Genomic DNA, 57,671 nt, shown 5'->3' on the forward strand with positions numbered 1-57,671 from the left:
CCACCTCATGCGACGAAAACGCATGCCGATCCACCACCAACGGCAACACACCAGAAACAACCACATCCGCATCATGACTTGTCATCGCACCAGTAGCCATATCAACCGGATCGATCGCCTCTAACAACCGATGCACACCACGCTTCACAGCATCCCCAGTCGCCGATGCTGCTTTCAATCCAACAGCACCAACCTTCTTCCCCACCGCAGCAGCCTTACCAGCCAACTGACTCCCCTTACCGGCAAGCTTCGACGCCGTCGATCCCAGCTTGCCCAACTTCGCTAACTTCGCAATCCCCCCGATCGGACCAGCAGTCGCCAAATCAAACGCAAACTGCCCCCAACTACCATTCCCCGTCGCAGCTAACAACCCCTGCAACCCCAAACCCAACCCTAAGGCCAACGCCCCGAACGCCTGCAACCCCGGAATAAACAGCAAAATAGTCCCGATAAACTGCAACGCATCAGAAATAATGCTTAACCAACCAGCATTCTTATCCATGAAGTCATCAAGCTTCTGCCACAACTCCTGCAGGAAATTCGGATTCTCCTCAAACCGCTTCCGCGCCTGCGCCGCAATCTTTTGCACCTGCACATCCACCCCAGCACCCAACACCTCCTTAATCGCCCGAGCCGACGCCAAATCCTGCTCCCACTTCACCCACGCCGCCTCATGCGCCAACCGCGCCTGCTCCATCGCCGCATACGCAGCAGGCGCCCCCGGCGTCCCCGCCGCCGCAGCAGCCGCAGCCTCCGCAGCATTCAACTGCATCGCCGTCGAATTCACCACCCCATGATCCACCCGCGCATTCCCCCGCAACACCCGCATCTGCGCCTTCTGCCCCTCAAGCAACCGCGCATACTGAGCAATCGCATCCCCCACCCCCACATGAGACCGACCCGCCACATCCAAATGCGACGGAAACTCCCCATTGACCAACTCCCGAAACCGATCCCCCTCCGAACCCACAAAACCCCCATCCGACACACCCCGCAACAACGACGCCGTCTCCAACGCCTGCTCCCCAAACCGACGCCACTTCGCCCCCGCCAACACCAACGCCGACACACTACCGCCCAGGCGAAAATCCGAAACCACAAACCCCTCAAACGGCGGCAACATCACAGCAGGCACAACAACCCCCACAAACATCAATCAACAAAATACATTGATGTAATTTAATACCAAACCCCCACCACAACCACCCAAATAGCCCAAAAATATACCAAAGAACCAAAACCCCGAAAAACCCTTGACAAAACCAGCTACATACAATAAAGAATTGTTGAACTTGAATGTGGAATTCCGGCAAGCACTGGCTAAATTGGCGACATTATCTACGGGCTTTGATGGCGCACTAGCCGCAACCGTTTAACACAATGTGAGTACCAACGATTGCGGCTTTGCCTTTGATTTTAGGTGTCCTGTGCGATGACTATGCCGATGCTGCATTCCAGGCAGACTTGAACATAGAGATCCATTGTTCCGCAGCCTGGAGATATGTCGCTCGCCGGGATCTGCGCAAGGTTGCGCATAAGTTGCGCACAATCAGGGCATTGGACGTAATCGCTTTCCTGCCACCAGATCGGGTGCCCGCCGATCATGGCATGATACGGCGGTGGGCCGTAGTTCAGCCACGGGTTAGCCACACCGAATTGGATGAGGTAATCATCAATGTGGAGGACGGGCAGTTCTTTTTCGCCCTGGCTGGGCGTGTATTTTTGTGCATTAGCGATCGTGTATGTGCCATCGGGGCTAAACCGCACCCACATCCATTTCTCATCGTCGGGGTCAGTAAAATGCAACCACGGCACACAGAATGTACAGACTGGTATATGAATGATGCCCGAGATTCCAAAGCGGGCGAACGCCGGGTCCGCACCATTAAAATGGATTGCGGTGACCAGTTGGTTCCCGCAGGTTGGGCAAGCAAATGGCTCGCCGCCGCCAGCATAGGTGGTGGCATCGGCGGTGGTTTCCGCCCGTCGTAATGGCACTGAGTCCGGGAAATATAATGGCCGGAACTGCCCGTCTTTCAGGTGCCAATCCGCAGCTATGGTTTCCGATTCGGCGTCGCCGGGCGCCATCGCGATGCAGCCCTCATCGTCCCATCGTGCGAATGTGTCAACTACCGCAGGATCACCGTCGGCTCCTATAAATGCCAGGTTCTTGACATGCGAACCCGGCCACTTGTTATTAGGATCGGTCTCGCTGCCGTCCACGTATCCAATGAGGCGATCCCGCAGTTCAGCGGGGGCATCTTTATAAAAGAACTCCGGGATATACCCATCTGTTTTGTTCAGCGCTGCCGCTGTTGAAATTCCGGTGCTGGCAGCGATTGTCAATGCAAAGGATGATTCCGATTCGCTGGCTGCTGGGTTGGTGACTGTGTCGTCGAAAAGCTGCTGCGCCTCCTGCATCGCTAACGCGCCTATACGTTCAAACCTCTCATGAGAATTCATTATGACACCTTCCCGAGAAACCGTTACTAACTGTTTTTATTACCTCATCGCACGGCGATTGCTGCGGGCAGGAAAATAATTATACGAAAATTTGTTCTAATGATGTTCAGTGGTGTCAGGGTGGTTTTTTATGGTTGGTTTGTTGTTATTTTTCTTCACTAAAGGATGTCACCATGACTGTTGTAACTTTGCCCTTGTTCGGTGCCGTGGTCGCCGGAAACGAATACGACACCAGCGTGGATTTCGGTGGCCGCCCCGTCGAAGCATCGCTCATGCTCAGCGAGGTGGCGGAGGTGGAGGCCGGATCTGAGCTGGATGTTTTCTGCACCCAGTTTTTCGGCAACTGGCGTGAAGTTATCGAAACCGCGCAGCAGGCGGTGGCCGAGTCCCCAACCACCGCCGAATACCTCAAGCATCATGTAGACGAGCTGGATACGGATGCGTTAACAGCCATTCTTGGCCCGGACACCCCAGTAACCGAGGCTGCGCTCGCCGAAAAACTTCACCCGGTAACGATCTGGAGCTGCCCGATCGACGACGAAGACGAAGAGGTTTATGGCTCAGTGGACTTCACCATCGACGCGGAATACTCGCAGATCAAACTGGCCGTGAACTTTGACAAAACCGCCAATGTTATCGGGGTGGAAATGGAAAGCTAGCTGGTTTTCGCCCGACGTTGCCGTGCAAATTCGCTGAGCACCACACCGGCGGCGACTGAAGCGTTTAAGGATTCCACCCAGTCGGTGGTCGGAATCGACATGATGGTGTCGCAGTTTTCTTTCACCAATCGGGAGATCCCCTTGCCTTCCGAACCCACGACGATGACCACCGGCCCGGTGCCATCGTAGGTGTCGATGATGGCATCGCCACCGGCATCCAAGCCAACCACCTGGTAGCCGTTTTGCTGGAATTCCTTGATCGCGCGGGTGATATTGGTTGCCTTGGCTACCGGCAACCGCGCTGCGGTACCAGCGGAGGTTCGCCACGCGACGGCGGTCACCGAAGCGCTGCGACGCTCCGGAATCACGACGCCGTGCCCACCGAAGGCCGCGACCGATCGAATAACAGCACCTAAGTTGCGGGGGTCGGTGATGTTGTCCAGCACGACCACCATGCCGTCCTCACCAGAATCTTTGACGTTGGAAATCAGGTCGAAGATATCGGTGTAGGTAAACGGCGGAATTTGCAGGCCAATGCCCTGGTGCAAACCGTTGCCGGTCATGCGATCCATCTCGTGGCGCGGAATCTCGATCAATGGGATCGATCGGGAATGCGCAATCTGCACTGCCTCGGATAACCGGTTGTCGTTGCGGGTACCCTCCACGATGTACATCGCGGTGGCTGGTACCCGCGCCTGCAGGCACTCCACCACGGGGTTGCGCCCAACCACTAGTTCATTAGCGTCCGCCTTGTCGTGGCGCCCCTGTTCGCGGCGTTGCCGCTCCATCTTGCGCTTATGGGCGGCGTGATATACCCGATCTTCTGCTTTCGGGGTAGGGCCTTTTCCTTTGAGTCCCCGTCGCCGCACACCACCGGAGCCTTTGGTTGCGCCTTTTTTATTGGTCTTGCGTAGCCCGGGGCGATTCGTACTGTTTCCAGCCATTTTGTATTTAATCCTTTAGAGTTTTAGTTTTGAAGCGACCACTCGGGGCCGTCTGGGGTATCGGTCACGGCAATTCCGGCGGCGTTCAACCGATCCCGGACTTCGTCGGCAAGCGCCCAATCCTTGGCCGCGCGAGCATCAGTGCGGCGCTGCAATTCTGCCTGCACTAACACGTCCAATGCGGCATGGGCTGCATCGGTATCAGCGGTTGCGGTTTCCGCCCAGGTGTCGGATTGCGGATCAATGCCAAGCACCCCTGCCATGGCACGTACCGAACCGGCGATGCGCTGGGCTTCCGCCTCGTCTTGTGCTGCGAGAGCCGAATTGCCTGCGCGGACTGCAGTGTGGATCTCCGCCAGGGCGCGCGGCACCGCAAAATCGTCGTCCATTGCCTCGGCAAAACCAGGCGTCCACTCCCCGATTTCCACCGGCCCGACCCGATCAAGAAACGCCTCAATGCGGCGGTACCCTTGGGCAGCTTCTTGCAAAGCCTCCGGCGAATACTCCAACATGCTGCGGTAATGCGCCGATCCTAAGTAGTAGCGCAGTTCCACTGGCCGAACCAGTTTCAAAATCTCCGGCACGGATAGCACGTTGCCTAGCGACTTGCTCATCTTTTCGCCCGCCATGGTCACCCAGTGGTTATGCATCCAATAGGTGGCAAAACCGTCACCTGCGGCGTGCGATTGGGCGATTTCGTTCTCGTGGTGCGGGAATTGCAGGTCAAGACCGCCGCCGTGAATATCAAACTCACCGCCTAGGTACCAGGTAGCCATGGCGGAGCATTCCAAGTGCCAACCGGGGCGTCCGGCACCCCACGGGGTTGGCCAGCTAGGTTCACCAGGTTTCGCGGCTTTCCACAGGGCGAAGTCGAGGGCGTTACGTTTACCGGTGTTGTCGGTTTCGCCTTGTTCCATTTCCTCTATCCGATTGCCGGAAAGGGAACCGTAGTCGGAACCTGCTGCGGCCACCCAGGCGGCCACGTCGAAATAGACGGAGCCGTCGGCCGGGTAGGCGAAACCGGCGTCGATAAGCCGCTGCATGTAGTCAATCATCTGGGTGACGTGCCCGGTTGCGCGCGGTTCCACCGACGGTGGCAGCACGCCCAGCTGGTCGTAGGCTTTGCTGAAAGCCCGCTCGTAGGTGCTCACCCATTCCCACCAGGGGCGATTGTGTTCAGCGGCTTTGGTTAAGATTTTGTCGTCGATGTCGGTGACATTGCGCACGAACGCCACATCGTAGCCGTTGGCTAAAAACCAGCGCCGCACGATGTCGAAGGCCACCCCGGAGCGAACATGCCCGATATGGGGATGTGTTTGGGGTGTGGCACCGCACAGATACATCGACACATGCCCCTCACGAAGTGGGGTGAAGTCTCGCAATGTTCGGGTAGCTGTGTCAAAAATCCGTAACGACATGCAGAACAGTCTAGTTCATCGCTAGCAGTTTCACCGCCTTCACCCAAGCGCTATGGAGCAACGACGATGCCGCCGACTAAGGCAGAAGGCGCAATCTTAGAATTTAAGAGTTGTGTCAAAGCCTTAACCGGCGGCATACATGCCTGACGGCTGATACAGGTTATGTGATTAGTGCATGGTCACCTGTGCCACCGCTTCACCCTCGGTCGCAGTGGCGGCTGATACCGCAACGCCTGCTACCTTTTTCTTATTGGTGCACACCACAGGTGTCACCAATCGCTTTCCGGCGGAGCGCACGGCAAAAGCATCGACCTGGACGAGAAGTTGCCCAGCTTCGACGGTTTCACCGGCGGAGACGAATTTCTTGAAGCCGATTCCGCCCAATTCCACCGTATCCAACCCGATGTGGACCAGAACTTCCAAGCCTTCTGGTGTGGCAATGGCACAGGCGTGCATGGTGGGGAAAATGGTCACCACCTTCCCGGCCACTGGGGAATGCACATCAAGGGTGGGAATGGACTCGTGTGGGATCACCGCGAAACCGTCGCCAAGCATCCCGGCGGCGAAAACCTCATCCGGGACTTCCGTAATCGGAATCACCGCTCCGGAAAACGGCGCTTTGAGGGATACCTCCGCCGGTGTTTTCTTGGTTTTCTTCGCGAAGCCGAACATTACAGGGCCTTCTCTCCTTCGAGTGCCACTGCGCTGCCAGCTAATTGGCGGGCGACCTCGTCGTAGACGAACTGCACCTTAGGGCCGATAACCACCTGCACTGCGGTCTGCGACGGGCGGATCACCCCGGCCACGCCTGCTTTCTTGATGGCTTTTTCCGACACCGTTGAGTGATCCTTAATGGTTACCCGCAACCGGGTGGCGCAGTAGTCGAGGTTGGCGATATTCTCCGCGCCGCCTAACCCGGCAATGATCTGGGTTGCGGCCTCGGCGACGTCCGAGTCGGATTCCATGAGGTTATCCGATACTTCTTCCTCTTCCGGTTCCCGGCCTGGAGTGCGCAGGTTCAACACGCCGATCAGCGCGTAAAACACCCCGAAGTACAAGGCGAAGAACACCACGCCCATGACCAGCAGCATCCACCACTGGTTGGCCAGCGGATTTCCCGAGGACAAGGAGAGGTCAATCGCACCGCCGGAGAAACCGAAACCGGCAGTCCACCCCATGTGTGCGGCAATCGCTACCGAGATGCCCATAAAAACGGCGTGGATCAAATACAGCAGCGGAGCGACGAACATGAAGGAAAACTCCAGCGGTTCGGTAACGCCGGTGGCGAATGCGGCCAAGGCGCCGGCCATCATCAACGAGCCGACCACTTTCTTGCGTTCTGGGGTAGCGCGCAGGTACATGGCCAAGGCAGCACCCGGCAGACCAAACATCATGACTGGGAAGAAACCTGCCTGGTAGCGGCCAACCACACCCACGACTTCGCAGGCGGAACCGGTCCAGGTTCCAGGGCACGATGCGGCATCGGTTGCGGCTGCGGCGGCTGCGATCGTCTCGCCACCCTTGAGGAATTTACCGATGTCATTAATACCAATCACATCGAACCAGAAAATCGAGTTCAAGGCGTGGTGCAACCCGGTTGGAATGAGCAGGCGGTTGAAGAAACCATACAGGCCAGCACCAAGCGCACCCATTCCTTGGATAGTTTCACCGAAGTTGAACAGGGCAGAGTAGACGAACGGCCACACGATGTAGAGCACGCCAGCAAGAATGATAGAGAAGAACGACACCAGGATCGGAACCAGGCGACGGCCCGCGAAAAACGCCAGGAAATCGGGCAGTTTTGTGGTGTGGAACCGGTTGTATGTCCACGCTGCGAGAATACCCACCAAGATGCCGAAGAGCACGTTACCGTTGCCGACAACCTTCCAGCCCTCCGAGGCCCATTGAATCGCGTCAGCTCCCTCAAGTGCTTCCAAGTCGATGCCCCGGTAGCCGGCTACCGTCTCAGCTTTCAGCAGATTGGTGACCGTGAGGAAACCAATGAGGCCGGACAATGCGGCGGCACCGTTTTTATCCCGCGAAAGCCCATAGGCCAGGGCGATGGCGAAGATCAGCCCCAGGTTATCCAGCACCGCCGAGCCGGATTTAATCAATACAGCTGCGGGGATGGAATTAGCTCCCCACCCGTCTGGGTCAATGCGATACCCGATGCCCAGCAGCAAAGCAGCCACTGGCATCACTGCGACAGCGCCCATGAGGGCTTTGGCAAACTGTTGCAAGTTTCCAAAGACCTTGTCTTTCATGGCCTAATCCTTTCGTTTGTCCGGGGTGCGCCCCATGCCGTCATGCACGCAGCCGTGGAGGAAAACCGCAAGATAGGCGGCTTCACCGGTGGCTTCAGGTGGCATGGTCTCGCACCCTAAAATGCGGCAGATGATCTGCCCAGAAATCTGAAATTCGTTATGAAGTTGTCCAGCTATCGCGGCCGCGGCTGCCATCGGCCGGAACCTGCCCGCCATCAGCCGGGATGTTAACCGTGCGATCGTGGATTCCAGGCCGTCGTTGTGCACCACATTTTCGCTTGTCGACGCCCCCACCGCCGCGCCAGTTCCACCAATCCCCAAACTGCTGCGCGCAAACCCCACCAATTCCGCCAGCTTGTTCGCCTGCGCCAGTGGCGCTTTCACGCTCACCCCAGTGCGCGCCGCGTTCAGGTGCAGCGCCACGAAACCGGCTTCTGCCTTAGGAAATTGCACATCTGAAATCGAATTATTGATGTACTGGATAACCACTTCCGCCGCGTGAAACTCCTCCGGAAAAACCGCCCGGATTTCCCCAGCAATCGCATTCGTGATGTGTTCACCGCGTCGCAGCCGCCCCACTGCAAACGACAAGTGCTCCACCAGCATGATGTACACGCTCGGATGCAGCGTACCTAAAATGTCAGCAGCCAAATCCACCGCATCGGAGCACTTCTCCACCAACTCCGGATCAAGGCTGCGCAGCGTCTCCAAAAATTGGGCTTGTTCCTTGCCTAGCTGCACGTATTTTTGATGATCGCGCGCTTCCTCCACTGGCTGGCCGACTTTTGCCCCAAAACCAATACCCCGCCCCACCAAAACCTGCTGAGTAGTGTCATCCAAACCGGCACTGCCCGTAACAACCACAGCATTATTACTCAACACTCGAACTATCCGAGGTTGGGGAACCTGGTTGCTACTCACTTCTATAACTACCTTCATGGTTAGACACACTGACAAAGCGAACCCAACAATACTGAAAAAGATGTGATCCGCTCCGCCGGTCATGCCCGAATGTAGTTTCAGTAACACCCAGCAGGAAGTATGACCTTATTATAAAGCTGTGAACTATTCCCACAACGAAACCATGAAAACTCACCCCCAATAAGCCACCCCCACCCCCTGCGCCAGGCGAAAAACCAGAACTCAACCACGCTATTGCGCCCGCATATTCACACACCTCCACAAATCTGAGCATTCCTTAAGACACAAATCGCAGTTCGCCACCCCGCACCCGTGTGCTGCGAAACCGCGCTGCGGGGCGTCGAAAAGCAACCCACACATGAGGATTCGCAGCACACACCGAAACCACAATCACGCCACCCAAAAATGAGTGCTGCGAACTTTAAATTACCCCACCCCACAACCACCCCGATTACACAGAAACGCAGCACACCGCCGCCCAGGCATTACCGCCACAAAACCGAGTGCTGCGAAACCTCAAAACACCCGCAAAAATAAACCCCAAATCACCCGGAAACGCAGCACACAGCTGCGGCGGGGAATGCGCTGGTTGGATTGGGTTTTAGTCGGATGGAGTGGCTGCCCAGACGACGGCGGTCGCCACTGCGGCGCGACCCTCGCCGCGCCCGGTAAAGCCGAGGTGGTCGGTTGTGGTGGCCGATAGCGAAACCGGGGCACCGAGGATTGCGCTCATTTTTTGTTCCGCTTCCACTCGGCGCGGGCCGAGCTTCGGGGTCTGCCCCACCATTTGGACCGCGCCGTTTCCGATGACAAAACCATTGCTTTCCAAAAGGGCGCGACATTCGGTCAGCAGCCGTTCACCGGAAACGTTGTCGTATTCTTTGCGGCCCACGCCGACGAAAGAGCCGAGGTCGCCGAGGCCGGCGGCGGATAGGAGGGCGTCGACAAGCGCGTGGGCGACCACATCGCCGTCGGAATGTCCTTCGCAGCCGGGGGTGTCGTCGAAAAGCAAGCAGGCGATCCAGCAGGGCTTGCCTTCCTCAATTTGGTGGGCGTCGGTGGCGATCCCGACCCGGGGAATAATGGGGTTATTCATGGGGCACCTCAAAAATGGTTGGTTCGGCGGCGTCTGTTATTGCTTTGGCCAGCGCGTAATCAATGGGGGTGGTGATTTTAAAGGCCATGGGGTCGCCCGCGACGCAGCGGACGGTGTGCCCGCACCATTCCATGAGACTTGCGTCGTCGGTGGCTTCAAAGCTTGGTGGATCCTGGGCAAAATAACGCTGATTGGCTTCCCGCAGCACCTTAAGGTCGAAGCCCTGGGGGGTTTGCACCGTCCGCAATTCGCTGCGGGCAGGGGTGGTGACCACGTGATCGTCGGCCACCTGTTTGATAGTGTCAGCTACCGGGAGCACCGGGATCACCGCAGGTTCGCCGGATAACACCGTGCGCGCCACCCGGGCAATCATTCCCGGCGGGGTGAGGGCGCGGGCCGCGTCGTGGATAAGTACCACTGCCGCAGTGTCCGTGATAGCTTGCAGCCCACACCACACGGAGTCGGCGCGTTCGCCACCGCCGAAGACCAACCGGATGGGGATGGTGGGGTCGAATTGCTGAGAGACACCTACGATGCGTTGGGCATAATCGTGCATTTCCGGGCTTATCAGAACGATGATTTCGTCGACGATTTCGCTGGTCATCATCGCTTGGATACTGCGTTCCAGCAGGGTTTTCCCCCGCAATGCAACATACGCCTTGGGAAGTTGCGCCCCCAGTCGGCTACCTTGCCCGGCGGCAGCGATGAGCGCAATAACGCGCCGTTTCCCAGAAGCAGGAAACTGGCGCGTTTCGGAAGCGGAACCCATGGTTTATTCGTCGTCGTCGTCGAAGTTGAGGTCGTCTAAATCGAGATCGTCGTCGATCAGTGGCTTCTTTTCCTCGGCATCGTCGATGCCCAGGGCGCGATGCCGCTCAATGGTTGCATCTACCTGGGCGAGCAGATCATCCGCCTTGGCTTCGTCTTTGATGGTTGCAAGCGCAAGCTCACCCACGAGGATCTGGCGGGCTTTTGCAAGCATCCGCTTTTCCCCGGGAGACAACCCCTTGCTTTCGTCGCGGCGCCACAGGTCACGCACTACTTCCGCAACCTTGTTTACGTCACCGGAAGCTAGGCGTTCCTGGTTGGCTTTGTAGCGGCGTGACCAGTTTCCGGCCTCTTCCACGCCGGTTTCCCGCAGGAAGCCAAAAACGTTTTGGAGCCCTTCGTCATCGACAACGTCGCGCACACCAACCAATTCGACGTTTTTGGCTGGTAGCCGCACAACGAGGTCTGATTGGTGGATTTGGAGAACCAGAAAATCCAAGGTCTCGCCCCCCATTTCGCGCTGTTCAATCGCCTGCACGACAGCGGCACCGTGGTGTGGGTAAACGACGGTATCCCCGACCTTGAATTCCATGTACATTCCTTTTGAATAAGAGTATAGAAAGTCAACGTGACATTTTAGCACTTACCGACACATTTCTTTAATGAATGGTGAATCCTGCCCAGTTTCATAGGAAGCTCATGAGGTTTGGCGCGCGCTTTGGGCGAAGTTCTGCCGCCGTTCCGGCACTGGGCGCTTCGTGCACCAATCACAGTTATCCGCACCGGTTGAGTGCCAGTGGCAGCAGGAATTACGGTAATAAAAGAGCTTTCCGCCTATGGTCTCAAACCACCCCAATCGTGACATGCCAGGCCAGTTGCGGAATAGTTCTTCCGCATCGTATTTCACGGCGTTCGGGTCGCGATCGGGGTAGTGGCGTACGATATTGCGCGCCACGGCGCCTATGGTGGCGGCACAGTTGCCGGTGAGATTTGCCGACCCCACCCCGGTTGCCTGACTAACCGCCGCCATCATCGGCGTGATGAGCGCGCAGGCCCCATTGACCACATCTTTCGCATCGGCCCGCACCAGGGTCGGTGGGTTTTCCGGGTCGACGAGAACCGCGGTTACTGCACCGTTTTTAACGATCAGCTGGGTGTGTTCCGGCGAAAACTGCAGGTAGGTTCCGTCAAGCAACCAGCAGCCAACGCTGATTCCGAGGAGCCGGTGCGCGGCGCGTTGAAATGCCAGGGAGCCTGCTTTATACAGGTGGCTGGGTTGGTATTGTTCGTGAAACTTTGCGGCAAGATCGGCGGCGGTTTCGGAATCATTGAGGCTTTCCAGCGCTACTACCTGCGTCGCATCGGGCGCTGCGGTGAGTATTGCGTATTGAAATGAGGTACGACGAATCCGCGCCGCAGCTTCATGCCATGGGTTTTTAGGTGCGGGGGTTGTCATCTCGTCGCTTCACTTTCAGGTTGTGCTTTTCGACGTCTCATACTACGGCGCGCGTCACAACACGCTCTTATCCCCCTTTTGTTTCCCCCCATTTGGCAGGGTAAAACTGTGTGGAAGAATGGCAAAAAGACTAGAGTGATAAAGGATAAATTACCCCTTGATGTTGCCGGGGTCGGCAAGTATCAGCGGGGGAGGAAAACGACGACTCACCCCCAATGGAGGACGAACACGTGAAGCCCCTGAAGATTTCCGCCCGCCGCGGCGCTTTGATCTGCGTTGCTGCTGCTTCTGGCTTATTCCTGGCATCTTGCTCCGCAGGCCAAATCACCCAGACTTCCGATCAGGTTGCCGCAGTGGATGGCGCTTCCGCCGATTCCGAAGATGGCACGGTTGTTGTGCGCGACGTGACCGTCCACGTGACCAAGGACGGCGAGGCTGGTGTCAAGTTCACCGCCATCAACCAGGATGTCACCAACACTACCCACGAACTGAAATCCATTTCCGTGGACGGCACCGAGGTTACCATCGACGGCGAAACCTCGATCAAGCCCCAGTGTTCCCTCGTTGCCGATATTGAATCGGAAATGGACATGCTGACCGAGCCAAAGAACGTGTGCGTGAGCCACGTGATTACGTCCCTGGAGAACCCAGGTTTCGCTCCGGCTGGCAACAAGGAAGTTACCTTCACCTTCGACAACGCCGAGATCACCACGATGGCTACCGTTTCGGAGCCAGTGTTGGTCTCCGGCAGCCAGGACCGGGAAACCGGCGCCGAGAAGCACAGCCACTAAAAACTTTAAAAGTTGGGGTTCCTACCGCCTATGGTGGGAGCCCCAACTTTTTATTGCGCTTTTCGACGCCCCTTCCGGCCAATCACACCATTTGCCGTAGCGACCCGCAGGGCTAGCACAATTCCGAGCACGATGATGGAAAGGGAAATGCTATGAACCATCCAGGCACCCCGGTCCAGCGTGCGCACCACGGCCCAACCGGTGGGCACCTCTAGCGGCTTCTCCCCCTCCCGAATGGGATTGATGGCGTGGGTTCGTTCGAAACCACTGAGCGTTTGAGTGCCGGTTTCGATGTGGGCAGGCGGAACCGTCGTGGGGTTTACTACTGCGTTCATCGGCTCAGCCACAGCGACGGTAGGTGTCGCCATCCCGCCAGTCGATATCAGCGCCGAACTAATAGCCGCTACCAATGCTAATCGCTTCACGAGTTCCTCCTTTCCTCTAAAAACTCGCCCCAAAATTAAGTAATTCTCATATAAACTGCAGGCAAACCAAGATGTCCATCTATCCATCCAGGCATTTAACTCAGTTCCATCAGACATTCCTTATAATATACTAATAAACACTATATTTCCAAGCTTAAATTAGTGCAACTAATTAATTAAAGCTCTACCTCGGTTCCCCGGCCTCTCCGGGCTCATGTCAGGGTGGTGTTCTAAGGTGTGTGCATGGCAAAAAAGGTCAAGAGCGTGCACCAGTGCACCGAATGTGGATATTCATCACCCAAGTGGTTAGGCAGGTGCCCAGAATGCGGCTCGTGGGGTTCGATGGAAGAACACCACCACGCCCCCACCGGCACCGCCACCCAAGCGGCAACCACCGGCGTATTAACCAAAGGGCTTACTCCGACCTCCCCTGCCCAACCGATCACCACCATCGTCGGCAGCAATGCTCAAACCATCTCCACCGGGATTAAAGAGCTAGACCGCGTGCTTGGTACGGGAATCGTTCCTGGATCGGTTGTGCTTTTAGCCGGTGAACCAGGCGTAGGTAAATCCACCTTATTGCTTGAAGTGGCAAGCCGGTGGGCTAAGCAACCCGCACTCACCGGAACCGGAAACCGGGTTGCGCTATATATAACCGCAGAGGAATCCGCCGGGCAGGTTCGACTTCGCGCGGAACGCACCGGGGCACTGCACGAGACGCTTTTCCTTTCCGCCGAATCGAATCTGGATGTGGTCTTTGGCCATGTCGACCAGCTGAAACCTAGCCTGCTTATCGTCGACTCGGTGCAAACCATGATCGCCGCCGGGGTGGAAGGGGTCGCAGGCGGGGTAGCCCAATCCCGCGCCGTAACCGCAGCGCTGACCACACTGGCTAAAACCACCGGCATTCCTGTGCTGTTGGTGGGTCATGTGACCAAAGACGGAAACGTCGCGGGTCCCCGCGTCCTGGAGCACTTGGTGGATGTGGTTTTAAACTTCGAGGGCGATCGGCATTCCAGCCTGCGGATGTTGCGGGGAATTAAAAACCGCTTCGGAGCCACCGATGAGGTCGGGTGTTTTGAGCAACAGGCCGACGGCATTAAGGAAGTAGCTGACCCGTCGGGGCTGTTTTTATCCCATCGCGGCAGCACCCCGGACGGCACGGCTGTGACCGTGGCCATGGATGGCGTGCGGCCGATCCTTGCCGAAGTCCAGTCTTTGGTGGTACCCACCGAGTCCAAAAACCCCAGGCGGGCTGTCACCGGCCTTGATGCCACCCGGGTGCCTATGGTGCTCGCGGTGCTATCCGCCCGGGCGGGACGCCGCACCCACAATTGTGAGGTGTACGTGGCCACCGTGGGCGGAATGAAAGTGGGTGAGCCTGCCACCGATCTGGCCATCGCCATGGCGACCGCCAGCGCCATGACAAAGAAACCCCTGCCACAGAAAACGATTGTGGTGGGGGAAGTGGGACTCGCCGGGGAAATCCGTCCGGTGCCCAACCTTCAGCGTCGATTAGCGGAGGCGCTTCGGTTGGGCTACACTCGGGCGATCGTCCCGCCGACCGAGGTGACAGTACCCGGAATGACCATTACCTCCGTGGCAACGATCACGGAGGCGTTAGCGGTTATTGCAAATTAAAGTCGAACGGGGCGGAGGCGTTATCACCGATGACAGTGTGCAGATAATAGGAACCAGGGGCAACGGGTTCCCGAACAGAACACCCGTCTGGGCTTGATGTGGTGCGAGACCACTGGGCCCGGAAGTAACGCTCCTGACCAGCCTTAAAGGTTTGGGTTCCCACCCCAGCTGGGTCATTGCAGTCAATATCGGACCAGATGCGTTGATTGGTTTCTAGCGAATACACCTCGAACCGCAATGTATTTTGGCTGATATCAATCTCGCAATCAGCGCCGGTGGGGTTGCGGACCTTCATGTAGAAGCTTGGCATCCCGTCCGGGGAATAATTCGGGTGATCCGCGCTGGCCTCCAGCTGCAAATCGGTGATCTCGCAGGTGGACTTGGCCGAAAGCTCGTCGGTAGGCTCCGGCGCACCTGATGGTGCCGAGGAAATCTCCACCGCTTTTTCTTCCGCGCTGGTGCTCGACGGGGCGCTGCTACTGCTTGTCGACGACTCCGCCACCGCAGAACTAGACGTCGCCGACGCTGCCGAGGTTGTCACCGAGGACGTAGCGGAGGTCGCGGTGGTGTCCGAATCCCGACCCACCAAGCTCAACACCGCAACCACGATGACCGCAACCACGATGATTGCGATGACCGCTGCGGCTCTACGACGCCGGTAGTAGATTTCCGGCAGCCTGCCATCAGCCGGCGGGGCGGCATCGTGGTTGTCCAACGGATAACCACGTCCGTGATACTGGCGACGCGGCGGACGGCTGCCGCCAGAAGGGGTTCCTGGGTTTCTATCTCGGCGATCCACACCTCAAAGCCTAAAACGTATGCGGCAGCAAACCCCGGAACACCCTCGGTGTGTTGGTGCAGCAAATTTCTAGATGCCTTCGGTCGACACCGTTTCCACCAGGCCATCCGCCAGCCGGTACCGAGCCGCAACCACGGCAGTTTTGCCGTTCTTCACCGCTTCGGCGATCACCGGGGAAATCTGCATAATCTTGGCCACCACCGCTTGGGCATGCGCTCGTTCGAAATCCGCCGCGGTGTGCCCGCCTTTGGTTTTCGACTCCAAAATCGACGGCGCAATCTGCTCCACTAAGGTGCGCTGATGCCCCACCGGCACATCCGCCCCCTCCAATACAACCTCAGCGGTAGCCCGCACCGCGCCGCAGGATTCGTGACCCAATACGACCATGACCTCCACCCCTAAACCAGCGACGGCAAATTCCAAGGAGGCCAACACCGCGGAATCCACCACTTCACCTGCGGTGCGAACCGTGAAGATGTCGCCCAACCCGACGTCGAAAAGCAATTCAACCGGAACCCGCGAATCCCCGCACGTTAGGACCGCAGCACGTGGGGACTGCCCCAGTTTCAATTCTTCGCGGCGAGACACGCTCTGGTTCGGGTGCAGCGGTGCGCCCTCAGCAAACCGACGGTTGCCATCCAGCAACCCCTCCCACACAAGTTTCGGATCACGCGGTAAATTCTTCATAACTCATATCTTTCCACCGGGTTAACTATTTAGTGCAATAAAGCGCTAGATTAATTGTTCTCATGCCCCAACTATCCCCCGCACTCATCGACTGGTTTAACGCCAACGCCCGCCCCATTATCTGGCGCGACAACCCCACCACGGCGTGGGGCATCTTGGTTTCAGAAGTAATGAGCCAACAAACCCCCGTTCGACGAGTAGAACCCAAGTGGCAGCAATGGCTTGACCGTTGGCCCACCCCGGCCGACCTGGCGGCCGCCCCCACCGACGAAGTGCTCAAAGCCTGGGACAATCTCGGCTACCCGCGCCGTGCCCTCCGGTTGAAGGAATGCGCGCAACAGATCGTCGAAAAGCATGACGGTGCCGTTCCCGAGACCGTCGACGAATTACTCGCCCTTCCCGGCATCGGCGACTACACCGCCCGCGCCGTTTGCGCATTCGCATTCAAACAACGCGTGCCCGTCATCGACGTCAATATCCGCCGGGTCATAAGCCGCGCCTACCACGGCACATTCTTGCCCCGCAGCACCGCCACCTCCAAAGCGGACCTCGCTTTCCTCGAAAACCTGCTACCGGCCGTCGACGCCGCCAGCTACTGCGCCGCGCTGATGGAACTTGGGGCGCTCGTGTGCACCCCTACCCCTGATTGTGACAATTGCCCTATTAACCCCGAATGTGCCTGGCAACAAGCGGGCTGCCCGCCGCCGAGTGACGAAGAACTCAGCCAGGCCAAACGCCGCGTCCAAAAATTCGTCGGCACCGACCGGCAAGTCCGCGGCATTATCATGGCTGAGCTGCGCGCGGCCACCGCACCGGTCCCCACAACCGCCATCGATATTCTCTGGCCGGAGCAGCACCAATTACACCGCGCGCTCTACTCATTGCTTGAAGACGGCCTGATCGAAGAGACCAATTCCGGATTTAAATTACCTTCCTAGACAAAACTTACGACACAGTAGGTATTATAAAAACCCATGACGTTTCGACGGACCTCAATACGCCTCAACCAGGTAGCTTTCCGCACCACGGCACTACTTACGGCACTCATGCTGCTCATTCAGCCGTCCGTCGCACACGCCGACCCACTCATCACCCTAAGCAACGGCATCAACTGGGCGGCAACCACCCCCACCGACTCCTGGGTCGAAACCCCACTTGACGACGCCTTCTACACCCCACCCGCCGACTTCCACACCAGCCACCCCAACCCCGGCGACGTCATTCGCACCCAACCCGCACCACACCTCCTTAACACTTTCGGACCCGACTTCCCCGGCTACGCCCAAAAAATCCTCTACACCTCCACCGACGAAAAAGGCAGCCCAGTCGCCGTATCCGGCTACATCATCGAACCCACCGTCCCGTGGTCCGGCCCCGGCCCCACCCCAACCATCGTTTTCGCCCCCGGCACCCGGGGCCAAGCCGACATCTGCGCCCCCTCCCGCGGCACCTGGCTCTTAAGCTCCGTCGCCCCCACCACCGGCGCATTCTCCATAAACTACGAACTGCCACTCCAATACTTCGCCGCCCAACAAGGCATCCGGGTAGTCATAACCGACTACATCGGGCTCGGCACCCCGGGGGTCCACACATACATCAACGCCATTGAGCAATCGCATGCCGTGCTCGACGCCGCCCGCGCCGCCATTAAAGCAATGGGGGTTCCCGCCGACACCCCCATCGGGTTCCACGGGTATTCCCAAGGCGGCGGGGCTGCCGCAGCAGCCGCCGAAAACGCCGCCAATTACGCGCCTGAACTCAACGTCAAAGGCACCTATGCTGGCGCCCCACCGGCCAATTTGGAAGAAGTATTCAACGCTGTCGACGGCTCCACCATCTCCGGTGTGCTGGGCATGTCGATCAATGGCTTCGCCGCCCGGGACGATGAAGTCCGCCATATTCTCGACCGTTATCTCTCCGACTACGGCCGCGAATTCCTCGCCACCGTCGCCACAAGCTGCGTTCCCGATTCCGCAGCACACTACGCTTTTGTCAGTTCAGAGAAATTCACCGTCGACGGCACCGACCTGGCCACCGTCGTGTCCAAAGAACCGGAACTGCAGGCGACCTTGAAGAAACACCGCATCGGACTCAAACGCCCCAACGCCCCCATCATGGTGGCAACCAGCATCGCCGACGACATCATCCCCACCGGGCAAGCCAAGCAGCTCGCGCAAGACTTCTGCGCATTGGGCAGCGCCGTGGAATTCCACGAAACTCACCTGCCCCGCGTCACACCGGATGTCGCCTCGGGACTCAACCACGCACTACAGCTCTTCGGCGACGCCCCCGCCTCGATCAGCTACCTGATCGACCGCTTCAACGACCGCCCCGCCCCCACCAACTGCGGCGCACTCTGACCCCACATCTTTCACGTACCCCCGGTGACGCCAGCTGTCGCTGTGTGCTGCGTTTCCGTGTTTCGGACCGCGTGTCGACGCCCCACAACGTGGTTTCGCAGCACACCTATTGCGATGCGGTTTCTACAGGTTCGCTGTGTGCTGCGTTTCCGTGTTTCGGACCGCGTGTCGACGCCCCACAACGTGGTTTCGCAGCACACCTATTGCGATGCGGTTTCTACAGGTTGGGTGTGTGCTGCGTTTCCGTGTGACTGGGCAGGTTTGAGGGTGCGTATATCCAAGGTTCGCAGCACACAGCCAGTAGGTACGGCAAAACCCGCCTCACGAAGATGTGGGGCGGGTTTAGCTGCGGGTTTTAGACCTCTGGGCTTGGTTCTGCCACTGGCTCGGGAGCTTGAGTGGACATTTCACCCACGAAATCCGGCAGTGGCTTCGGACGTGGAGTGAAGGTGAATTCGGCCTTGTCCGTGTCCTTAGATTCGCCATCCCAACCGGTCACGTCGACGGTAATGATTTCACCGGCACCGACCTCGCCGAACAGGATCTTCTCGGAAAGGGCATCCTCAATTTCGCGCTGGATGGTGCGGCGCAGCGGGCGGGCACCCAGAACGGGGTCGAAGCCGCGCTTAGCAAGCAAGTTCTTTGCTTTCGCAGTGAGTTCGATTCCCATGTCTTTGGCGGCGAGTGCCTTTTCGACGCGGCCGACGAGCAAGTCGACCATCTCCACGATCTGCTCTTGGGTGAGCTGGTGGAAGACCACAATGTCGTCGATACGGTTGAGGAACTCGGGGCGGAAGTGCTTCTTCAGCTCGTCGTGCACCTTGTTCTTCATGCGCTCGTATTGGCCAGCGGCGTCCTGTTCACCAACCGCACTGAACCCCATGCCCACGGCCTTGGAAATGTCCTGGGTACCGAGGTTGGAGGTAAAGATCAGCACGGTGTTCTTGAAGTCCACCAGTCGGCCTTGGCCGTCGGTGAGGCGGCCGTCTTCAAGCACCTGGAGCAGGGTGTTGTAGATTTCCTTGTGCGCCTTTTCGATTTCGTCGAAAAGCACAACGCTGAATGGCTTACGGCGCACCTTTTCGGTGAGCTGGCCGCCCTCTTCATAACCCACATAGCCGGGAGGGGCACCGAACAGGCGGGAGGCGGTGAAGCGATCATGGAACTCACCCATGTCGATCTGGATGAGGGCGTCGTCCTCGCCGAACAGGAAGTTAGCCAGCGCCTTGGACAGCTCGGTCTTACCCACACCGGAGGGGCCTGCGAAGATGAAGGAGCCGGATGGGCGGCGTGGGTCCTTCAGACCAGCGCGGGTGCGGCGGATTGCGCGGGAGACTGCCTTGACGGCGTCGTCCTGGCCGATGATCCGCTTGTGCAGCTCCTCTTCCATGTGCAGCAGGCGGGAGGATTCTTCCTCGGTCAGCTTGAATACTGGGATACCGGTCCAGTGGGCAAGCACCTCAGCAATTTGCTCCTCGCCGACCTCAGCGATGTCCTCTAATTCGCCAGAACGCCACTGCTTTTCTTTCTCCGCGCGCTCCTCGTTGAGCTTGCGTTCCTTGTCGCGCAGCCCGGCGGCCTTTTCGAAGTCCTGGGCGTCGATGGCGGCTTCCTTTTCGCGGCGCACCGCGGCGATCCGCTCGTCAACTTCGCGCAGGCCCTCCGGCGCGGTCATCCGCTTGATGCGCATACGGGCACCAGCTTCGTCGATGAGGTCAACGGCCTTGTCGGGCAGGAAGCGGTCGTTGATGTAGCGATCCGAGAGGTTCGCTGCCGCAGCCAGGGCACCATCGGTGATGGATACCCGGTGGTGGGCTTCATAACGATCCCGCAGACCTTTGAGGATGTCGATGGTCAGTTCCACCGAAGGCTCAGGAACATTCACCGGCTGGAACCGGCGCTCCAACGCCGCGTCCTTTTCAATGTGCTTGCGGTACTCGTCCAAGGTGGTGGCACCGATTGTCTGGAGCTCGCCGCGTGCCAGTTTTGGCTTAAGCAGGGAGGCTGCGTCGATGGCGCCCTCGGCGGCACCCGCGCCGACCAGGGTGTGGATCTCGTCGATAAACAGGATGATGTCGCCGCGCTGGTTGATTTCCTTCAGCACCTTCTTCAGGCGCTCCTCAAAATCACCACGGTAGCGGGAACCTGCCACCAGCGAGCCAAGGTCGAGGGAGTACACCTGCTTGTTTTTCAGGGTCTCCGGGACCTTGCCGTTAACGATGTCGAGGGCAAGGCCCTCAACAACTGCGGTTTTACCCACGCCGGGTTCGCCGATGAGAACTGGGTTGTTCTTGGTGCGGCGGGACAGAACCTGCATGATGCGTTCAATTTCCTGCTCCCGGCCTACAACCGGATCCAGCTTGCCTTCCTTAGCCGCCTGGGTGAGGTTACGGCCGAACTGGTCGAGCACCAGGGAATTGGAACGCTCGCCAGCGCCACCCCGGCCGCCCCGGCTACCAGCGCCAGCGCCTAAGCCGCCCGAGCTTGGGCTGGCTCCGGCACCCACCGCGTCGTTGCCTTCCGATTCGGGGCTGTCGCCGCCCTCATAGCCGCTGAGTAATTGGATAACCTGCTGGCGTACCCGAGGTAGATCGGCACCAAGCTTCACTAATACCTGGGCTGCCACGCCCTCACCCTCGCGAATGAGGCCAAGCAGCAGGAATTCGGTACCAATGTACTTGTGTCCCATCTGCAGCCCCTCGCGGAGCGACAGCTCCAGGACCTTCTTCGCGCGTGGCGTAAAGGGAATATGCCCAACGGGTGGTTCGGTTCCTTGGCCGATAATCTCCTCCACCTCTTGGCGCACCGCCTCCAGGGAGATCCCCATCGACTCCAACGCCTTCGCAGCGACACCTTCGCCCTCGTGGATGAGCCCCAACAAAATGTGTTCGGTGCCAATGTAATTGTGGTTCAGGCCGCGTGCCTCCTCCTGCGCCAGCACGATGACGCGGCGAGCACGGTCAGTAAAACGCTCGAACATATTCACTTCCTAACTTGAGATTCGCTAATGCTCACCACTTTAACCCGCAGAACAAACCTTCAGAACCCACACCGTGACCTATGGGCGTCGAAAAGCAGAAAAACCCCAGCTTAAAGACCTGTACGCCGGTAGCGAACACACGTTACGGCACCCGGGCGGCAAAATTCGCGGCCTCAATGCCACTCGTGCGCTCCGGAAACCGACGCGGCGAAGCTGGTGCAACCGCCTTGGGTTTCTTGCTTTTCGACGCCCGCATCACCGCCCCCACCAGCTTCGCGCTCAACACCGGGTGGTCAACCTGCATCCGGGACACGAACCGATTCCGCCACCCCTTTAACATGACACCTCCGCAACAATCGCGGCAACCTCGGCGAGCGCCGCTTCCCGATCCGCCGGAACCAACCCAATTCGGGTACGCCGATCCACCACATCGTCGGCATCCAATGCGCCTTCGTGCGTGATGGCAAATTCAACCTCCGCCCGGGTAACGTCCAGGCCAGCCACCTTCTCCAATGGTCGGTCAATCGTGGCGCGGTCGACCACCATGCGGGCCTCCAAGCCGTACCGCGCGATTAAACTCTCGGGCAAACCTGCGTGATCGGCGGCGGTTTTCCCCTGGGATTCACTATGCCCCGGCGCGCCCACCAGCGGATACGCGTGCGTGCGGCACGGCCCGGCGGGCAGCTGGCGGCGGCGGATAACCTCATCGACGGTTTCCTGCGCCATCAGCCGGTACTCGGTGAATTTCCCGCCGACCACGGAAATGACCCCGGTTTCCGACTCTACAACCGCGTGCTTGCGGGATAAATCCGCCGATCCTTTGGACTCGCCGGAATCAATAAGTGGCCGCAGCCCCGCGAATGCCCCCACCACATCCGCCTCGGTGAGATCGGTGGCCAATGCCCGATTGAAAGCAGCAAGCAGGAATTCCTCGTCTTCTTTCGTCGCTTCCGGCACCTCTGGGATGTCACCATCCAATTCCACATCGGTCAAACCCAGATAGACGCGCCCTAATTGTTCCGGCATGGCGAACACAAACCGGGAGATGCTACCCGGCAGCGGCACGGTCAGCGCCCCAGTGGGATTGCCCAGCCGGTCTGCGGGGATCACAAGATGGGTGCCCCGAGAGGTGCGCAAGTTAATTCCCGGATCCACCTGACCAGCCCATACTCCGGCGGCGTTGACCACCGCTTTGGCTGTGATGGTCAGCCGCGCGCCGGTTTTTTCGTCGACAAGCTCCGCGCCCGTACCCGACACATTCAGCGCCGACACATACGTCAAAATCTTGGCCCCGGCGCCCACTGCGGTGCGGGCGACGGCCGTGACCAAGCGGGCATCGTCGATCATCTGGCCGTCGAAATTCACAAACGCGCCCTTCAGCCCATTCGGGTTTGCGGCCGGGCACAACGCCAACGCTTCACGACGCCCCACGAAACGGCTACGCGGCAACGTGGCAGATTTCGTGCCCGCCAACAGCCGCAACACGTCGCCCGCCCAAAAACCCAGCCGCACCGCAGCTTTCTGCAACAGATTGGTATCCGGGCCGACCAGCGTCACCTGTGGCAAAGCCGACACCAGGTGCGGGGCGATCACCTCCATCAACAACCTACGTTCCTTCGCGGAATGGAACGCGATTTTCACCTCGCCCTTCGCCAAATACCGCAAACCGCCATGCACCAACTTCGACGAAAACCGGCTGGTCCCGTGCGCTAAATCCCGCTGGTCGACCACCAGGACGCGAAGCCCCCGGGTCGCCGCATCCAACGCCACCCCCACCCCGGTGATTCCCGCCCCCACAACCAACAGGTCAACCTCCGGGTTGTTTGACAGCTCATCCCACCAGTTTGTGCGAACATGAGCATTCAACGTGGTTGACGACATAGCTACTCCCCAGAAAATGTGTGTACATCACCAATCATGCGTCCGAAATACATGCGTGTCAACGACACTGCCCACCTATAGTGAAAGTATGACACCTGCTTTCCCCACCCCACCCATGCATTTCAACCTCTGGGGAACCCCTGAAGAGGCACAACCACTGTCCGAAAGCATGCTCAAACTGCTCAAACCCACCCTCGGACTCAGCCACAAACCACCCACCCACCTCACCCTCAACGACGTCACCATAACCCCCAGCGCGCTTTCCGACGACGACCTGGCGGAGCTTGCAACAATCATCGACCCCGCGCGCATCAGCGCATCCGACACCCAGCGGGCGCCGCGGGCGCGCGGCAAAAGCTACCTAGACCTCATCGAATGGCGAACCGGCACCCCCATCACTGCCCCCGATGCTGTAATAGCGGCGGTGTCGGAGGACGAAATCCTCCAGCTGCTCCGGTGGTGCACCGACAACCACGTTGCCGTCGTGCCGTTCGGCGGCGGAACCAGCGTTGTCGGCGGCATCACGCCACTAGCCGGGCAGCACCGGGCGGTAATATCCATCGACCTGGCGCTTTTCGACGAAATCTACGACTTCGACGAAACCTCCATGGTGGCCGAGGTGGGGGCCGGATTAACCGGCCCGCACGCCGAACTCCTATTAGAGGAATGGGGGGTACAAATAGGGCACTATCCGCAGTCATTTCCCTACGCCACCATCGGCGGCTATGCGGCCACCCGCTCCTCTGGGCAATCATCGGCCGGATACGGCCGCTTCGACGACATGGTGTGCGGGCTGACCGTCGTCACCCCCACCGGTGTAATACGGTTGGGGGACCGGTCGCCCGCATCGGCCGCGGGCCCCGACTGGCGGGAGATCTTTCTCGGTTCGGAAGGCGTATTCGGGATCATTACCAGGGTGAAGCTACGGGTTCACCCCATTCCGGAGGCCAAGTATTACGAAGCGTTCAGCTTCCCCACCTTCGCCGCGGGCGCGAAGGCATTGCGGCTGGTGGAACAGACCGGCACCGGGCCCACCGTGATAAGACTGTCGGATGAGATTGAAACGGCGCTGAATTTGTCGTCGACAAGCAATATCGGCGACGAAAGCCCCAGCGGGTGCCTCTGCCTCACCATGTTCGAAGGCACCAAAGAACACGCCGCCGCCCGCCACAAAGAAACCCGGGAACTCATCCTCAAAAACGGCGGCAGATCCCTCGGCGAAACCCCCGCCCGGGTGTGGGAACAAGGGCGCTTTGCCGCCCCCGTCTTCCGCGACGCGCTTCTCGACGCCGGTGCGCTGTGCGAAACGCTCGAAACCGCGACCTATTGGGGGAACGTCGAAAAGCTCAAAACGGCGGTCGGGCGGGCGCTTGTCGACGCACTAGCAGGCGCCGACACCATGGCCATCATCATGTGCCACATCAGCCACGTCTACCCCGAAGGCTGCTCCCTCTACTTCACCGTCGTCGCCGGGCAAACCGCCACCCCCCGCGAACAATGGGCACGGGCGAAAAAAGCCGCCAGCCGGGCAATCCTCGACGCCGGCGGAACCATAACCCACCACCACGGGGTAGGCACCGACCACGCCGACTACATGGGCAACGAAACCGACCCACTGACCGCAACCATGCTCACCGCGCTCAAAACCACCCTCGACCCCGCCGGAATACTCAACCCAGGAAAACTCCAACCATGAAACGAATCGCGCTACTGACCAACCCCGCCGCCGGAAAAGGCACCGCCACCGAAGCCATGCACAAAGCACGACGCCGCTTCCAAGCCCACGGCATCGACGTTATTGGAATCTCGGGGGCAACCAGACAATCCAGCGCCGAACTATGCAAACGCGCCCTGGAGGAAAACATTGATGCGCTCGTAGTCTGCGGCGGCGACGGAATGATCTCCCTCGCGCTGCAAGAACAAGCAGGAACCCACATACCATTGGGCATTATTCCGGCGGGGACCGGCAACGACCACGCGCGGGCGTTCGGGATACCGCTCGATGCGGAGGAAGCGGCCGACGTGGTGGCGACCGGCACCCCCTCTATTACAGACTTGGGGGTAATGAAACAGGGGGAACGCGAACGCGTCTTTGGGACCGTCGCATGCACTGGTTTCGATTCTCTCGTCAACGATCGTGCTGCCCGCCTCCCCTGGCCGCGCGGAAGTAGCCGATACCTTGCGGCTACGGCGCTGGAATTTGTCAGATTTCACGCGATGGATATGATCATCACCTTTGATGATGGTTCCCCCCAAACCTTTAATGCGACGTCGCTGGCTGTCGGAAACACCAGCAGCTACGGCGGCGGCATGCTCATTTGCCCGTCGGCGTCGCCGTACGACGGTGTTTTTGATGTAACCATCATTGAGGAAATGGGGCGGATTGATGCCATGCGAAAGTTCCCGAAGATCTTTTCGGGTGACATTGGCAGCGTAGATTCGGTCCGTACGTTTCAGGCCAGGAAGGTGCGGGTTGATATGCCGGTTCCGGTGGCGGCGTACGCCGATGGGGAGCGGTTTACATTAGTGCCGGTGGAGTGTTCGGTATTAGAGAAACAGGGGTGTTTTATTATTCCTGCTGTTTGATGGTCTGGGCGCGGTTGTGCATGTCTTGGATGTCGAGTTGCGCTACGTGTAGTTTTGCCTCCGGGTACCAGGTGTGACATGCGCAGCTGTGTGTGTTGTGGGCTGTGCGGGTGTCGCCGTTGAGGATGGCGTCGGCTTGGGCTTTGGCCCCTCGTCGTATAGCGGGGTGGAGGTTGGCGCGGATCGTGCCGTCGGTTTGGTGGAGGGCGACGAGGTTTCGGCCCTCGATGTGGCTGAGGTGGCCGTTTTTGGGGCGGGTTCGGTCGTCGTCGTTAAGTTTGTTGTGGTAGCGGCAGAGTGGGGCGAGGTTCCAGGGCTCGGTGGGGCCGCCGGAGGCGTAGGAAATTATGTGGTGGATGTCGCAGATGGCTGCGGGCACCGTGCAGTCGGGGTGGGCGCAAATGAGGTGTTCAAGGATGCTCAGCGCGCGTTGGGATGCGTCGGCGCGGCGCTGAATGGCGATTGGTTCGAGGCAGACGGTGCCGCCGTCTTCGGTGGGCAGCATCGGGACCGCCCAGCCGTGGGGGTTGATGGTGTCGGCGACGATGTCTCTAATGTTGACTAGTTCGCCGTCGGAGTTGACGATCCGCCCGTCGGTCATGCAGGTGGCTTGTGCGAGGGGAACGAGAAGTGCAACGTTGTGGCGCAGGTCGAGCGGGTCGGTATTGGTGGCGGTACCCCCGTCCACGATGCGGTTATATGCGGCTAGCGCGTAGCCTTCGGCGAGGTCGACGGCGTGGCGGGCGTGCAGTAGCGCGAGGGCGTCTTCTTTGAGCAGGACTTGAATGCGGGTCAGGTGCGCCGCGGGGAGTTTCCACAGTGCGTGTTTCATTCCGTCAACGTCGGGGGTTGCGGAAAACCGGAGGTGGCTTTTGCGCGGGGCGATGGAACGGGCGGTTTCAAGGTAGCTGGTGATGAACCGTTTGAGTTCGTCGACCGTGAGTTGATCGGCGGTGTTGAGCAGCTCGGTTTTGAATGCGCCGTGGTCGATGTCTTTGTTTGCGGCGGTGCGGATGCCTTTGGCGATCGTGGTGAGTTTCGCCAGCGGCAGCCGGTGGTTGCTGGCGATTGTGAGGTCGGCGTCGCTGAGCAGTGCGGCGTCGCGGATGAGGTGGCTGGCGTCGCTTTTCGACGTCCCCAGGGCCGCAGCGAGCGCGTCTGCGCGCACCCCCAAGTCTTTAATAGCGCGGAGGATGCCCGCGCCGTCGGCCAGCGCCGCGGCGTACCTATTAAGGGATTGGGGGAGGTCCATGACCTACACCCTAGCGAGCATTTTCCATCATTTGTGCAGGTTATGAACTTTTTCTCAGTTTCGGTTTTTAGGGAACCAAATAGGGGAGAAAATGAGTCTAATGCAGGTTTTTCACGCCATAAATCGTGGCGCTTAGCGCCATGACGGTTGCGGTGGCAAAAGCGAGGAACGCGCCGTGGCTGGTGGTGGTTCCAAAGGAGTGCGCCGCGATGAGGATGGCAGTTCCCACCGCCCCAGCGAATTGTTGCAGGGTGCTAAGAATTGCCGAGCCGTGCGGGTACTGGTCGGGGCTGAGGCTGGCAAGCGCCGTTGTCATCAGCGGTCCCATGCATAGTGAAACCCCCACCGCCACGATGGCGAACCCGGTGGCGCACAGCAGGATTCCGACAATTGGTGTGGTGACCAGATAGGCGGTGAGGGTGACTAGGCCAAGTCCTGCCACGAGGCACACCAGTCCGGGCCGGACCAGGGGTTTGATTCCCACTTGGTCAAATATGCGGCCGACGACGGGGGCGGCGAAGGCTTGGAATAGGCCATTCGGCATGATGGCGAGCCCGCTGACCACGGTGCTGGCATTAAGGGATTGCTGGAGATAGATGGGGACGATGGTCAGGGAACCTAAGAACAGCGCCATGATGAAGACGACAACCACGACGCAGTGGGTGAACGTCGACAAGCGGAAAACGCGCAGGTCTAGCAACGCTGTTCCTGCCGCAGCGCGCCGCAATTGGCGCCAGATGAAGACGGCGATGACCACGCTCGCCGCCGCGCCGACAACCGGGCCGCCGCCGCTGAGCGCGTAGATCAGGCCGCCGAATCCGAGGGCGGAAAGCACGACGGAGAGGACGTCGAGCGGGGCTTTGACCGATTCGCCGACGTTGCGGACCAGGAGGTAACCGGCGATCGTTAACGCCGCCACAATGGGGGTCATGAACCAGAACAGGAAGTTCCATCGGAAAAATTGCAGCAAAATCCCGCCGGTCGTCGGGCCGAAAGCGGGAGCCATCGCGATGACGATGGTGATCCACCCCATCATTTCGCCCCGGCGCTGAGCGGGAACGACCGTCATGAGGGTGGACATGAGGAGCGGGAACACTAAGGCGGTGCCGCTGGCTTGGATGACCCGCCCGAGTAGCAAGACGGGAAAATTCAGCCCGGTGGCCGCCACGATCGTCCCACTAAGGAACAAGGTGGTGGCGGTAAGGAACACCGCGCGGGTGCTGAACCGCTGCACAATGAAGCCGGTGGTGGGGATCACCACCGCCATGGTGAGAAGGAAACCCGTGGTCAGCCACTGCGCCTGGGTGGGGGCGATGTGGAAATCCGCCATGACCGCCGGGAGGGCGACTGTCATGATGGTTTCGTTGAGGATCATCACCGCGGTGGCGGCAACAAGAACGGCGATGAGCCATGTGGTTTCCCGGGTCATTTTTTCCATGTGGCGATTATGCCCGCCCCCCGGCGCGGTTTCCTAACCCGCAAGCCCCAGCGCCGCCGCCAGCTCTGCCCGCAATTGCGCCAGACGCTCCTCGGCCACCGTTCTATCCGCCGTGACTACCTCCAGGTAGCATTTCAGTTTCGGTTCGGTGCCGGACGGCCGGACCACGATCCGGTCGTTGGCGGTGGTTTTCAACCAGAGCCCATCGGTTGGCGGCAGCCCGGCGAAGCCTTCCGCCAGGTCGACGCATTCGCAAACGGTTGCCCCGGCAAGCTGCGCCGGTGGTTGTGAACGTAGGCGTTCAAGCGCTTGGGTTATGTCGGCGGGGTCGGACATTCTAAAGGTCAGGGGGCTGGTCGCGTACACGCCGTAGGTGTCGTAAATTTCGGCGAGGAAGTCAGCTAAGTTGCGTGCTTTTCGACGCAACCCCGCCGCGATCAGCGCCACCCGCACGCTTGCGGTGATCCCGTCCTTATCGCGCACCAACGCCGGGTCGCAGCAATACCCCAGGGCTTCTTCGTAGCCGAAAACCACATTGGGGGTGCGGGCGATCCACTTGAACCCGGTGAGTGTTGCCGCGTATTCAAGACCGTGGCGCTTGGCTATTTCCGACAGCAGTCGTGAGGAGACTATCGAGCAGGCAAGGGTCTTGTTACTGCCCGCGTTTTCCCGGGCGATGGTCTCCCCCACGATCGCGCCTACCTCGTCTCCAGTCAATTGGCGCCATACCCCCGTTTCTTTAATAGCGACGGAGCAGCGGTCGGCGTCGGGGTCCAGCGCCAGGATCAGTTCCGCCCCATGCTCGTCGGCGGTGCGGTAGGCCAGATCCAACGCGCCTTTTTCTTCCGGATTGGGAAAGGCGACGGTGGGGAAATCCGGGTCGGGCTGGATTTGCTCGGGCACCGGGATGATTTCAGAAAACCCCGCCCTATTAAGGGCTTGGGTGAGAACCGCACCCCCAACACCGTGCATGGCGGTGATCACGATCGGCATGTCCGATTCGGTTTCGGGCAGCTGCGGCAGGTGGCTTAGCGACTTCCCAAGATAGGTCGAGACAATGCTGTCAGGCACCCAAGTAATGCCGTCCGTCCTGCGGGGGATCTGGTTCGCGGCAGGTGCCGCTTCAATGCAGGCAGCAATGTCGTGGTCGGCGGGGCTGATCAATTGCACCCCGGTGGCGTTATCGTCAGCAACCAGCCGACCGCCGAGATACACCTTATAGCCGTTATCCTGCGGCGGGTTGTGGGACGCAGTAATCATGACACCCGCATCGGCATCGAAGTACCGGGTGGCAAAGGCGGTAATGGGGGTTGGTAATTGCGCAGGCAATGCAATCACGTCGCAACCTGCGGCGGCTAGCGTCTGGCAGGTAGCCGCGTGGAATTGGGCGCTGCCATGACGAGCATCGCAGCCCACAACCACCTTGGGGGTTGCCACCCGCTGGTTCAGGTAGGCCGCCAACCCGGCGCTGGTCCGGGTGACGGTAGCCTCGTTCATGCGGCTTTCACCGGCTTCCACCTTGCCACGCAACCCGGCGGTGCCAAACGCCAGGGGGCCGGTAAACCGCCGGGCTAATTCCGTATGGTTGCCAGCGCTGATGAGATTCCGCAGCTCCTGTTGGGTTGCAGGGTCAGGGTCGCCGGCAATCCAGGTTTCGGCGGTAGCGATCAAATCGGACATGGGTTACTCCAATCCGTGAAGGATAGCCGTGGTGGCGGAGCAGCCAAGCCGGGTCGCACCCGCCTCAATCATGGCCAAAGCGGTGGCGGTATCCCTAATCCCGCCGGAGGCTTTCACACCAAGCCTGCCACCCACGGTTTTCGCCATGAGTTCTACCGCGTGGGTCGTTGCTCCGCCCGCCGGGTGGAAACCGGTGGAGGTTTTCACGTAGTCGGCACCCGCTGATTCGGCGGCTGTGCAGCAGGCGACGATTTGTTCGTCGTTAAGCGCGGCGGATTCGATGATGACTTTCAGCAGCGCGCCGGGAATGGCCTCGCGCACGGTGCGGATGTCCGCTTCCACCGCTTGAAAGTTGCCGCTTGTGGCTTCGGCGATATTGATGACCATGTCGACTTCGTCGGCGCCGTGGGCTACTGCGAGAGCGGCTTCGTGGGCTTTGACACCGGGGTGGTGGCTGCCGGATGGGAAACCGCAGACGGTGGCGACTTTGATGTGCTCGGGTACCGAGACTGGCAGGTGGGACGGTGAGATGCAGATGGAGTAGGTGCCCATCGCCGCTGCTTCGTCGATAAGCGTGCGGATATCCTCGCTGGTGGTTTCGGGTTTAAGCACGGTGTGGTCGATGTAGCGGGCGAGTTCAGCGGGTGTCATTGATGGTTCCTTTCGGTTTACAGGACTTTATCGAGAATGATGTCGCGCGGGGCGAGTGGGGTATCGCCTATGACGATGCCCGGCAGGATGGACTCCAGTGCGCGGTCGAATCGGTCGGGGGTCTCGGTGTGCAGGGTGAGCAACTTTTGCCCCTTGGTGATTTTCTCGCCCAGATCCGCGTGGATTTCAATTCCGGCGGTTAATTGCACTGGGTCTTCCTTGCGGGCCCGGCCTGCCCCGAGTCGCCAACTACCCACCCCAAGGGCGAGTGCATCGAGCTCGGTGAGGTAGCCGTCGGCGTCGGCAAGCACCTCGTGGGTGTGCGGTGCCCGGGCGAGCGGCGCGTCGGGGTCGCCGCCTTGGGCGCGGATCATTTTGCGCCAGGAGTCCATCGCGCGGCCGTCTTTGAGGGCTTCTTCAACATCGGCGTCAGGAATGCCGCACATGTCGAGCATATTGCGGGCGAGTTCGCAGGTAATGTCGATCAGGTCTTGCGGCCCGCCGCCTGCCAATACCTCGATGGATTCTTCTACCTCAAGCCCGTTGCCGATCTTTCGTCCCAACGGGGTGGACATGTCCGTAAGCAACGCCCGGGTATCTACGCCTGCGTCTTTGCCCAGGTCGACCATGGTGCGGGCGAGCTGGCGGGCTTTGTCGAGGTCTTTCATAAACGCCCCGGACCCGACTTTGACGTCGAGAACCAAGGATGCGGTGCCTTCGGCGATTTTCTTACTCATGATCGACGATGCGATCAGTGGGATGCAGTCGACGGTGGCGGTGATGTCGCGCAGCGCGTAGATCTTCTTGTCGGCTGGGGCGAGCCCCGCACCTGCTGCCGCAACCACCGCCCCGGAGTCTTTCAAGATTTCCAGCATCCGGTCATTGGACATGTCCGCTTTCCAGCCGGGGATTGCTTCCAGTTTGTCCAGGGTTCCGCCGGTGTGGCCTAAGCCGCGGCCGGATAGCTGCGGAACCGCCACCCCATAGGAGGAAACCAGTGGGCCAAGCGGCAGGGTGACTTTGTCGCCCACCCCGCCGGTGGAGTGCTTATCAGTGGTGGGTTTGCCGAGCCCCGCGAAGTTCATGCGTTCGCCGGAATTGATCATTGCGTTGGTCCAGTCGACGATTTCCCGGCGTCCCATGTCGCGGATAAAAATCGCCATGTTCAGTGCGGCCATTTGTTCGTCACCCACGACCCCGCGGGTGTAGGCGTCGATTACCCAGTTGATTTGGTCGGTGCTTAGTTCCCCACCATCGCGTTTGGTGCGGATGATGTCGACGACATCGAATTGCTCAGCCATGACATTTCCTTTCTGTGATCTACCCCATAGGAGCATGTGCCAAGTTGGGTACGTCTCTTGCTTTTGATCCTACCCACGATTATCATCACGACTAGAACAATTGTCAATAATCAAAATTTACAAATGTGCCAATGGGGTGAGGTGGCCACCCATGATTGCCAGCACCCCAGCTACACAGGCACCATTGAAAGTAACGACAGGTGCCCTACCCCACCGGACCTGAAGAAAGGATGGCTCGCCTCTCATGACAACCGACACCGAACTTCTCACCCTAGCCCGCACCGCCGCGACCCACGCCTACGCCCCCTATTCGAAATTTTCGGTAGGCTCCGCAATCCGCATGACAGACGGAACCATCTACAGCGGCTGCAACGTCGAAAACGCAAGTTATGGGCTCACCATTTGCGCAGAACGCAACGGCATAACCACGATGATCGCCGCAACCGACAGCCCCGAGCAACGGGCCATCGATACCGTCGCCATCGTCAGCCTGAATGCCACCAACTGCTGGCCCTGCGGCGCATGCCTGCAAGTGCTACGCGAATTTCACTGCCGCCGGGTCATCGTCGAAGATCCGGCTGGCCAGCCCACCACCGTGCTTTTCGACGACCTCTTGCCGTATTCATTTGGACCGGAACACATCGCTTAAGGACAAACCATCATGGATCGTTTCCAAGGACTCATCGGCATTATCGCCATATTCGCCATCCTCATAATCTTCTCCTCCGCCCGCGCCCAGATTAAATGGCGCACCCTCGGCGTCGGGCTAGCACTCCAAATGTGCTTCGCACTTCTGGTTTTGAAATGGGACGTCGGCTTCCGCGCCCTACAGTCAGTCTCCGCCGGGTTAGAAAAGCTCATCGATTTCACCAACGAAGGAACTTCCTTCGTTTTCGGCCCCTTATTCGGCGAGAAAGTCGGATTCATCTTCGCCCTCAACGTCCTACCCGTCATTATCTTCCTCGGTGCCATCATCGGCGCCCTCTACTACCTGCGGGTATTGCAATGGTTCGTGGAGATCGTCGGCACCGCCCTCAATAAAATCATGGGCACTTCCAAAGTGGAATCAGTGTGGGCCTCCACGGTTATCTTCCTCGGCCAGTCGGAAGCCCCACTGGTGATCAAACCGTGGCTTCCCAAACTCACCCGCTCCGAACTGTTCGCCTGCATGTCCGGCGGCTTCGCCTCCGTCGCAGGTTCTACCCTGGTCGGCTATTCCCTGCTCGGCGCACCGCTGCCCTACTTGTTGGCGGCATCGATCATGAACGCACCCGCCTCGTTGATGGTGGCCAAAGCCCTCATGCCGGAAACCGAAGAGTCCCAGGTCAACGCCAACGTCCGCAATATGCGTGATGAAAAATCCAAAAACATCATCGACGCCATCGGCGCCGGCGCCCTCTCCGGCGGGCACATCGCCGTCACCGTCGCCTGCCTGCTGATCGCCTTCATCGCAACCATCACGATGCTTTCGACGATCATAGGCGGCATTGGCAGCTGGTTCGGCCAAGAAAACTGGTCGCTCGAAGGGCTCTTCGGCATCATCTTCGCGCCACTAGCCTGGGCGATCGGCGTGCCGTGGGAAGAAGCCGGATTGGTCGGTAACTTCATCGGCCAGAAAACCATCATCAATGAATTCGTCGGCTACACGTCCTTCTCCGAACACGTGCAAACTCTCTCCGACAAATCCATCATGCTCACCTCCTTCGCCCTGGCAGGTTTCGCCAACATCTCCTCCATCGCCATCCAAATCGGCTCCTTCGGCGCGCTGGTTCCGGAGCGGCGTTCCGAGGTGGCATCGCTTGGGCTCAAGGCCCTCTTCGCCGGTTTCTGCACCAACATGCTCAATGCAGCCATCGTGGGTGTCATTGTGTTCTAGACAGTAAGGGCGTCGAAAAGCAGTGCTTTTCGACGCCTACCTGTGTGCTGCGAAACCTCAAAACCCAGCCCGCGACACGCCGACGGGATTGCACAAACGCAGCACACAGCAAGGCACACAAATGTTTACAGATTAGACAACGGGCAACGCATCACAATTGCCGGTGACTCGACAAAACTCTGCCATGACATCAAGCACAACCGACACCATGTGCGGTGCTTCTTCTCGAACGCATTCGATAAGGTACTCCCAGTCAGCCAATGTGGTTGCCTCGGCAATCAAGTCGTGTACCCATTGATTTTCGTCTACCACAACACCCGAGCCGACTTTTTTCGCACCCTCCATGATGGAGAAACACGCCCCCGGGATTAGTTCAGAATAATCCACCGGGTACATCGGATGCGCTTCAGTCAAAAATTCTTGATCGAACTGCGGGCATCCTCCGTCGCTGAATTCAACTCCGAGGTATTCGGTTCCCACCACCAAGTGAGGTCGATAGTTCCAAAACTCGGGTGGGGTTTTGCGGACACCAGAATGGAAAACCACCTTCACCCACACCGAGCTCACCAACTATTTTTGTTCTGGCTTCACCATTGGGAAAAGAACGGTTTCGCGGATGCCCAATCCGGTCAAGGCCATCAGCAGCCGGTCGATACCCATGCCGCAGCCTGCGGTAGGCGGCATACCCTGTTCCATAGCTGCGAGGAAGTCCTCATCCAGAACCATCGCCTCATCGTCACCACCGGCGGCCAGCCGCGCCTGGTCCTCGAAGCGCTCCCGCTGGATCACCGGGTCAATGAGTTCGGAGTACCCGGTTGCCAGCTCGAAACCGCGCACGTAGAGATCCCATTTTTCAGTCACACCCGGTTCACTGCGGTGCTGACGGGTCAGCGGGGAGGTTTCCACCGGGAAGTTGCGCACGAAGATAGGGCCATGCAATTGGTCTTCGCACAGTGTTTCCCAGATTTCCTCGACAAGCTTTCCATGCCCCCAGCCACCCTTGACGGGAACTGTAAGTCCGATAACCTCCGCTATTGCCTTAAGTTCTTCCACCGTGGAATGGATGGTCACTTCCGGCTGGCCGGGGAATTTCCGTTGCAGCGCCTCGTTGAGGGAGGGATACATTTCGATGCTCTGCCACTCGCCACCCAGGTCGTATTCGGTGCCGTCGGCAAGCGTAACGGTGGTGGAACCAAACACTTCCATTGCAACGGACTGCACCAGGTTCTTCATCAGCTCAGCGCCGTCGTCGTAAGTACCCCACGCCTGGTAGGTTTCCAGCATGGCGAACTCCGGCGAGTGGGAGGAATCGACACCCTCGTTACGGAAATTGCGGTTGACCTCAAAAACACGCTCCATGCCGCCCACAACACAGCGCTTGAGGTACAGCTCCGGCGCGATACGCAGATACAAGTCAATGTCGAGCGCATTGGAGTGAGTCATAAACGGCCGCGCTGCCGCTCCACCGTGCAGGGTTTGCAACATTGGGGTTTCCACTTCCAGGAACCCTTGGGATTCCAGGTAGTTACGCAGCGCCCGCATAACCTTAATACGAGTCAACGCATTTTCGCGGGCTTTCTCCCGCATAATCAGATCCGTGTAGCGGTGCCGCACCCGGGTATCTTCGCTCATATCGGCAAACGCAACCGGCAACGGCCGGATCGCCTTGGCCGCCATGTGCCAGGTGCTGACCAAAATGGACAACTCGCCCCGCTTAGATGCAATAACCTTGCCACGCACCGACACGATATCGCCTAAGTCAACATCTGTTTTCCAGGAAGTCAATAGCTCTTCACCGACAACGGCCAGCGACAGCATCGCCTGAATTTGGGTGCCGTTTCCTTCTTGGATAGCTGCGAAACACAGCTTTCCGGTGTTACGCATAAAGAGAACACGGCCTGCGATCGCAACCTCAACTGAGGTTTCGTCACCGGCCCGTAAATACGTAACACCCACTTCGCTACCCGGCTGCTCATCTTCGGAAATAACCTGGAATTTCTGACGCAAATCAGTGATAGAAGTAGTGCGATCCACAGTCACTGGGTATGCTTCGCGCCCGGAGCTTAGCAGCTTATCGCGCTTTTCGCGGCGAATCCGTAGCTGTTCGGGTACGTTAGGGGTTTTGGTTTGCTTTGCGTCAGTCACGCCATTAGACATTAGTGCACTACGCCTGGATAGTCGAAACTTTTTATCGGTTACGGCTTGGAAACCACCGAAGCTCACTAAACTTGTAAATATGATCACAGTCTGCGGAGAAGGTTTAGTTGATTTGGTCCCGATGTCGGACGGTGCAAACGGCACCGACTGCAGATTGTCCCCACTACGCCCCGCGCTTGGCGGCGGCCCTTTCAACGTTGCGATCGCCGCCGCCCGTCAGGACGCACCGACCCAACTGCTCTCCAGATTGTCCCGCGATAATTTCGGCGCGGCACTGGTCGACGCATTGCAAGCCGAAGGCGTTGGAACATCATTGATTCAGCGTGGCGACGAGCCAACCACCCTGGCAGTCACGTCCCGCAATCTCGACGGCAGCGCGGAATACACGTTTTACCTTGACGGAACAGCCGACCGCTTCGTCGACCCGCCGACTGAAATCACCACGGATATAGCGTGCTTCGGCACAGTTTCCCTCGCACTTGAGCCCGGCGCGTCCCGCCTTAAGGCGTTGTTGCACAGACTCTCCGCCGCAGGCACTTTCATTGCGCTCGATCCTAATATTCGCCCGTTTTACGCCACAGATGCCCACCGCGATTTCATTTACTCACTGCTCCCCGACGTCGATCTGCTTAAGCTTTCCGATGAAGAGGACGAATTCCTGCAACACCCCACCGCCCCTATCAAAATGATTACTCGCGGCGGGGCCGGAATCGAGGTCATCGTTGGCGGCGAGACTGTTGTAGCGTCAGCACCCGCCATCACCGTCGCCGACACGATTGGCGCTGGCGATACGGTCATGGGGTGTGTGCTCGCCGAAATCCACCGGCTGTGCGGCGGGGAAAATGTGCGCGAACAGGCCGCGAATTTCACCCTGCCACAGTGGCACGACATCGCCAGCTACGCGGCAAACGCGGCGGCCATTAACTGCACTCGGTACGGCGCAAACCCTCCGCGGCGCGGCGAATTAGCCTAACTGGCTCGCTTTTCGACGCCCCCACACCCTCACTCCCTGTGTGCTGCGATCTCTCACCAACCCCCGGCGTGTCACACCCCGCACAACCAAGTTTCGCAGCACACCACACACCGTCGACAAGCACCACACTCATCAACCCTCACCCTCACCCCCTGTGTGCTGCGATCCATCACCAACCCCCGGCGTGTCGCACCCCGCACAACCAAGTTTCGCAGCACAGAGGTTTTAGGCCTCGAGGTTTTTAAACCCGATCCCTAGAGGAAGGCCAACGTTGTCGTGAAACTGTTGCCCATTGATGGTGACTGCGGCGAAAAGGCGAGCGTCGCCGGTTTCGGGGGCTGGCCCCAGGCCCGGGGAGAATAGTTCAAGGTAATCGGCGGTTAGGTTCGCGGCGGAGAGAACGGACCTGGCCGCCGTCAATACCGCAGCGGCACCATGTTCGCTTGCGTGAGCGCCTGCGGTTAACGCCGCCGAAAGCGCGAGCAATTGCTCCTGTTCAGATTCTGGGATATCGAGATTCTGATCGGATATCGCAACGCCACCAGGCATGCGCACGGTTGGCACGGAATGCACGGTGACCGGTAGGTGCAGGTCGGTGATCGCGTGTTGTACGGTAACGAGGAGCTCGTAGTTGTTTTCGCCAAGAATCACATCGCTGCAGCCCACCGCGCTGATGAGCGTGAGAATCCGGGTTGCGTCGGTGGCTAACCTGGCAGGTGCGTGCATTCCCAGATCGGCTACTGCGATCGTGGTGCGGAAGCCATTGGGCCACAGTGTTTCATCGGTGTAGCGGAACACGGCGTCGATGTGGGCGTCGACAAGCAAATTGTGCTCGACGGTGGGGTGCGCCGCCACGATGGTGACCGCGCCAGGCATGCGGCGCGCGGCGCGGATTAATGCGGCGTGACCGGCGTGGAAGTTGGATTGGAGCGGAATCAACACTACTGGTCGGCCTTTGCCGCGGAAAACACGGGCGATCCGGGCGGGGTCAGTCACCTCAAGCGCCTGGCCAAATTCAAAACTCACTTAGTTCTCTTTCGGATGGGGATTTTTAGCCACATCGACCATAGCAGCTAAAACGTCTGCTAACTGAGAATCGGCTAGCGTTGACAGGCTACGTTCCACCACCTGCGGATCAAGCAGAAATGACGGGACTGGGCTAGGTGGTAGCGCGGATTCGGATTGCAGCTCGGAGGCATGAGCCGCGACGTGATGCGACAGGTGGTGCAACAACAGTCCGGCAACAAAGGAGTCCCGGTGCTCAGGTGGTATGGAACGAAACCCCACCTGTAGTTCAGATGCCAGTAGCTCCAAGACAACGGGCATGATGTCATCGGTGCTTACCACCGCCCAGTTTCTATCCCCGTTCCATAACATAAGCGCCGTCATACAGCCTGCCGCTTTCAGTGCGTTCAGGCTGGTCAAATCGTGTGAAAGGCTGACAACGACAACCATAAGCCCAGGCCGAGCATGGTTGAGAACCGTGTCAATGTGGGCGGCTGTATCCGCGGCGGCCGAGTCGATGACCACCATGTCCACGGAATCGATTGTCAAGATGCCATGCACTCGGTGTCGAGACGCGTGTAATTGGGAGACAAATTCCCCAGAACCGAGCGCGGCGATGCTAAGCGTGGGTGGTGACACATCCATGGCTGTTAGTGTTGCCGCTTCAGCAGGTCCGCGACGCTAACCGACGCGGAGTTCTCGTCGCGGCGACGCCGCCTGCGTGGGGTGTCCGCCTCGTCGGCCTGCGGGGTATCTGGTTTTCGGTGTGAACCGTGCGATTCGAAACTGCGGGTTGAGGCTGGTTCTTCCTCTGGCTTACGGCGGCGACCGCCAGTGTCTGCGGCAGATGCTGGGCTTACAGAGGCAGCAGGAGCCGCGGAGGTTGTAGGAGTCGAAGGAGCCGTAGGGGCCGTAGGGGTCGATCCCATCGATCCATAGAGGTCCCGGAACTGTGGGACGGAGAACTCAAGATCCTGTGTTTCAGCAGGTGCCGCTGGTTTCGGCTCGACTGTGGGCTCGAAACGGGGCGGCAGGTGCGGGGCAATAATTGGCTCCGGCTGCGGAATTGGCTCTGGTTCCGGCTCCCGCCTTGGCTCCGGCCTTGGTTCCGGCGCGGGCGGGGTGATTCGCGCCCCCACCGGGAATTCACTGTAATGTTTGACCGGTGTTGGCTCAGGCACGTAACCGACCGCTGGGCCAACAATTGGCATTTCACCAGTGCTGGAAATTGACGTCGCGGTGATTGGGCTTTCTTTAAAATCGCTGGCAAACCGGGAGGGTTGCGGGTTAATGGTGGTTTCGATTTCGCGGATACGACGGGCTTCCGCACGGATCATCGTCGGTTCTTCTAATGAGTATCCCCGCAAATCCTCTAGTTGAGCGCGTAGTTGTTCCAGCTGTTCCTTGATCTCAGCGAGGGTGGCGGCTGATTCAGCTGCCGCAGCGGCGGTCCGCTCGGTGATTCGTTGTTCCATTTCCAGCTCACGGGCGGACTGTTCGGCATCAAATTCCAATTGGACTTGATACAATTCCGCCTCGTGCATTTCGCGCTGTTTTCCTAGTTCGTTTCGATACCGGTACGTCAAAACAGCGCCGATCGCGGCCGCCCAGAGGGCTGCTAACATGCCGAGTTTTAATACGCTGACGTTCCCGGTTACCATAGTGGTGATGCTGGCACCGATCGCGAGCACGACAAGCACAATGAGGAGCACCTGCCCCTTGTCGCGGGATGCGGCATTATCGTCGTCAGTTTCTGGTGGAAGCACACTCATGCATACCAAATTACCCGACAGTTTCTCCATCTTGGGGAGGCGGAGCGGTACAACTGCGTTCTAACCACAATCCGGCCGCCGATAGCGCGAGGCCGCCTAAACCTGCGGCGATGACGCGCGGGCCGTCGTCGCCAGCGGATAGCAAAAATGACATCCGGGGAATCACATAGACGCCCATGCCGGTATAGATGCCCGCAAAAATCGCCCCAGTCCACGCCGAGGTTTTGCCGATAACCAGGTAATATGCAACTTTTGTCGGCTCTAGTTGCGAGCGATCGAAGCCGATTCGATTGTCCGAAATTTTCCCGCGCACCGTCCATGCCAACAAGACGCACAATGCGGCCATTGCCCACAATGTAATGGCGACGGAGGCGGGCACCGCAGTCATCATGGAATAAAATTGTTGAACAATAATCAGCGTGGCGGCGGCGAACAGCCCCCACGTTCCCACCAATGCAGTCACAGACGTGGGCTTCATACCGCAACCACCGCCTCTACATCAGATCGATCAAGCTTTTCGACGATCCTAGCAACCGGTTCCCCCAAAAGTCGCGCATTTGGATCAGCTGCAAGCCACGGCACCAAAACGAATGCCCGGTGATGCGCCCACGGGTGCGGCAACAGCAACGTGGGGTCGTCGCAAAGCACCTCCGTGCCCGTGTCATCAATGACCTGGACAATATCCACATCCAGGGTTCGCGGCCCCCACCGTTTAACCCGCACCCGCTCTGCGGCTTCCTCCAGCCGCTGCCCGCGCCGCAATAGTTCCATCGGGCTTTGTTCGACCTCGACGATCAACACGGCGTTTAAAAACTCGTCCTGGTCGGTCACACCCCACGGCGGCGTTGAGAAAACCGGCGACTGTGCGACAATCTCGGGGGCAAATTCATCGAAAACTGTTTGCAACAGCTCGTACCGGTCGTCCATATTTGAGCCAATCGACAGCACCGCCCGAATCATGATCGCCCCCGAGACCTGCGCGCGACCACCGCGACGTCCGCAAACTCCAGCGGGATCGGCGCGTGTGGCTTGTGCACCGTCACCTCGACCGCGAACAACTGATCGAAAGTTGCCATAATCTCATCGGCGATCATCGCAGCGACCCGCTCGATCAGATCAAAACTGGGCCCGGTCACCACCTCGTGCGCAATCCGAGCCAATTCGGCGTAATTAACCGTAGCCGCCAAGTCATCCGTTTCGGCCGCCACCGAAAAATCAAGCCAGCAGGTCACATCCACCTGGAATTCCTGGCCGACTCGTTTCTCCTCCGGGAATACTCCGTGATAGCCGTATGCTTTCAGTCCAGAAAGCTCAATGCGATCCGCCATCGTAGCCGCTACTCCCCTCGCCTAATCCGGGCGGCGACATCTACCGCCGAACGCGAACTAGCCACGTCGTGCACGCGAACGCCCCACACCCCTTGAGCAGCCACAATTGCAGTTACCGCAGCCGTAGCCACATCCACATTTGGGCCTAATTCAGCCAAAAAACGCTTCCGCGACGCCCCAACTAACAACGGAAAACCAATGTCAGCCAACCGCGCCAAGCCGTGTAACAGCGCCCAGTTATTTGCAGCAGTCTTGGCAAAGCCCAAGCCCGGATCAAGGCATATTTGCTGCGGGGTAAGTCCGGCTGCCAACGCAGAATCGATAAGAGAATGCAACTTGGCCACAACCTCATCAACAACATGCGCACCGTGGTGGGCACCAGCAGCATCACCGAACCGATCCGTCTGCCAATGCATCAAACATACCGGGACCTGGGATTCCGCCATCACCTTCAGCATCCGGGGATCGGCCGCACCGCCGGAAACATCGTTAATCATCGACACACCAGCCGCCACGCACGCCTCAGCGACCGACGCACGCATCGTATCAACCGAGGTTTTAATGCCCGCAGTGGCTAATTCGGCAATCACCGGGACCACGCGATGCTTTTCGACGTCCTCCGGCACCCGCACCGCGCCTGGCCTAGTCGACTCCCCGCCGACATCAATGATGTCCGCGCCCTGGTCAATCAAGCTGTGGGCATGGCTGATGGCGGCATCGAAATCTATATACTTACCGCCATCGGAAAACGAGTCAGAAGTAACATTGACGATGCCCATAACCTGGGTGCGACCATGAGTCTCAAACATGCGTTATCCCCAGATAAGGCTCAATGCCTCGGCCCGAGAAGCTGCATCCCGCTTAAAACCGCCACGCACAGCCGACGTTGTGGTGGAGGCACCCGGTTTCCGAATCCCCCGCATCGCCATGCACAAATGCTCGCATTCAATGACCACGATCACCGAATGAGCCTCAAGTTTGGCCACCAATGCATCAGCAACCTGGGACGTTAACCGTTCCTGCACCTGGGGGCGCTTTGCGAATAAATCCACCAACCGGGCCAATTTGCTCAGCCCGGTCACTTTGCCGGAATCGCCTGGAATGTAGCCGATATGCGCCTTGCCGAAAAACGGCACCAAGTGGTGCTCGCACGTGGAATAAATCGGAATGTCTTTTACCAGCACCAATTCCCGATGATCCTCATTGAATGTCTTATTCAAAACCTCTGTCGGATCGGAATGCAAACCGGCAAACATTTCCGCATAGGCACGAGCCACCCGTGCAGGAGTTTCGCGCAACCCCTCCCGGTCTGGGTCTTCACCTACCGCCAATAGCAATTCCCGAACGGCAGCCTCCGCACGATCCTGGTCAAAAGAACCCATTAGTTCTTCTCCTCGTCTTTCGGCTGCTCATCATTCCACGGATTTTCCGTCCGCTCGTTCTCTGGTAACCGGAATCCGATTTCCTCCGTCGGGGCTACCGGTTGCGGTTGCTGCTGGGGCGCAGCCTGACCTGCATACGGGTTTGAAGCTTTATCACCTGGGACCGTCCACCCCGCAGGCGGTGGTGTACCAGCGTAGCGAGTCTGTTCTTCGTCTGGGCCACTTGGGACCACTGGAACCATTTCCGTCGGATAAGCCTTTGGATTAGGCCCTTGCGCCGCTGCTGTGGACTGGGTCGCTTCCTCGGAGGTTTGTTGTGGAATCGACTGAGCGGTTGCCTGCGGCACTGGCTGCGGCACTGGCTGCGGTGCAGGCTGTGGTGCAGGCACCCGACCAGCCGCTAACTCTTCGGCTCGCTTTGCACGGGCTGCTTTAGAAGCGTCCAGCAGGGAGAATCGCTTCGGTGGTTCTTCGCCGCGTTCAATTGCAAGTTCAGTTGGTGTCTTCACCGGTTCCCGGCCAGCCTGGCGTGGGAACCGCACGTCCTCATCGGGGAAGACTTCCCCGACTTCGCGCGGCGTGATGCCGTCGAAAAGCGCCTCTAGATCCGGGCGTCGCAGAGTCTCTTTCTCCAGGAGTTTCTCGGCTAAAAGATCCAAGTAATCGCGGTACTCAGCGAGGATGTTATAAGCCTCGGTATGGGCTTTGTCCATTAAGTACTTCATCTCGCGGTCAATCTGCGCCGCAGTCTCCGGCGAGTATTCCAACGCGCCCTGGCCTGGGCGGCCGGAGAACGGATCGCCCTGCTCATCGCCGTACTTCACCATGCCTAGCGACGGACTCATGCCGTACTCCACCAGCATAGCTTTCGCGATTTTAGTGGCCATCTCAATGTCGGCGGATGCGCCGGTGGTGGGCTCGCCGAACACCAATTCCTCCGCGGCGCGACCACCCATGGCGAAGACCAACCGGGCAAACAACTCATCCCGGTTGTACATGCCCTTATCGTCTTCCTGCGCGGTCATAGCATGACCACCGGTTTTGCCACGCGCCAGAATGGTCACCTTATACACCCGCTCGATGTTCTTCAGCGCCCACGCGGCCAGAGTGTGTCCACCCTCGTGGTAAGCGGTGACCTTCTTTTCCTTCTCGGAAATCACCTTGCTGGAACGACGCGGCCCACCGATCACACGATCCGTTGCTTCTTCCAAGGCGTCCGCGGTAATAACATTGCCGCCGATACGCGCAGTCAACAATGCTGCTTCATTGAGAACGTTAGCTAAATCCGCGCCGGACATGCCCGCGGTACGACGCGCCAACGCCTTCAAATCCGCATCCTTAGCAAACGGTTTGCCCTTCGCATGCACCTCAAGAATCTGCTCGCGTCCCTTCAAATCCGGATTTGTAACCGGAATCTGGCGGTCAAACCGACCTGGGCGCAACAGAGCTGGGTCAAGAATATCCGGGCGGTTCGTCGCAGCCATAAGGATCACGCCTTCTCGATCGCCAAATCCGTCCATCTCGACCAATAATTGGTTCAGAGTTTGTTCACGCTCATCGTGTCCACCACCCATGCCGGAACCACGCTGACGACCCACAGCGTCGATCTCGTCGACGAAGATAATGCAGGGCGAGTTTTCCCGTGCCTGTTTGAACAGGTCACGCACCCGAGACGCACCAACACCGACAAACATTTCCACGAAATCCGAGCCAGAGATGGAATAAAACGGAACACCCGCTTCACCAGCTACCGCCCGAGCCAGCAGGGTTTTACCCGTACCGGGTGGCCCATACAAAAGGACACCGCGCGGAATCTTTGCACCCAATGCTTCATAACGCGACGGGTCCTGCAAGAAGTCTTTAATCTCCTGCAATTCGTCAACAGCCTCGTCCGCGCCAGCCACATCGGCGAAAGTATTGGTGGGCATATCCTTGGTAAGTTCTTTGGCTTTCGAACCCGCAAACCCAAAGACTCCCATACCGCCGCCTTGCATTCGGCTGAACATCCACATGATCAAACCAAACACGATCAGCATCGGCAGGATGTAGCCCAACATCTGCATCAAGAAATTGTCTTGCGTGACGTTGGTTGTGAACTTATCGGTTTTCGATTCCGAAACCTTAGCGAAGATTTCCGGTGAGGTTCGCGCCGGATACTGCGCCATGATTTCTTTTATGTCTTTTTTACCCTCATGTTCAATGCCGTTTTTAAGCTTCAGACGCAGTCGCTGTTCGCGATCGTCAATATTGGCCTCTGTGACGTTGTTCTTCTCTAATTGGGTGATAGCCACAGATGTTTCCACCTTGACGAAACCCCGTGTTGAGGAGCCAAACAACGAAATCAGGTAAAGGGAAATCAAAACGATCGCCGTGATCGCCGCAATTTGAATGATCTTACTATTCTTCACGTTCACACACCTTGGAGCCCAGTTAAACCCCGTGGCCTCATACTAGTCACTAATGAAATCAACACTTAACTAACGACAAAACCCCGCCCCGAGGTTCCCACGCACACAAACATGACCTCGGGCAAACGGGGAAATCGGAACGGAACTAAAAAACTACGCGTCTGAATATACATTAGGGTGCAATGTTCCAACATATGGCAGATCCCGATACCGCTCCGCGTAATCGAGCCCGTAGCCGATCACAAACTCGTTGGGAATATCAAAACCGATATCCAGCAGGTCGACCTTGGCCGTTACCGCTTCCGGCTTGCGCAGCAGAGTAACAACCTCAAGCGATTTAGGTTTACGGTTCTTCAAATTCCGCACCAGCCAACTTAAGGTCAAACCGGAATCGATGATGTCCTCGACAATCAATACGTCACGCCCTTCAATATCGCGATCCAGATCCTTAAGAATCCGCACCACACCAGAGGACGTCGTCGAATTGCCGTATGACGAAACCGCCATAAATTCGACTTGCGAAGGAATACTCAACGCCCGCGCAAAATCGGTGATGAAGAACACCGCGCCCTTCAGCACACAGACCAGGATGAGGTCATCTTCTGCGTCTTGGTAGTGCTTAGACACCTTGTCCGCTATTTCTTGGATGCGAGAATGAAGCAGCTCTTCCCCAATCAAAACTGCTTCGACATCGTCACCGTATCGATGAGGCGGAACATTAAAATCTTTAGCTGAATGCATCTCGGTCACGATCGAAAGCGTCCTCTCGGAGAAGTTTGATAGCCAGCGAAACTGATTGTTACTGATCCCTGAAGACCAACAGCGCAAAACGCACGCAATACCCAAAAGTCTGCCATGTTTACCAAAGCTTTACCAACCTTCAGAAAAGCTCCTACTCAAAACCATCGATGTTCACTTCAAACTCAGTGCATCACCACCACACAAGACCAACGACTAGGCGGCTAACGGCTCCGCTATCGGAACGACATGCCTTCCCGGTGACTTCCGATTCGGATTCAATTGCAAAAGCCGCGACACCATCGGAATCAACCCATCCCGCAACTCGCGTGGCGACAAACGCAACGGATGATACCCCTGGTTGGCGATTTGAATCTGCCTAAGCCGCTCATCTTGAAGCACCTCCACCAAACCATGCCCCTGAACTTGTAAATGTTCCGGGTCATACTTCACGTCACCGTCGATTTCCACCTGAAGCCAACCGTCGATAAGCAAATCAATTCGCCGTTTCTGAAGTTCACCATATTCCGAACGGGTACAGACCACAGCCTGCACATCAATCCGCCGAATCCCCAGCTCCTTCCTAGACCGCTCCAAAATCCACCGTGCGTATGTTTCCCACACGCTTTCCGCCGAATCCACCGCGCGACCAAGCAATCTCAGCGCCCTCCTAACCCCCGGACGACCGCGACGCGCAAGCAAATAGCGCCTGACGGCCGCCGCTGTAGCTTTACCTCGACCAAGCACCCGACGCACCAATGCACTTTCAATAAAAGCCAAAGCCTCCAGCTCGCCGTGCCACAGCAAAATATCAACGAAAGTGCGGGGCACACTGGTCACACGCAGTCCGTTCACAATTTCGACCTCATCCAGCGGTAACAACCGGTCATGGTATCGAACATTCCTCCGCCATTTGCTTCGACTGGGCGGCCGCCGGTTCTCCGGCAAACAGAGATCAATTGTCTCGACCCTCCCTAGGTTGAGTGTCGGCAAGCCATGCACCTCTGCGGCCGCCAAACCACACAACACCGCAGTTCGCACCCCATGTCCGACCGCAAATACTTGTGCTTTTCGACGCTCCCACCAGCGCATTCCGTTAAAAACGTCCCGCCGCATGAAAACCCGCGGCGTCAGCCGCACAAATTCCTTCACCCAAGCTAGATCCGTGAGCGCTTCAGTCCTCGCCTTGCCGGAGTCCGGCAACCTGAACAGGTGCGTACTCCGCTCGCCAGGTACCACCCAACACTGAGTATCCATATCAGCCCCTATTGGTTCATTTGTTCTAATAAATTCAATCATCCACAAAACCGACTGTGCGCACAATGGGAAAACTAAAATTCATCGCTAAATTAACCCCATTCGGGGCAGTATATTTTCGAATGGTTCCTGCCATCTCCCAGGTGTGCTGCGCTTGTTTTGTGGGCGGGCGCCCGGGAGGCGTCGAAAAGCAGGAAACGCAGCACACTGGTAGGGCATCATGCAACATGGACCGTGGGCGAACCAGCCAGGCAGCCGTGTGCTGCGTTCTCGCATTAACAACCCGCGACACGCCGGGGCTCATCCCCACATCGCAGCACAGCGCCGACAGCACAGAAAACATCAAAACCAAACCCTTGAGGGTGTGCTGCGTTTGTTATGTGGGAGGGTGCCCGGGAGGAGCCGAAAAGCAGGAAATGCAGCACAGCGCCAGGACGGCCGAACCCCAGGGAACAACAGCCAGGCAGCCGTGTGCTGCGTTCTCGCATTAACAACCCGCGACACGCCGGGGCAGACCCCAACATCGCAGCACACAGCAGCAGCGGACAAACACCCCACCTCATCCCCGCCAAGCCCCATCAACCAGTACGCCGCCTACTCAGCCCTCGCGCGCACCTCCAGCTCCCCCGCAATCCGCAGCACCTGACCCCCCTCTACCGCCACGGCCCCTTGCCCGTGCCAGTTCATGACTAGCGCATCAATGGCCCGCAGCTGCCTAGCCCCAGCGTCGCAACCTCCCGAACGCAGCAACGCGATGTAGCTACGCCGCCGAAGCGCGATGGGCATGGCAGCCAGCTCGGCACAGTTTCTGCTGGTAGGCATGGCATTTAGCACCGCCGCATCGTCTCGGGCGAGGGCGGCTGCGGCGGCAAGCGCGGGCACCGGATCGCCGCCGTGGATATCGGCAAGAAGCGGCAGCAGCTCATGGCGAATGCGCACCCGCTTGAAGTTGGGGTCACTATTCATGGGGTCCTCCCACGGGCTAAGCCCAAGCTCCGCGCAGGCAGCTTGCGTGTCGGCCCGCCGCACCCGAAGCAGTGGCCGCACCACGTGACTGTATTCCGCCATGCCGATCGCCCGGCCACGCAGGCTGCCGAGCAGGTAGGTTTCTGCCTGGTCATCCATGGTGTGCGCGACCCATAGGGGGCGGGTTCCGGCCTCAGCACGCAAGGCGCTGTAGCGCGCTTCGCGGGCTTGCGCTTCGACGTTTCCTGCCGACACCGTAACCGCAATGCTTTTCGACGCCGCCCCCATCGCTTGGGCGTGCCGCACCGCCGCTGCGGCCACGTCCGCTGATTCCGGTTGCAATCCATGATCAACGCAGATCGCGAGCACGTCGCGCCCTTCGGCGCAGGCTGCGGCAACCAGCGCCAATGAGTCGGCACCGCCGGATAGCCCAATGGCGGGATCACCGGGGAATGAGCGGATGGCCCGCCGGATTTTGAGGAAGGCGGGACTGCGGTCGGGCCAGAATGGTTTTAGTGTCATGTGGCGGTTCGGATTGCGCTGGTTAGTTCGTCCATGGCGGCTCGCGCTGGCAGGACTGGGGCGTTGTTGCAAATGATGGTGAAGCTGTAGGTGTGGCCGGATTCCGCGGCGATGGTTCCAGTGAGTGCCGCGGTATCGGTGAGGGTTCCGGTTTTAGCTCGCACGTATCCCCGGCCTGGTTTATCCAGGTAGCGGTCGATAAGCGTGCCGGAGCCACCTGCCACGGGGAGGGTTGTAAATAGCGGTGCTAGTTTTTTGTCGGTGCTCGCTGCGGTGATGATGGAATTGAGCAATTCGGCCGAAATGCGGTTCTCGGTTGAGAGCCCGGAATTGTCTTTGACCACAATATCGTCGGCTATTGTGAAGTGTTCCGCCAGGATACGCATGGTTTCGCCCGCCGGGTCGGAACCGGATAGCTCACGCCCAATCGCTTCGGCCATGACGTTATCCGACTCCTCCATCATCGCTTCCAGCCGATCCCTAAGCGGCGGGGATTGAACCGTGGCAAGGGTGGGGGCGGCTTCCTTATCGCCCGCGAAGGTGGTGTAGCCGTAGGTGGGGACGCCAAGTTCCGTAGCAACAGCCTTGGCAACATCAAGTGCTGGGGCATGCGACCTGGGCAGGTCGCCGGAATCGCCGCCCAGCCTGCCGCCGTGGATCATGGCTGGCTCCAGTGGGGCGACGAAGCCGCCGTCGATGTCTAGCCGTTCCCATGTTTCTAAGAAATTAGGCGCGGACCAGGCGGAGGTATCAATCAGGACTTGTTTGACGTTCGGCAGTTTGGTGGAAATCTGGTGCGCCAGGTCGCCGATGGTTTTCTCTGTCATCCAGACATCGCCAGCGGCCATGATGACGGCGGTGTCTTCGCCTTGTTGTTTGACCACTGTGGTGATGCGGTCCGCGGGATCCAGCGTAAGCAATGCAGCCGCCGCGGTGAGAGTTTTGGTTGTTGAGGCGGGCAAAAGCGCTGCTTGGGGGTCGCGGGCAAGCACGACTTCCCCGGTAGCCAGGTCACGGATGTCGATGCTGGCGCGGCCGAGCCGGGCGTCGTCAAGCAATGGTTGGAGTCCGGCGAGCGAAACGTCCCGGGTTGGGGTGAGGGGTTTGAACGGCTGGGGGGCGTCGACAAGCGGCGGCGCGGGATCGTAATACAGCTGGTTCACCTGTGTCACTACAACCCCGGCCGTAACTGTAGCCACAACCGTAACGGTCGCGGCGGCCGTCGCTACCCACCATTTCGCATTCTTCACCCCACTACCCTAACCCAGCGACTAAACAAGGTAGAATAACCCCCGTTAGAAACCCCCACCCAACTTTCAAGGAGAAAGAATGGAAGTCACCATTGAGATCCCAAAGGGCTCACGCAACAAGTACGAAGTCGACCACGAAACCGGCAAAGTGTACCTCGACCGTTACCTGTTCACCCCTATGGCATACCCATTGGACTACGGCTTCATCGACCACACCCTCGGCGAAGACGGCGACCCGCTCGACGCCCTGGTCATCCTGCCGGAACCTGTGTTCCCCGGCGTCATCGTTAAAGCGCGGCCACTCGGCGTATTCAAGATGACCGACGAAGCAGGCGGCGACGACAAACTCCTGTGCGTAGTCGACGACCCACGCTGGGCACACCTGCAAGACATCAACGACGTCTCCGAGCAGCTCCGCGACGAAATCGAGCACTTCTTCGTCCACTACAAAGACCTGGAGCCAAACAAGGAAGTAACCGGCTCCGGCTGGGCAGACAAAGCCGAGGCAGAAAAGATTTTCGCCGAAGCAATCGAGCGCCACAACGCATAATCTTTAAACCTCCAGCACAAACCGCTGGAGGTTTTTCTATACTCAACACCATGCGTGAAGTACAAGTAACCGAAGTCCCCGCCGACGCCCAACTCATCGACGTCCGCGAAACCGACGAATTTGCAACCGGCCACGCGGCAGGCGCCGTCAACATCCCCATGAGCTGCATCGCCGAGCGTGTATCCGAACTCGACGGCAGCCGCGACATCTACCTCATTTGCCAAGCGGGCGGCCGCAGCATGCGGGTCGCCGAACACCTCGCGCAGATGGATCTGCCTGTCATCAATGTCGCAGGTGGCACCGGAGCCTGGATCGCGGCGGGGCTGCCCACCGAGTAATCCCACCCCAACACAGCAGGGATTGCGCGCCATTCGCTGTGTGCTGCGATCCTTGCTTTTCGACGCCTCCTGGGCGCGCCGCTACACAGCAAACGCAGCACACCCCTTCAGGGCTTGTTGCGCTCTTCCTTACCAGCCCATCTGTGTGCTGCGATGTTTGGGTGTGGCCCGGCGTGTCGGCCCCCATTCCAAAGGAAACGCAGCACACGGCTGTGCGGCTGGCTCGCGGCGGTTCAAGGCGCGCCGCTACACAGCAAACGCAGCACACACCCTTGCAGGGTTTGGTCCCCGGCCTTTCCCGCGCTACCAGCGCCGTGCTGCGTTGTCGGGGTGCGGCCCGGCGTGTCGGCCCCCGCCCACGCAGCAAACGCAGCACACACCACTTAACGTTCATCAATAGCCCTGACCGCCCCGCAACCCAACCAAAAGCTGCGCCTGACCACATTCCTTGCGCAAAATCACACATTCAGAGATTTAGTCGGCTCCACCACACTAAACCACATGGCAATCTGCATAATTATCAAAAAGCACCATATCAGCCTGCATGTATGCAAGATTTTAGAAACAAGTTCACAATTTATTAATCCCGCCTCACCCAACGCCTGAGCGACACATTCAAATGTGGATTTATGTGGTTTTCTGTGGTTGCATTTTTGTTTTTCGGGGAGCATAGTGGGTCACGGCTCCGGAGCATCACAACCGCCCCGCAGTATTGTCGAGCTGTATTGTGCACCGGACGCATTCTGATCACACGATAATTTAGGAGCATTTTTCTCATGCATTTTGGCATTGCCCGCAATCCGTTTGGTTTCTTGTCTACATTGTTCGGCCAGGCCAGCAATGATAGTCAGGGCGACGGCCCGGTAACCTGCGCTCAGGCGACCGCTGCGGTTTCTGCTGCATCCATGCAGACGATCTTCTAGTTTGCTGGTTAACCTTTCATTTTTCACCTCGGACAAACCACTTTATTGTCCGAGGTTTCGCATTTTCAGAAGAGTTTCCGCCACACCCTCAAAGCGTTTTCCCAGCCCCCAAACCTAAACACCCTCGAAGCGTTCCCATTTGGCTTAGATGGTGGCCTAAGATGGGGTGCATGTCGGTGTTTGAGATTCCAACTGAGTTGCTTGAGTCCCCTTCTTTTCAGTTGGAGCGGTTGCGGCGTCGCACTCGGGACGCGGTGGAGGCGCAATTGGCCCCGTTGAAGGTGTCGTTGCGTGAGTATTGGGTGCTGAGTTGTTTGATGAACACCGATGCCACAAGCCAGTCAGCGTTGTGCGAGTTGTTGGCCATCGATGCTTCTGACATGGTGCGGTTTATCGACGCATTGGAGAAGAAGGGGTGGGTGAAGCGGGAGCGGGATCCGAAGGATAGGCGTCGGCAGATTGTGCGGGCGTCGAAAAAGGGGCGGAAAATGCAGGCGGAGCTGGCCGAATTGGTCAGCGAGGCGGAGAACTCCGCGCTGTACGAATCCACTCATAAGCAATTGAAGCATTTGCGTAAGCTTGCGCAGGCGATTATTGAGGCTGAGGTTTCGGATTCTGTGTAGTGGTCATGGGTAGGGTTCCTGCGCAGTTTTTGTTGTCGGGCGAGGCGCCGCCGAAGCGCACGCTTGTCGACGTCCTCCGTGGCAGCGTCGACAAGTATCCGCAGGCTGCCGCGATTGATGATGGGGAGATTGTCACCTATACCGAATTGTGGGCGCTGGTGTGCTCGCAGGCGGCAGCCCTGCATGCAGCTGGTATTAAGCGCGGGGATCGCATCGGCATTCGGATTAGTTCCGGCCAGAAGGATTTGTATGTCGCAATCCTGGCGGTGTTAAAAGCGGGGGCGGCCTACGTGCCAGTTGATGCTGACGACCCAGCGGAACGCGCGGATTTGGTGTTCAGCGAGGCGAACGTCAATGCTGTGTTTAGCGATTCCGGCCTCGAGGTCTTTAGGAAAACCCCTGGTGGCGACACCCGCGAACCCTTACCCAGCAATGATGCGTGGATTATTTTCACCTCCGGTTCGACTGGAACCCCGAAGGGGGTTGCCGTCCCGCACCGGAACGCCGCCGCGTTTGTGGATGCCGAGTCACGGTTGTTCTGTCAGGATTCCCCGCTCGGCCCGGAGGATCGGGTACTGGCGGGCCTGTCGGTTGCTTTCGATGCGTCCTGCGAGGAAATGTGGCTGGCCTGGGCGCATGGGGCGTGTTTGGTGCCCGCGCCGCGCAGCCTGGTGCGGTCGGGAATGGATTTGGGTCCATGGTTGATCCGCCGTTCGATTTCGGTAGTCTCCACTGTTCCGACGTTGGCGAGTTTGTGGCCCGCGGAGGCGTTGGAGAACGTCCGGTTGTTGATTTTCGGCGGCGAAGCCTGCCCGCCGGAGCTGGTGGCGCGGGTAGCCACACCGGATCGTGAGGTGTGGAACACCTATGGGCCGACGGAAGCAACCGTGGTGGCCTGCGCGGCTCGGGTGTTCCCACACCAGCCGGTCGCTATTGGTTTGCCGTTGGCTGGGTGGGATTTGGCGGTTGTGGATTCAGACGGGCAACCGGTGGGATTCGGCGAGGTGGGCGAACTTATCATTGGCGGCGTGGGGCTCGCCCGGTATCTGGATGAGGTGAAGGATCGGGAGAAGTTCGCGCCGCTGCGCTCGGTTGGGTGGGCGCGTGCTTATCGTTCTGGGGATCAGGTTCGGTTAGAAGAAGATGGTTTGTATTTCGTCGGCCGCGTCGATGACCAGGTGAAAATCGGCGGCAGGCGCATTGAGCTGGGCGAGGTGGAGGCGCACGTCACAGCGCTTGCCAATGTGCATAGTTGTTCGGTGGTGGCGCAGAGTACGGCGGCGGGCCATAAACAGCTGGTTGCCTATGTTTCGCTCACCGACGAGACCAGCGGCGTTGATACCGCGAGTTTGCTTGATGTACTCCCGGCCGCGCTGATCCCCCAGCTTCATGTCATGCCGGAGCTTCCAGTTACCACTTCCGGCAAGGTTGATAAGAAGGCTTTGCCGTGGCCGCTGCCTAGTGGCATCACGGCATCCGGTCTGTCCGACACTGAGCAGTGGTTGGCGCAGCTGTGGGTGGATACGCTCGGGGTTTCGGTTGCGGATCGTGACGCGGATTTTTTCTCGTTGGGCGGGACGTCGTTAGCAGCCGCGATGCTGGTGGGGCGCATGCGCGAGCGCTTTTCGACGATCTCAGTGCGCGATTTGTACGATCACCCGCGCCTGGCGGCCCTGGCCGAATTTCTGGACGGCTTGACCCCCACAACGGCTATTACCCCACGCAGTGTTAATCCAGTGCGCTGGCCCACCCGGGTGGCGCAAACGCTCATTCAGATCCCGATGGTGTGTATTCAGGCCGCGCCGTGGCTGTGTCTGCTGCGCCCGGACTTATGGTGGCTGTTTGTCCTTTTGATTCTGCCGCCGGTTCGGTTGGCAGTCGGCGGCCTGGGCGCACGCCTGTTAACCCGGAAAATCACCCCCGGCTCTTATCCACGCGGCGGGGCGGTTCACCTGCGGATCTGGGCGGCCCAGCGGCTTGTCGACGTCACCAGATCGCATTCCATCTCAGGCGCCACCTGGGTGCAGTTCTATTCCAGATGCCTAGGGGTGCGGGTGGGAACGGGTGTTGATTTGCACTCATTACCACCGGTGACGGGCATGTTGTCCTTGGGCGACTACTGTTCGGTGGAACCAGAGGTCGATCTTTCCGGCTTTTGGCTCGACGGCGATGTTCTTCACGTCGGCGCAATCTCCATCGGCGACTTCGCACGCATCGGGGCGCGCAGCACGTTGCTGCCGGGCACGACTGTGGGCGAACACGCCCATATCGAACCTGGATCCACCGTGCTTGGCGATTGCCCCATCAAGCCACATTCCCGGTGGGCGGGATCACCGGCGAAGAAAGTGGGCAGATCCAAGCACCGATTCCCCACCGAACCGCCCCCACGCCACAGTTATTGGGTGCCCTTATACGGGTTGACCTCGCTGATTTTAGGGCTACTGCCGTGGGCTGCCATTGCCGTAGGCGCTGCCGTCATGCTGCGGCTTCAAACCGGATGGCGGCTACTGACGGTGGCTCCGCTGGGCGCAATCACCGCTTTTATCAGCTACATGTGTGTGGTGTGGGTGATAGTGCGGCTTTGTAGTATTCGGTTGCGGGTGAGCGTCGAAAAGCGAAACGGCATAACCCCGGTACGTTCTAGCCTTGGCTGGCGCATCTGGGTGATCGAACGACTCATGGACGACGCGCGAACCTACCTGTTTCCGCTGTACGCCGCGCAACTTACCCCGCTGTGGCTGCGCAGCCTGGGCGCACGGATCGGCGCCGGAACCGAAATCTCCACCGCCGTCATGGTGCCTAGTTTGGTCACCGTGCGCGACGGTGCTTTTCTTGCCGACGACACCCGCATCGGCGGCTACGAACTCGGCGGCGGCTGGCTGCTCAGCGGCGAAACCCGGATCGGCAAACGTAGCTTCGTCGGTAATTCCGGAATCGCCGGTCCGGCGCGGAAACTCGCCAAAAACTCGCTCGTAGCGGTGCTTTCCTCCACACCGAAGAAAGCCAAAGCCGGATCGAACTGGTGGGGATCGCCACCGGAACGCATGCGGCGCGTCGCGCTTAACACGGACAGCGCAACCACCTACCAACCTGCGTGGCGGCACCGGTTAGGGCGCGGCGTTTTCGAAACCCTTCGGCTCCTAGCCCCCATAACCTCAGCCGCCCTAGCCACGTTATTCCTGCTTACCGTGCATTATCTCCTCGGCATGCTGGGGCTGTGGCTCACCTGGCTGCTCAGCGGCTTCGTCCTCATGGGAATCGGTCTTGTAGCGATGGCGCTTACTATCTGCATGAAATGGCTATGTGTAGGCAAACACCAGCCTGGCGAACATCCCCTCTGGAGCCCATTCGTGTGGCGCAACGAACTCCAAGACACCTTCATCGAAGTGGTCGCCGCCCCCTGGTTTTTAAACCCCAACCTTGGAACCGGCGCAATCAACAGTGCGCTTCGGCTGCTCGGTGCCCGCATCGGCTCCGGCGCCTGGGTCGAAAGCTACTGGCTGCCGGAAACTGACCTCTGCCACATAGGTTCTGGTGCCACGATTGGCCCCGGAACGGTGGTGCAAACCCACCTATTCCACGACCGCGTTATGAGTCTTGATACCGTCACCATTGAACCAGGGGCTAGCCTCGCCGCCCATTCCGTCGTGTTACCCGGTGCCACCATAGGTACCGGCGCCCACATTGGCCCAGGCTCGCTGGTCATGCGGGGCGACCAAGTGCCACCCCACACCACCTGGCAGGGAAACCCAGTCGAACCAGCCAGCTAGTCGCCGATCTGATCCCGACCCCGCATCACGATATTAGGGTCAGGCTCGCCCACCACTTCGTGATCCTTATTGGTGTACTCAAACTTGCTCAAAATGTAGCGCATCGCGTTCAACCGTGCCCGCTTCTTGTCATTCGACCGAATGGTGATCCACGGCGACTCATCAGTATCCGTATACCGGAACTGCTCCTCCTTCGCCCGGGTGTAATCATCCCAACGATCCAAAGAAGCCAGATCCATCGGCGACAGCTTCCACTGGCGAACCGGATCAACCTGACGAATAGCAAACCGAGTACGCTGCTCCTTCTGCGACACCGAGAACCAGAATTTGGTCAACGAAATACCCGAACCCAAAATCATGTTCTCCAGCATCGGAACCTCACGCAGGAACTCCGCGTGCTGCGATTCCGTACAAAAACCCATCACCCGCTCCACGCCGGAACGGTTGTACCACGATCGGTCAAAGAACACGATCTCACCCGCACACGGGAAATGCTGAATATACCGCTGGAAATACCACGAGGTCGATTCCCGTGGGGACGGCTTCTCCAGCGCCACCGTCCGGGCACCACGCGGATTCAAATGCTCATTAAACCGTTTGATGGTGCCACCTTTACCTGCGGCATCGCGGCCCTCAAACAAGATGATATGGCGTTGGCCAGTATCCTTGGTCCAGTTCTGCCATTTCAAAAGCTCAATCTGCAAAGCCCGCTTCGTGTGCTCATACTCATCGCGAGTAAGGCGATGATCATACGGGTAATTCTCCCGCCAGGTATCAATCGGGGTGCCATCGGGTGCCAACAGGACCGGATCATCCTCGTCCGTGTCGTCGACGATGTACCCCTCGGTTGCGGCGAGGTCAATCACGGGAAGGTCGTTGTTGGAGTCTGCCATAAGTCGATAGTACCGCGTAAACCCACATGTTTTCACCAAAGTGTGTGGGATTTTTCTGCGAGAAATCCCACCCTAACAATACGAAAAACCTCGTGCACCCAATCAACATTGAGTGAACGAGGTCTTGCGAAAAACCGTTGCGGTTTTGGAATTACTTGACCAGCTCAGCAAGGTCAGCGGTGTGGCCAGCGAGCTTAGCGAGGCCCTGCAGGAACTTGAAGATGCCGCCGAAGATGCCGTCGTTGGAAAGTGCAACCCACTTGCCCATTACTTCGAGGAAGTTTGCCATTTTAGACTCCTGTATATAAAGAGGTAAAGAATTTCTTGTGGACAGGGCAGGAATTCGCCCTCATGATACGGGAGTAACCCGTATCAGTTTTATTACTTAGAAGAAGAGCTGGAGGAGCCAGCGCTCTGTGGATTCTCCAAACCTGGGGTTGGCTTACCGTCGAAAGCGTTAGGGTTGGTGCCATCCATTT

The 57,671-nt window shown here is 58.7% G+C and carries 53 protein-coding genes and 1 pseudogene (1 of these 54 running past the window's edge); 15 read left to right on the forward strand and 39 right to left on the reverse strand.

All coding sequences use genetic code 11. The features are described from left to right. Positions 1-1,135 (reverse strand): DUF6531 domain-containing protein (locus Q4D85_RS01305; protein ID WP_368502228.1); only part of this gene is annotated, 1,135 nt, incomplete at its 3' end. 281 nt (positions 1,136-1,416) lie between these two features. Then, positions 1,417-2,463, reverse strand: a complete 1,047-nt coding sequence (locus tag Q4D85_RS01310; protein ID WP_303197699.1) for a hypothetical protein — start codon at positions 2,461-2,463, stop codon at positions 1,417-1,419. Positions 2,464-2,636: 173 nt separating this feature from the next. On the opposite strand from Q4D85_RS01310, the gene Q4D85_RS01315 reads away from it, so the two are divergent. Beyond that, positions 2,637-3,122, forward strand: coding sequence for a DUF2004 domain-containing protein (locus tag Q4D85_RS01315; protein ID WP_303197701.1), 486 nt, complete (start codon positions 2,637-2,639; stop codon positions 3,120-3,122). On the opposite strand, the gene rlmB is transcribed toward Q4D85_RS01315, so the two are convergent. From rlmB to Q4D85_RS01355, 8 genes and pseudogenes are all read right to left on the reverse strand, one after another. Beyond that, on the reverse strand, positions 3,119-4,066 hold the full coding sequence (gene rlmB, locus Q4D85_RS01320; protein ID WP_303197702.1) for a 23S rRNA (guanosine(2251)-2'-O)-methyltransferase RlmB: 948 nt from the start codon (positions 4,064-4,066) through the stop codon (positions 3,119-3,121). The genes Q4D85_RS01315 and rlmB overlap by 4 nt on opposite strands. 23 nt (positions 4,067-4,089) lie before the next feature. Next, entirely contained in the window at positions 4,090-5,484 is a 1,395-nt protein-coding gene (gene cysS, locus Q4D85_RS01325; protein ID WP_303197703.1) for a cysteine--tRNA ligase, read from the reverse strand. A 168-nt stretch (positions 5,485-5,652) separates the two neighbouring features. After that, a pseudogene (nagE, locus tag Q4D85_RS01330) lies at positions 5,653-7,748 on the reverse strand (N-acetylglucosamine-specific PTS transporter subunit IIBC). A gap of 3 nt (positions 7,749-7,751) precedes the next feature. Further along, positions 7,752-8,669 carry a PRD domain-containing protein gene (locus Q4D85_RS01335; protein WP_303197704.1) on the reverse strand — a complete coding sequence of 306 codons (918 nt, stop codon included), beginning with the start codon at positions 8,667-8,669 and terminating at the stop codon, positions 7,752-7,754. A 601-nt stretch (positions 8,670-9,270) separates the two neighbouring features. Then, entirely contained in the window at positions 9,271-9,765 is a 495-nt protein-coding gene (ispF, locus tag Q4D85_RS01340; RefSeq protein WP_303197705.1) for a 2-C-methyl-D-erythritol 2,4-cyclodiphosphate synthase, read from the reverse strand. Next, the gene (gene ispD / locus Q4D85_RS01345; RefSeq protein ID WP_303197706.1) at positions 9,758-10,534 is read right to left on the reverse strand and encodes a 2-C-methyl-D-erythritol 4-phosphate cytidylyltransferase; all 777 of its coding nucleotides are present in this window, start codon (positions 10,532-10,534) and stop codon (positions 9,758-9,760) included. The genes ispF and ispD overlap by 8 nt, the downstream gene beginning before the upstream one ends. A gap of 3 nt (positions 10,535-10,537) precedes the next feature. Continuing rightward, positions 10,538-11,125 (reverse strand): CarD family transcriptional regulator, encoded by a 588-nt coding sequence (locus Q4D85_RS01350; RefSeq protein ID WP_303197707.1) that lies wholly within the window; start codon positions 11,123-11,125, stop codon positions 10,538-10,540. A 105-nt stretch (positions 11,126-11,230) separates the two neighbouring features. Further along, positions 11,231-11,989 (reverse strand): hypothetical protein, encoded by a 759-nt coding sequence (locus Q4D85_RS01355; protein WP_303197708.1) that lies wholly within the window; start codon positions 11,987-11,989, stop codon positions 11,231-11,233. A gap of 215 nt (positions 11,990-12,204) precedes the next feature. Here Q4D85_RS01355 and Q4D85_RS01360 point away from each other — a divergent pair, with 215 nt between their 5' ends. Next, positions 12,205-12,780 carry a hypothetical protein gene (locus tag Q4D85_RS01360; protein WP_303197709.1) on the forward strand — a complete coding sequence of 192 codons (576 nt, stop codon included), beginning with the start codon at positions 12,205-12,207 and terminating at the stop codon, positions 12,778-12,780. A 50-nt stretch (positions 12,781-12,830) separates the two neighbouring features. Here Q4D85_RS01360 and Q4D85_RS01365 read toward each other — a convergent pair whose 3' ends face one another. Continuing rightward, positions 12,831-13,205, reverse strand: coding sequence for a hypothetical protein (locus Q4D85_RS01365; protein WP_303197710.1), 375 nt, complete (start codon positions 13,203-13,205; stop codon positions 12,831-12,833). Between the two features lie 243 nt (positions 13,206-13,448). On the opposite strand from Q4D85_RS01365, the gene radA reads away from it, so the two are divergent. Next, complete coding sequence (gene radA / locus Q4D85_RS01370) at positions 13,449-14,846, forward strand: DNA repair protein RadA (protein ID WP_303197711.1); 1,398 nt, start codon at positions 13,449-13,451, stop codon at positions 14,844-14,846. On the opposite strand, the gene Q4D85_RS01375 is transcribed toward radA, so the two are convergent. After that, positions 14,833-15,645, reverse strand: coding sequence for a hypothetical protein (locus tag Q4D85_RS01375; RefSeq protein ID WP_303197712.1), 813 nt, complete (start codon positions 15,643-15,645; stop codon positions 14,833-14,835). The genes radA and Q4D85_RS01375 overlap by 14 nt on opposite strands. A 69-nt stretch (positions 15,646-15,714) precedes the next feature. Beyond that, positions 15,715-16,332, reverse strand: a complete 618-nt coding sequence (locus tag Q4D85_RS01380; RefSeq protein ID WP_303197713.1) for a carbonic anhydrase — start codon at positions 16,330-16,332, stop codon at positions 15,715-15,717. Positions 16,333-16,394: 62 nt separating this feature from the next. Here Q4D85_RS01380 and Q4D85_RS01385 point away from each other — a divergent pair, with 62 nt between their 5' ends. Together Q4D85_RS01385 and Q4D85_RS01390 are read left to right on the forward strand one after the other, a co-directional pair. Continuing rightward, complete coding sequence (locus tag Q4D85_RS01385) at positions 16,395-17,270, forward strand: A/G-specific adenine glycosylase (RefSeq protein WP_303197714.1); 876 nt, start codon at positions 16,395-16,397, stop codon at positions 17,268-17,270. A 36-nt stretch (positions 17,271-17,306) separates the two neighbouring features. Further along, a complete protein-coding gene (locus Q4D85_RS01390; protein ID WP_303197715.1) occupies positions 17,307-18,692 on the forward strand; it encodes a lipase family protein in 1,386 nt (461 codons plus the stop codon). 355 nt (positions 18,693-19,047) lie between these two features. Here the strand turns inward: Q4D85_RS01390 and Q4D85_RS01395 are convergent, their stop codons facing one another. The 3 genes from Q4D85_RS01395 to Q4D85_RS01405 form a co-directional block, all read right to left on the reverse strand. Next, positions 19,048-21,672, reverse strand: a complete 2,625-nt coding sequence (locus tag Q4D85_RS01395; protein WP_303197717.1) for an ATP-dependent Clp protease ATP-binding subunit — start codon at positions 21,670-21,672, stop codon at positions 19,048-19,050. A gap of 142 nt (positions 21,673-21,814) precedes the next feature. Beyond that, positions 21,815-22,012 carry a hypothetical protein gene (locus tag Q4D85_RS01400; protein WP_303197719.1) on the reverse strand — a complete coding sequence of 66 codons (198 nt, stop codon included), beginning with the start codon at positions 22,010-22,012 and terminating at the stop codon, positions 21,815-21,817. Then, positions 22,006-23,553, reverse strand: coding sequence for a glycerol-3-phosphate dehydrogenase/oxidase (locus Q4D85_RS01405; protein ID WP_303197720.1), 1,548 nt, complete (start codon positions 23,551-23,553; stop codon positions 22,006-22,008). Before Q4D85_RS01405 ends, Q4D85_RS01400 begins: the two co-directional genes overlap by 7 nt. Positions 23,554-23,641: 88 nt before the next feature. On the opposite strand from Q4D85_RS01405, the gene Q4D85_RS01410 reads away from it, so the two are divergent. Then, a complete protein-coding gene (locus Q4D85_RS01410) occupies positions 23,642-25,249 on the forward strand; it encodes an FAD-binding oxidoreductase (RefSeq protein ID WP_303197721.1) in 1,608 nt (535 codons plus the stop codon). Further along, entirely contained in the window at positions 25,246-26,139 is an 894-nt protein-coding gene (locus Q4D85_RS01415; RefSeq protein ID WP_303197722.1) for a diacylglycerol kinase family protein, read from the forward strand. Before Q4D85_RS01410 ends, Q4D85_RS01415 begins: the two co-directional genes overlap by 4 nt. Here Q4D85_RS01415 and Q4D85_RS01420 read toward each other — a convergent pair. The 5 genes from Q4D85_RS01420 to Q4D85_RS01440 all read right to left on the reverse strand — a co-directional run bounded on the left by Q4D85_RS01420 (position 26,123) and on the right by Q4D85_RS01440 (position 32,461). Continuing rightward, entirely contained in the window at positions 26,123-27,391 is a 1,269-nt protein-coding gene (locus tag Q4D85_RS01420; RefSeq protein ID WP_303197723.1) for an HNH endonuclease signature motif containing protein, read from the reverse strand. The genes Q4D85_RS01415 and Q4D85_RS01420 overlap by 17 nt on opposite strands. 97 nt (positions 27,392-27,488) lie before the next feature. Further along, on the reverse strand, positions 27,489-28,829 hold the full coding sequence (locus Q4D85_RS01425) for a DHA2 family efflux MFS transporter permease subunit (protein WP_303197724.1): 1,341 nt from the start codon (positions 28,827-28,829) through the stop codon (positions 27,489-27,491). A 33-nt stretch (positions 28,830-28,862) separates the two neighbouring features. Continuing rightward, the gene (locus Q4D85_RS01430; RefSeq protein WP_303197727.1) at positions 28,863-30,509 is read right to left on the reverse strand and encodes a phospho-sugar mutase; all 1,647 of its coding nucleotides are present in this window, start codon (positions 30,507-30,509) and stop codon (positions 28,863-28,865) included. A 3-nt stretch (positions 30,510-30,512) separates the two neighbouring features. After that, a complete protein-coding gene (deoC, locus tag Q4D85_RS01435; protein ID WP_303197730.1) occupies positions 30,513-31,160 on the reverse strand; it encodes a deoxyribose-phosphate aldolase in 648 nt (215 codons plus the stop codon). Positions 31,161-31,177: 17 nt separating this feature from the next. After that, positions 31,178-32,461: a thymidine phosphorylase gene (locus tag Q4D85_RS01440; protein ID WP_303197731.1), complete on the reverse strand. Its 1,284-nt coding sequence runs from the start codon at positions 32,459-32,461 to the stop codon at positions 31,178-31,180. A 244-nt stretch (positions 32,462-32,705) separates the two neighbouring features. Between Q4D85_RS01440 and cdd the strand changes: the two genes are divergently transcribed. Beyond that, the gene (gene cdd, locus Q4D85_RS01445; RefSeq protein ID WP_303197733.1) at positions 32,706-33,110 is read left to right on the forward strand and encodes a cytidine deaminase; all 405 of its coding nucleotides are present in this window, start codon (positions 32,706-32,708) and stop codon (positions 33,108-33,110) included. 12 nt (positions 33,111-33,122) lie between these two features. Beyond that, positions 33,123-34,337: a NupC/NupG family nucleoside CNT transporter gene (locus Q4D85_RS01450; protein WP_303197734.1), complete on the forward strand. Its 1,215-nt coding sequence runs from the start codon at positions 33,123-33,125 to the stop codon at positions 34,335-34,337. A 132-nt stretch (positions 34,338-34,469) separates the two neighbouring features. Here the strand turns inward: Q4D85_RS01450 and Q4D85_RS01455 are convergent, their stop codons facing one another. Further along, complete coding sequence (locus Q4D85_RS01455; RefSeq protein ID WP_303197735.1) at positions 34,470-34,904, reverse strand: hypothetical protein; 435 nt, start codon at positions 34,902-34,904, stop codon at positions 34,470-34,472. 3 nt (positions 34,905-34,907) lie between these two features. After that, positions 34,908-36,494 (reverse strand): lysine--tRNA ligase, encoded by a 1,587-nt coding sequence (gene lysS, locus Q4D85_RS01460; RefSeq protein WP_303197736.1) that lies wholly within the window; start codon positions 36,492-36,494, stop codon positions 34,908-34,910. 79 nt (positions 36,495-36,573) lie between these two features. On the opposite strand from lysS, the gene Q4D85_RS01465 reads away from it, so the two are divergent. Then, positions 36,574-37,467 (forward strand): carbohydrate kinase, encoded by an 894-nt coding sequence (locus Q4D85_RS01465; RefSeq protein WP_303197738.1) that lies wholly within the window; start codon positions 36,574-36,576, stop codon positions 37,465-37,467. A gap of 225 nt (positions 37,468-37,692) precedes the next feature. Here the strand turns inward: Q4D85_RS01465 and Q4D85_RS01470 are convergent, their stop codons facing one another. From Q4D85_RS01470 to dacB, 13 genes are all read right to left on the reverse strand, one after another. Continuing rightward, on the reverse strand, positions 37,693-38,493 hold the full coding sequence (locus Q4D85_RS01470; protein WP_303197739.1) for a pantoate--beta-alanine ligase: 801 nt from the start codon (positions 38,491-38,493) through the stop codon (positions 37,693-37,695). Beyond that, on the reverse strand, positions 38,494-39,117 hold the full coding sequence (locus Q4D85_RS01475) for a hypothetical protein (protein WP_303197741.1): 624 nt from the start codon (positions 39,115-39,117) through the stop codon (positions 38,494-38,496). A gap of 5 nt (positions 39,118-39,122) precedes the next feature. Beyond that, positions 39,123-40,244, reverse strand: a complete 1,122-nt coding sequence (locus tag Q4D85_RS01480; protein WP_303197743.1) for a DUF6779 domain-containing protein — start codon at positions 40,242-40,244, stop codon at positions 39,123-39,125. Between the two features lie 10 nt (positions 40,245-40,254). Then, entirely contained in the window at positions 40,255-40,722 is a 468-nt protein-coding gene (locus Q4D85_RS01485; protein ID WP_303197745.1) for a DUF3180 domain-containing protein, read from the reverse strand. Further along, positions 40,719-41,201 (reverse strand): 2-amino-4-hydroxy-6-hydroxymethyldihydropteridine diphosphokinase, encoded by a 483-nt coding sequence (folK, locus tag Q4D85_RS01490; RefSeq protein ID WP_303197922.1) that lies wholly within the window; start codon positions 41,199-41,201, stop codon positions 40,719-40,721. The genes Q4D85_RS01485 and folK overlap by 4 nt, the downstream gene beginning before the upstream one ends. Continuing rightward, the gene (gene folB / locus Q4D85_RS01495) at positions 41,201-41,572 is read right to left on the reverse strand and encodes a dihydroneopterin aldolase (protein ID WP_303197746.1); all 372 of its coding nucleotides are present in this window, start codon (positions 41,570-41,572) and stop codon (positions 41,201-41,203) included. Before folB ends, folK begins: the two co-directional genes overlap by 1 nt. A gap of 8 nt (positions 41,573-41,580) precedes the next feature. Next, on the reverse strand, positions 41,581-42,381 hold the full coding sequence (folP, locus tag Q4D85_RS01500) for a dihydropteroate synthase (RefSeq protein ID WP_303197748.1): 801 nt from the start codon (positions 42,379-42,381) through the stop codon (positions 41,581-41,583). A 3-nt stretch (positions 42,382-42,384) separates the two neighbouring features. Then, positions 42,385-42,954, reverse strand: a complete 570-nt coding sequence (gene folE / locus Q4D85_RS01505; protein ID WP_303197750.1) for a GTP cyclohydrolase I FolE — start codon at positions 42,952-42,954, stop codon at positions 42,385-42,387. After that, on the reverse strand, positions 42,954-45,362 hold the full coding sequence (gene ftsH, locus Q4D85_RS01510; protein WP_303197752.1) for an ATP-dependent zinc metalloprotease FtsH: 2,409 nt from the start codon (positions 45,360-45,362) through the stop codon (positions 42,954-42,956). Before ftsH ends, folE begins: the two co-directional genes overlap by 1 nt. A 153-nt stretch (positions 45,363-45,515) precedes the next feature. Next, positions 45,516-46,112, reverse strand: a complete 597-nt coding sequence (gene hpt / locus Q4D85_RS01515; protein WP_303197753.1) for a hypoxanthine phosphoribosyltransferase — start codon at positions 46,110-46,112, stop codon at positions 45,516-45,518. 204 nt (positions 46,113-46,316) lie between these two features. Beyond that, positions 46,317-47,357, reverse strand: coding sequence for a hypothetical protein (locus Q4D85_RS01520; protein WP_303197754.1), 1,041 nt, complete (start codon positions 47,355-47,357; stop codon positions 46,317-46,319). Between the two features lie 594 nt (positions 47,358-47,951). Further along, the gene (tilS, locus tag Q4D85_RS01525) at positions 47,952-48,845 is read right to left on the reverse strand and encodes a tRNA lysidine(34) synthetase TilS (RefSeq protein ID WP_303197756.1); all 894 of its coding nucleotides are present in this window, start codon (positions 48,843-48,845) and stop codon (positions 47,952-47,954) included. After that, positions 48,842-50,095, reverse strand: coding sequence for a D-alanyl-D-alanine carboxypeptidase/D-alanyl-D-alanine-endopeptidase (gene dacB, locus Q4D85_RS01530; RefSeq protein ID WP_303197758.1), 1,254 nt, complete (start codon positions 50,093-50,095; stop codon positions 48,842-48,844). Before dacB ends, tilS begins: the two co-directional genes overlap by 4 nt. Before the next feature lie 79 nt (positions 50,096-50,174). Between dacB and Q4D85_RS01535 the strand changes: the two genes are divergently transcribed. The 5 genes from Q4D85_RS01535 (at position 50,175) to Q4D85_RS01555 (ending at position 56,299) form a co-directional block, all read left to right on the forward strand. After that, complete coding sequence (locus Q4D85_RS01535) at positions 50,175-50,645, forward strand: inorganic diphosphatase (protein ID WP_303197759.1); 471 nt, start codon at positions 50,175-50,177, stop codon at positions 50,643-50,645. Between the two features lie 50 nt (positions 50,646-50,695). Then, a complete protein-coding gene (locus tag Q4D85_RS01540; RefSeq protein WP_303197760.1) occupies positions 50,696-50,983 on the forward strand; it encodes a rhodanese-like domain-containing protein in 288 nt (95 codons plus the stop codon). Between the two features lie 776 nt (positions 50,984-51,759). Beyond that, positions 51,760-51,906 carry a hypothetical protein gene (locus Q4D85_RS01545; protein WP_303197762.1) on the forward strand — a complete coding sequence of 49 codons (147 nt, stop codon included), beginning with the start codon at positions 51,760-51,762 and terminating at the stop codon, positions 51,904-51,906. Positions 51,907-52,076: 170 nt separating this feature from the next. Continuing rightward, positions 52,077-52,529 (forward strand): MarR family winged helix-turn-helix transcriptional regulator, encoded by a 453-nt coding sequence (locus tag Q4D85_RS01550; RefSeq protein ID WP_303197764.1) that lies wholly within the window; start codon positions 52,077-52,079, stop codon positions 52,527-52,529. After that, positions 52,529-56,299, forward strand: a complete 3,771-nt coding sequence (locus Q4D85_RS01555; RefSeq protein ID WP_303197765.1) for a Pls/PosA family non-ribosomal peptide synthetase — start codon at positions 52,529-52,531, stop codon at positions 56,297-56,299. The genes Q4D85_RS01550 and Q4D85_RS01555 overlap by 1 nt, the downstream gene beginning before the upstream one ends. Here the strand turns inward: Q4D85_RS01555 and ppk2 are convergent. From ppk2 to Q4D85_RS01570, 3 genes are all read right to left on the reverse strand, one after another. Then, entirely contained in the window at positions 56,296-57,192 is an 897-nt protein-coding gene (gene ppk2 / locus Q4D85_RS01560; RefSeq protein ID WP_303197766.1) for a polyphosphate kinase 2, read from the reverse strand. The genes Q4D85_RS01555 and ppk2 overlap by 4 nt on opposite strands. 151 nt (positions 57,193-57,343) lie before the next feature. Continuing rightward, the gene (locus Q4D85_RS01565; protein ID WP_303197768.1) at positions 57,344-57,481 is read right to left on the reverse strand and encodes a hypothetical protein; all 138 of its coding nucleotides are present in this window, start codon (positions 57,479-57,481) and stop codon (positions 57,344-57,346) included. A 92-nt stretch (positions 57,482-57,573) separates the two neighbouring features. Further along, on the reverse strand, positions 57,574-57,671 hold the 3' end of the coding sequence (locus tag Q4D85_RS01570) for a hypothetical protein (RefSeq protein ID WP_303197769.1). Its footprint extends 148 nt past the window's final position; only the last 98 of its 246 coding nucleotides appear in the window; its start codon lies beyond the right edge, outside the window; it ends in the stop codon at positions 57,574-57,576.

Source organism: Corynebacterium sp. (assembly GCF_030532965.1).
GTDB lineage: Bacteria > Actinomycetota > Actinomycetes > Mycobacteriales > Mycobacteriaceae > Corynebacterium.

What these genes read in the sequence shown, in the direction of transcription:
- Q4D85_RS01385 (WP_303197714.1), top strand. Translation starts at nt 16,395, where the DNA reads ATGCCCCAACTATCCCCCGCACTCATCGACTGGTTTAACGCCAACGCC.
- Q4D85_RS01405 (WP_303197720.1), bottom strand. Translation starts at nt 23,553, where the DNA reads ATGTCGTCAACCACGTTGAATGCTCATGTTCGCACAAACTGGTGGGAT.
- ppk2 (WP_303197766.1), bottom strand. Translation starts at nt 57,192, where the DNA reads ATGGCAGACTCCAACAACGACCTTCCCGTGATTGACCTCGCCGCAACC.
- Q4D85_RS01520 (WP_303197754.1), bottom strand. Translation starts at nt 47,357, where the DNA reads ATGGATACTCAGTGTTGGGTGGTACCTGGCGAGCGGAGTACGCACCTG.
- Q4D85_RS01420 (WP_303197723.1), bottom strand. Translation starts at nt 27,391, where the DNA reads ATGGACCTCCCCCAATCCCTTAATAGGTACGCCGCGGCGCTGGCCGAC.
- Q4D85_RS01390 (WP_303197715.1), top strand. Translation starts at nt 17,307, where the DNA reads ATGACGTTTCGACGGACCTCAATACGCCTCAACCAGGTAGCTTTCCGC.
- rlmB (WP_303197702.1), bottom strand. Translation starts at nt 4,066, where the DNA reads ATGGCTGGAAACAGTACGAATCGCCCCGGGCTACGCAAGACCAATAAA.
- Q4D85_RS01485 (WP_303197745.1), bottom strand. Translation starts at nt 40,722, where the DNA reads ATGAAGCCCACGTCTGTGACTGCATTGGTGGGAACGTGGGGGCTGTTC.
- folE (WP_303197750.1), bottom strand. Translation starts at nt 42,954, where the DNA reads ATGGGTTCTTTTGACCAGGATCGTGCGGAGGCTGCCGTTCGGGAATTG.
- Q4D85_RS01315 (WP_303197701.1), top strand. Translation starts at nt 2,637, where the DNA reads ATGACTGTTGTAACTTTGCCCTTGTTCGGTGCCGTGGTCGCCGGAAAC.
- Q4D85_RS01550 (WP_303197764.1), top strand. Translation starts at nt 52,077, where the DNA reads ATGTCGGTGTTTGAGATTCCAACTGAGTTGCTTGAGTCCCCTTCTTTT.
- Q4D85_RS01310 (WP_303197699.1), bottom strand. Translation starts at nt 2,463, where the DNA reads ATGAATTCTCATGAGAGGTTTGAACGTATAGGCGCGTTAGCGATGCAG.
- Q4D85_RS01450 (WP_303197734.1), top strand. Translation starts at nt 33,123, where the DNA reads ATGGATCGTTTCCAAGGACTCATCGGCATTATCGCCATATTCGCCATC.
- cysS (WP_303197703.1), bottom strand. Translation starts at nt 5,484, where the DNA reads ATGTCGTTACGGATTTTTGACACAGCTACCCGAACATTGCGAGACTTC.
- ispF (WP_303197705.1), bottom strand. Translation starts at nt 9,765, where the DNA reads ATGAATAACCCCATTATTCCCCGGGTCGGGATCGCCACCGACGCCCAC.
- Q4D85_RS01540 (WP_303197760.1), top strand. Translation starts at nt 50,696, where the DNA reads ATGCGTGAAGTACAAGTAACCGAAGTCCCCGCCGACGCCCAACTCATC.
- Q4D85_RS01395 (WP_303197717.1), bottom strand. Translation starts at nt 21,672, where the DNA reads ATGTTCGAGCGTTTTACTGACCGTGCTCGCCGCGTCATCGTGCTGGCG.
- Q4D85_RS01415 (WP_303197722.1), top strand. Translation starts at nt 25,246, where the DNA reads ATGAAACGAATCGCGCTACTGACCAACCCCGCCGCCGGAAAAGGCACC.
- lysS (WP_303197736.1), bottom strand. Translation starts at nt 36,494, where the DNA reads ATGTCTAATGGCGTGACTGACGCAAAGCAAACCAAAACCCCTAACGTA.
- Q4D85_RS01430 (WP_303197727.1), bottom strand. Translation starts at nt 30,509, where the DNA reads ATGTCCGATTTGATCGCTACCGCCGAAACCTGGATTGCCGGCGACCCT.
- tilS (WP_303197756.1), bottom strand. Translation starts at nt 48,845, where the DNA reads ATGACACTAAAACCATTCTGGCCCGACCGCAGTCCCGCCTTCCTCAAA.
- folB (WP_303197746.1), bottom strand. Translation starts at nt 41,572, where the DNA reads ATGGCGGATCGCATTGAGCTTTCTGGACTGAAAGCATACGGCTATCAC.
- Q4D85_RS01475 (WP_303197741.1), bottom strand. Translation starts at nt 39,117, where the DNA reads ATGGATGTGTCACCACCCACGCTTAGCATCGCCGCGCTCGGTTCTGGG.
- Q4D85_RS01465 (WP_303197738.1), top strand. Translation starts at nt 36,574, where the DNA reads ATGATCACAGTCTGCGGAGAAGGTTTAGTTGATTTGGTCCCGATGTCG.
- Q4D85_RS01545 (WP_303197762.1), top strand. Translation starts at nt 51,760, where the DNA reads ATGCATTTTGGCATTGCCCGCAATCCGTTTGGTTTCTTGTCTACATTG.
- ispD (WP_303197706.1), bottom strand. Translation starts at nt 10,534, where the DNA reads ATGGGTTCCGCTTCCGAAACGCGCCAGTTTCCTGCTTCTGGGAAACGG.
- Q4D85_RS01355 (WP_303197708.1), bottom strand. Translation starts at nt 11,989, where the DNA reads ATGACAACCCCCGCACCTAAAAACCCATGGCATGAAGCTGCGGCGCGG.
- Q4D85_RS01425 (WP_303197724.1), bottom strand. Translation starts at nt 28,829, where the DNA reads ATGGAAAAAATGACCCGGGAAACCACATGGCTCATCGCCGTTCTTGTT.
- Q4D85_RS01400 (WP_303197719.1), bottom strand. Translation starts at nt 22,012, where the DNA reads ATGTTAAAGGGGTGGCGGAATCGGTTCGTGTCCCGGATGCAGGTTGAC.
- Q4D85_RS01565 (WP_303197768.1), bottom strand. Translation starts at nt 57,481, where the DNA reads ATGGCAAACTTCCTCGAAGTAATGGGCAAGTGGGTTGCACTTTCCAAC.
- Q4D85_RS01380 (WP_303197713.1), bottom strand. Translation starts at nt 16,332, where the DNA reads ATGAAGAATTTACCGCGTGATCCGAAACTTGTGTGGGAGGGGTTGCTG.
- Q4D85_RS01350 (WP_303197707.1), bottom strand. Translation starts at nt 11,125, where the DNA reads ATGGAATTCAAGGTCGGGGATACCGTCGTTTACCCACACCACGGTGCC.
- radA (WP_303197711.1), top strand. Translation starts at nt 13,449, where the DNA reads ATGGCAAAAAAGGTCAAGAGCGTGCACCAGTGCACCGAATGTGGATAT.
- Q4D85_RS01535 (WP_303197759.1), top strand. Translation starts at nt 50,175, where the DNA reads ATGGAAGTCACCATTGAGATCCCAAAGGGCTCACGCAACAAGTACGAA.
- Q4D85_RS01480 (WP_303197743.1), bottom strand. Translation starts at nt 40,244, where the DNA reads ATGAGTGTGCTTCCACCAGAAACTGACGACGATAATGCCGCATCCCGC.
- folP (WP_303197748.1), bottom strand. Translation starts at nt 42,381, where the DNA reads ATGTTTGAGACTCATGGTCGCACCCAGGTTATGGGCATCGTCAATGTT.
- Q4D85_RS01360 (WP_303197709.1), top strand. Translation starts at nt 12,205, where the DNA reads ATGGAGGACGAACACGTGAAGCCCCTGAAGATTTCCGCCCGCCGCGGC.
- Q4D85_RS01410 (WP_303197721.1), top strand. Translation starts at nt 23,642, where the DNA reads ATGACACCTGCTTTCCCCACCCCACCCATGCATTTCAACCTCTGGGGA.
- deoC (WP_303197730.1), bottom strand. Translation starts at nt 31,160, where the DNA reads ATGACACCCGCTGAACTCGCCCGCTACATCGACCACACCGTGCTTAAA.
- Q4D85_RS01440 (WP_303197731.1), bottom strand. Translation starts at nt 32,461, where the DNA reads ATGGCTGAGCAATTCGATGTCGTCGACATCATCCGCACCAAACGCGAT.
- cdd (WP_303197733.1), top strand. Translation starts at nt 32,706, where the DNA reads ATGACAACCGACACCGAACTTCTCACCCTAGCCCGCACCGCCGCGACC.